52 protein-coding genes (1 of these 52 running past the window's edge) are annotated in these 56,840 nt (G+C 70.8%); 16 read left to right on the top strand and 36 right to left on the bottom strand.

All coding sequences use genetic code 11. The features are described 5' to 3' along the window. From E0H26_RS22955 to E0H26_RS22935, 5 genes are all read right to left on the bottom strand, one after another. A protein-coding gene (locus E0H26_RS22955) for a cellulose binding domain-containing protein (protein ID WP_131307096.1) crosses the window boundary here: on the bottom strand, window positions 1-263 show its beginning. It extends 478 nt beyond the left edge of the window; 263 of the gene's 741 nt are visible here — the first part of the coding sequence; it begins with the start codon at window positions 261-263; the stop codon falls past the left edge of the window. Window positions 264-587: 324 nt separating this feature from the next. Beyond that, window positions 588-1,088, bottom strand: a complete 501-nt coding sequence (locus tag E0H26_RS22950; RefSeq protein ID WP_131307095.1) for a S26 family signal peptidase — start codon at window positions 1,086-1,088, stop codon at window positions 588-590. Between the two features lies 1 nt (window position 1,089). Next, a complete protein-coding gene (locus E0H26_RS22945; protein ID WP_131307093.1) occupies window positions 1,090-2,928 on the bottom strand; it encodes an ABC transporter ATP-binding protein in 1,839 nt (612 codons plus the stop codon). After that, on the bottom strand, window positions 2,925-3,464 hold the full coding sequence (locus E0H26_RS22940; protein WP_131307091.1) for a TlpA disulfide reductase family protein: 540 nt from the start codon (window positions 3,462-3,464) through the stop codon (window positions 2,925-2,927). The genes E0H26_RS22945 and E0H26_RS22940 overlap by 4 nt, the downstream gene beginning before the upstream one ends. Before the next feature lie 156 nt (window positions 3,465-3,620). Beyond that, entirely contained in the window at window positions 3,621-3,815 is a 195-nt protein-coding gene (locus E0H26_RS22935) for a hypothetical protein (RefSeq protein WP_131307089.1), read from the bottom strand. A gap of 132 nt (window positions 3,816-3,947) precedes the next feature. Here E0H26_RS22935 and E0H26_RS22930 point away from each other — a divergent pair, with 132 nt between their 5' ends. Further along, the gene (locus E0H26_RS22930; protein ID WP_131307087.1) at window positions 3,948-6,824 is read left to right on the top strand and encodes an AfsR/SARP family transcriptional regulator; all 2,877 of its coding nucleotides are present in this window, start codon (window positions 3,948-3,950) and stop codon (window positions 6,822-6,824) included. A gap of 43 nt (window positions 6,825-6,867) precedes the next feature. Here the strand turns inward: E0H26_RS22930 and E0H26_RS22925 are convergent, their stop codons facing one another. The 4 genes from E0H26_RS22925 to E0H26_RS22910 all read right to left on the bottom strand — a co-directional run bounded on the left by E0H26_RS22925 (window position 6,868) and on the right by E0H26_RS22910 (window position 10,321). Further along, the gene (locus E0H26_RS22925) at window positions 6,868-7,395 is read right to left on the bottom strand and encodes a MauE/DoxX family redox-associated membrane protein (protein WP_165521962.1); all 528 of its coding nucleotides are present in this window, start codon (window positions 7,393-7,395) and stop codon (window positions 6,868-6,870) included. Between the two features lie 126 nt (window positions 7,396-7,521). Next, entirely contained in the window at window positions 7,522-8,124 is a 603-nt protein-coding gene (locus E0H26_RS22920; RefSeq protein WP_131307083.1) for a LutC/YkgG family protein, read from the bottom strand. After that, window positions 8,121-9,530, bottom strand: a complete 1,410-nt coding sequence (locus tag E0H26_RS22915) for a lactate utilization protein B (protein ID WP_131307197.1) — start codon at window positions 9,528-9,530, stop codon at window positions 8,121-8,123. The genes E0H26_RS22920 and E0H26_RS22915 overlap by 4 nt, the downstream gene beginning before the upstream one ends. Before the next feature lie 17 nt (window positions 9,531-9,547). After that, the gene (locus E0H26_RS22910) at window positions 9,548-10,321 is read right to left on the bottom strand and encodes a (Fe-S)-binding protein (RefSeq protein WP_131307081.1); all 774 of its coding nucleotides are present in this window, start codon (window positions 10,319-10,321) and stop codon (window positions 9,548-9,550) included. 241 nt (window positions 10,322-10,562) lie between these two features. On the opposite strand from E0H26_RS22910, the gene E0H26_RS22905 reads away from it, so the two are divergent. After that, window positions 10,563-11,900 carry a glycoside hydrolase family 18 protein gene (locus E0H26_RS22905; protein ID WP_131307079.1) on the top strand — a complete coding sequence of 446 codons (1,338 nt, stop codon included), beginning with the start codon at window positions 10,563-10,565 and terminating at the stop codon, window positions 11,898-11,900. Here E0H26_RS22905 and E0H26_RS22900 read toward each other — a convergent pair whose 3' ends face one another. Beyond that, entirely contained in the window at window positions 11,901-12,416 is a 516-nt protein-coding gene (locus tag E0H26_RS22900; protein ID WP_131307077.1) for a hypothetical protein, read from the bottom strand. 92 nt (window positions 12,417-12,508) lie between these two features. Here E0H26_RS22900 and E0H26_RS22895 point away from each other — a divergent pair, with 92 nt between their 5' ends. Both E0H26_RS22895 and fxsT read left to right on the top strand, forming a co-directional pair. Next, window positions 12,509-13,075, top strand: a complete 567-nt coding sequence (locus tag E0H26_RS22895) for a nucleosidase (protein WP_131307075.1) — start codon at window positions 12,509-12,511, stop codon at window positions 13,073-13,075. Window positions 13,076-13,159: 84 nt separating this feature from the next. Then, window positions 13,160-16,135, top strand: a complete 2,976-nt coding sequence (fxsT, locus tag E0H26_RS22890) for an FxSxx-COOH system tetratricopeptide repeat protein (protein WP_131307073.1) — start codon at window positions 13,160-13,162, stop codon at window positions 16,133-16,135. Window positions 16,136-16,224: 89 nt separating this feature from the next. On the opposite strand, the gene E0H26_RS22885 is transcribed toward fxsT, so the two are convergent. The 7 genes from E0H26_RS22885 to E0H26_RS30085 all read right to left on the bottom strand — a co-directional run bounded on the left by E0H26_RS22885 (window position 16,225) and on the right by E0H26_RS30085 (window position 22,472). After that, entirely contained in the window at window positions 16,225-17,808 is a 1,584-nt protein-coding gene (locus E0H26_RS22885; protein WP_131307071.1) for a GGDEF domain-containing protein, read from the bottom strand. A gap of 133 nt (window positions 17,809-17,941) precedes the next feature. After that, window positions 17,942-18,487: a hypothetical protein gene (locus E0H26_RS22880; protein ID WP_131307069.1), complete on the bottom strand. Its 546-nt coding sequence runs from the start codon at window positions 18,485-18,487 to the stop codon at window positions 17,942-17,944. A 106-nt stretch (window positions 18,488-18,593) separates the two neighbouring features. Further along, window positions 18,594-19,004 carry a VOC family protein gene (locus E0H26_RS22875; protein ID WP_131307067.1) on the bottom strand — a complete coding sequence of 137 codons (411 nt, stop codon included), beginning with the start codon at window positions 19,002-19,004 and terminating at the stop codon, window positions 18,594-18,596. 59 nt (window positions 19,005-19,063) lie between these two features. Continuing rightward, the gene (locus E0H26_RS22870; protein ID WP_131307065.1) at window positions 19,064-21,448 is read right to left on the bottom strand and encodes an ATP-binding cassette domain-containing protein; all 2,385 of its coding nucleotides are present in this window, start codon (window positions 21,446-21,448) and stop codon (window positions 19,064-19,066) included. A 35-nt stretch (window positions 21,449-21,483) separates the two neighbouring features. Next, on the bottom strand, window positions 21,484-21,927 hold the full coding sequence (locus E0H26_RS22865; RefSeq protein ID WP_131307063.1) for a helix-turn-helix transcriptional regulator: 444 nt from the start codon (window positions 21,925-21,927) through the stop codon (window positions 21,484-21,486). A gap of 135 nt (window positions 21,928-22,062) precedes the next feature. Continuing rightward, window positions 22,063-22,230: a hypothetical protein gene (locus E0H26_RS30090; RefSeq protein WP_240742320.1), complete on the bottom strand. Its 168-nt coding sequence runs from the start codon at window positions 22,228-22,230 to the stop codon at window positions 22,063-22,065. Between the two features lie 56 nt (window positions 22,231-22,286). Then, window positions 22,287-22,472 (bottom strand): hypothetical protein, encoded by a 186-nt coding sequence (locus E0H26_RS30085; protein WP_240742319.1) that lies wholly within the window; start codon window positions 22,470-22,472, stop codon window positions 22,287-22,289. 284 nt (window positions 22,473-22,756) lie between these two features. On the opposite strand from E0H26_RS30085, the gene E0H26_RS22855 reads away from it, so the two are divergent. Continuing rightward, window positions 22,757-28,219 carry an ATP-binding protein gene (locus E0H26_RS22855; protein ID WP_131307059.1) on the top strand — a complete coding sequence of 1,821 codons (5,463 nt, stop codon included), beginning with the start codon at window positions 22,757-22,759 and terminating at the stop codon, window positions 28,217-28,219. A 64-nt stretch (window positions 28,220-28,283) separates the two neighbouring features. Here E0H26_RS22855 and E0H26_RS22850 read toward each other — a convergent pair whose 3' ends face one another. Then, a complete protein-coding gene (locus E0H26_RS22850) occupies window positions 28,284-28,832 on the bottom strand; it encodes a DUF4240 domain-containing protein (RefSeq protein WP_240742318.1) in 549 nt (182 codons plus the stop codon). Window positions 28,833-28,888: 56 nt separating this feature from the next. On the opposite strand from E0H26_RS22850, the gene E0H26_RS22845 reads away from it, so the two are divergent. Next, window positions 28,889-29,479, top strand: a complete 591-nt coding sequence (locus tag E0H26_RS22845) for a GNAT family N-acetyltransferase (protein WP_131307055.1) — start codon at window positions 28,889-28,891, stop codon at window positions 29,477-29,479. A gap of 97 nt (window positions 29,480-29,576) precedes the next feature. On the opposite strand, the gene E0H26_RS22840 is transcribed toward E0H26_RS22845, so the two are convergent. Beyond that, window positions 29,577-30,119, bottom strand: a complete 543-nt coding sequence (locus E0H26_RS22840; RefSeq protein WP_131307053.1) for a hypothetical protein — start codon at window positions 30,117-30,119, stop codon at window positions 29,577-29,579. A 323-nt stretch (window positions 30,120-30,442) separates the two neighbouring features. Here E0H26_RS22840 and E0H26_RS22835 point away from each other — a divergent pair, with 323 nt between their 5' ends. Then, window positions 30,443-30,859, top strand: a complete 417-nt coding sequence (locus E0H26_RS22835; RefSeq protein ID WP_131307051.1) for a cold shock domain-containing protein — start codon at window positions 30,443-30,445, stop codon at window positions 30,857-30,859. 36 nt (window positions 30,860-30,895) lie between these two features. Here the strand turns inward: E0H26_RS22835 and E0H26_RS22830 are convergent, their stop codons facing one another. Beyond that, window positions 30,896-31,831 (bottom strand): PhzF family phenazine biosynthesis protein, encoded by a 936-nt coding sequence (locus E0H26_RS22830; RefSeq protein ID WP_131307049.1) that lies wholly within the window; start codon window positions 31,829-31,831, stop codon window positions 30,896-30,898. After that, window positions 31,824-32,108 carry a winged helix-turn-helix transcriptional regulator gene (locus tag E0H26_RS22825; protein ID WP_131307047.1) on the bottom strand — a complete coding sequence of 95 codons (285 nt, stop codon included), beginning with the start codon at window positions 32,106-32,108 and terminating at the stop codon, window positions 31,824-31,826. The genes E0H26_RS22830 and E0H26_RS22825 overlap by 8 nt, the downstream gene beginning before the upstream one ends. Window positions 32,109-32,258: 150 nt before the next feature. On the opposite strand from E0H26_RS22825, the gene E0H26_RS22820 reads away from it, so the two are divergent. After that, window positions 32,259-33,257, top strand: coding sequence for an NAD(P)H-dependent flavin oxidoreductase (locus E0H26_RS22820; RefSeq protein ID WP_165521960.1), 999 nt, complete (start codon window positions 32,259-32,261; stop codon window positions 33,255-33,257). Between the two features lie 179 nt (window positions 33,258-33,436). Here the strand turns inward: E0H26_RS22820 and E0H26_RS22810 are convergent, their stop codons facing one another. From E0H26_RS22810 to E0H26_RS22790, 5 genes are all read right to left on the bottom strand, one after another. Then, window positions 33,437-33,631 (bottom strand): helix-hairpin-helix domain-containing protein, encoded by a 195-nt coding sequence (locus tag E0H26_RS22810; protein ID WP_131307045.1) that lies wholly within the window; start codon window positions 33,629-33,631, stop codon window positions 33,437-33,439. Window positions 33,632-33,918: 287 nt separating this feature from the next. Next, on the bottom strand, window positions 33,919-34,383 hold the full coding sequence (locus E0H26_RS22805) for a hypothetical protein (RefSeq protein ID WP_131307043.1): 465 nt from the start codon (window positions 34,381-34,383) through the stop codon (window positions 33,919-33,921). Between the two features lie 50 nt (window positions 34,384-34,433). After that, the gene (locus E0H26_RS22800; protein ID WP_131307041.1) at window positions 34,434-34,832 is read right to left on the bottom strand and encodes an Imm7 family immunity protein; all 399 of its coding nucleotides are present in this window, start codon (window positions 34,830-34,832) and stop codon (window positions 34,434-34,436) included. 80 nt (window positions 34,833-34,912) lie between these two features. Next, window positions 34,913-36,331, bottom strand: coding sequence for an amidohydrolase family protein (locus E0H26_RS22795; protein WP_131307039.1), 1,419 nt, complete (start codon window positions 36,329-36,331; stop codon window positions 34,913-34,915). Further along, window positions 36,328-37,083 (bottom strand): Atu4866 domain-containing protein, encoded by a 756-nt coding sequence (locus tag E0H26_RS22790; RefSeq protein ID WP_131307037.1) that lies wholly within the window; start codon window positions 37,081-37,083, stop codon window positions 36,328-36,330. The genes E0H26_RS22795 and E0H26_RS22790 overlap by 4 nt, the downstream gene beginning before the upstream one ends. A gap of 102 nt (window positions 37,084-37,185) precedes the next feature. Between E0H26_RS22790 and E0H26_RS22785 the strand changes: the two genes are divergently transcribed. Genes E0H26_RS22785 through E0H26_RS22775 form a run of 3 tightly spaced genes read left to right on the top strand, consistent with a single transcriptional unit; the run spans window position 37,186 to window position 39,016 of the window. Further along, window positions 37,186-38,040, top strand: coding sequence for a helix-turn-helix transcriptional regulator (locus tag E0H26_RS22785; protein ID WP_131307035.1), 855 nt, complete (start codon window positions 37,186-37,188; stop codon window positions 38,038-38,040). Then, the gene (locus E0H26_RS22780) at window positions 38,037-38,486 is read left to right on the top strand and encodes an Atu4866 domain-containing protein (RefSeq protein ID WP_131307034.1); all 450 of its coding nucleotides are present in this window, start codon (window positions 38,037-38,039) and stop codon (window positions 38,484-38,486) included. The genes E0H26_RS22785 and E0H26_RS22780 overlap by 4 nt, the downstream gene beginning before the upstream one ends. Continuing rightward, the gene (locus E0H26_RS22775; protein WP_206025312.1) at window positions 38,483-39,016 is read left to right on the top strand and encodes a nuclear transport factor 2 family protein; all 534 of its coding nucleotides are present in this window, start codon (window positions 38,483-38,485) and stop codon (window positions 39,014-39,016) included. The genes E0H26_RS22780 and E0H26_RS22775 overlap by 4 nt, the downstream gene beginning before the upstream one ends. Window positions 39,017-39,100: 84 nt before the next feature. On the opposite strand, the gene E0H26_RS22770 is transcribed toward E0H26_RS22775, so the two are convergent. The 4 genes from E0H26_RS22770 to E0H26_RS29640 all read right to left on the bottom strand — a co-directional run bounded on the left by E0H26_RS22770 (window position 39,101) and on the right by E0H26_RS29640 (window position 42,519). Then, window positions 39,101-40,312 (bottom strand): glycoside hydrolase family protein, encoded by a 1,212-nt coding sequence (locus E0H26_RS22770; protein ID WP_240742317.1) that lies wholly within the window; start codon window positions 40,310-40,312, stop codon window positions 39,101-39,103. 219 nt (window positions 40,313-40,531) lie between these two features. Next, window positions 40,532-41,134: a pyridoxamine 5'-phosphate oxidase family protein gene (locus tag E0H26_RS22765; protein WP_131307030.1), complete on the bottom strand. Its 603-nt coding sequence runs from the start codon at window positions 41,132-41,134 to the stop codon at window positions 40,532-40,534. 45 nt (window positions 41,135-41,179) lie between these two features. Then, complete coding sequence (locus E0H26_RS30630; RefSeq protein WP_420812865.1) at window positions 41,180-41,536, bottom strand: DUF6966 domain-containing protein; 357 nt, start codon at window positions 41,534-41,536, stop codon at window positions 41,180-41,182. A 50-nt stretch (window positions 41,537-41,586) separates the two neighbouring features. After that, window positions 41,587-42,519, bottom strand: coding sequence for a helix-turn-helix domain-containing protein (locus tag E0H26_RS29640; protein ID WP_206025310.1), 933 nt, complete (start codon window positions 42,517-42,519; stop codon window positions 41,587-41,589). Between the two features lie 118 nt (window positions 42,520-42,637). On the opposite strand from E0H26_RS29640, the gene E0H26_RS22755 reads away from it, so the two are divergent. Both E0H26_RS22755 and E0H26_RS22750 read left to right on the top strand, forming a co-directional pair. Beyond that, window positions 42,638-43,393 (top strand): class I SAM-dependent methyltransferase, encoded by a 756-nt coding sequence (locus tag E0H26_RS22755; RefSeq protein WP_131307028.1) that lies wholly within the window; start codon window positions 42,638-42,640, stop codon window positions 43,391-43,393. 174 nt (window positions 43,394-43,567) lie between these two features. Next, window positions 43,568-44,077 carry a GNAT family N-acetyltransferase gene (locus E0H26_RS22750; protein ID WP_131307026.1) on the top strand — a complete coding sequence of 170 codons (510 nt, stop codon included), beginning with the start codon at window positions 43,568-43,570 and terminating at the stop codon, window positions 44,075-44,077. 396 nt (window positions 44,078-44,473) lie between these two features. Here the strand turns inward: E0H26_RS22750 and E0H26_RS22745 are convergent, their stop codons facing one another. After that, entirely contained in the window at window positions 44,474-47,257 is a 2,784-nt protein-coding gene (locus E0H26_RS22745) for an nSTAND1 domain-containing NTPase (RefSeq protein WP_131307024.1), read from the bottom strand. A gap of 284 nt (window positions 47,258-47,541) precedes the next feature. On the opposite strand from E0H26_RS22745, the gene E0H26_RS22740 reads away from it, so the two are divergent. Next, window positions 47,542-48,012 carry a hypothetical protein gene (locus E0H26_RS22740; RefSeq protein ID WP_131307022.1) on the top strand — a complete coding sequence of 157 codons (471 nt, stop codon included), beginning with the start codon at window positions 47,542-47,544 and terminating at the stop codon, window positions 48,010-48,012. A 285-nt stretch (window positions 48,013-48,297) separates the two neighbouring features. On the opposite strand, the gene E0H26_RS22735 is transcribed toward E0H26_RS22740, so the two are convergent. After that, on the bottom strand, window positions 48,298-48,705 hold the full coding sequence (locus E0H26_RS22735) for a DUF1062 domain-containing protein (RefSeq protein WP_131307020.1): 408 nt from the start codon (window positions 48,703-48,705) through the stop codon (window positions 48,298-48,300). Window positions 48,706-48,941: 236 nt separating this feature from the next. Beyond that, complete coding sequence (locus E0H26_RS22730; protein WP_131307018.1) at window positions 48,942-49,523, bottom strand: GNAT family N-acetyltransferase; 582 nt, start codon at window positions 49,521-49,523, stop codon at window positions 48,942-48,944. Between the two features lie 212 nt (window positions 49,524-49,735). Between E0H26_RS22730 and E0H26_RS22725 the strand changes: the two genes are divergently transcribed. Then, window positions 49,736-50,899, top strand: a complete 1,164-nt coding sequence (locus E0H26_RS22725) for a hypothetical protein (protein ID WP_131307017.1) — start codon at window positions 49,736-49,738, stop codon at window positions 50,897-50,899. Between the two features lie 119 nt (window positions 50,900-51,018). Here the strand turns inward: E0H26_RS22725 and E0H26_RS22720 are convergent, their stop codons facing one another. The 3 genes from E0H26_RS22720 to E0H26_RS22710 form a co-directional block, all read right to left on the bottom strand. Next, entirely contained in the window at window positions 51,019-52,134 is a 1,116-nt protein-coding gene (locus tag E0H26_RS22720; protein ID WP_131307015.1) for a MerR family transcriptional regulator, read from the bottom strand. Between the two features lie 148 nt (window positions 52,135-52,282). Next, on the bottom strand, window positions 52,283-53,146 hold the full coding sequence (locus tag E0H26_RS22715; protein ID WP_165521958.1) for an alpha/beta fold hydrolase: 864 nt from the start codon (window positions 53,144-53,146) through the stop codon (window positions 52,283-52,285). A gap of 53 nt (window positions 53,147-53,199) precedes the next feature. Further along, window positions 53,200-53,847, bottom strand: coding sequence for a TetR/AcrR family transcriptional regulator (locus E0H26_RS22710; RefSeq protein WP_131307013.1), 648 nt, complete (start codon window positions 53,845-53,847; stop codon window positions 53,200-53,202). A 198-nt stretch (window positions 53,848-54,045) separates the two neighbouring features. Here E0H26_RS22710 and E0H26_RS22705 point away from each other — a divergent pair, with 198 nt between their 5' ends. Beyond that, on the top strand, window positions 54,046-56,286 hold the full coding sequence (locus tag E0H26_RS22705) for an MMPL family transporter (protein WP_131307011.1): 2,241 nt from the start codon (window positions 54,046-54,048) through the stop codon (window positions 56,284-56,286). Window positions 56,287-56,840: the final 554 nt, after the last annotated feature.

Genomic DNA, 56,840 nt, shown 5'->3' with positions numbered 1-56,840 from the left:
TCGTCGCGGCTGCCGAACAGGATGACCGTGATCGGCGGGTCATAGCCGCAGGGCGGCGTGATGAACGCGTTGTAGGTGATGGTCACGCTGGTGGCTGTCGTGCCGGTCACCAAGGCGTTGATCGGCAACACCGGCGGGCAGACCGGGGTCGGTGACGGTGACGGGGTTGCCGTGGGTGAGGTCTGGGCGGCGGCGGGCGCGGCGAGCCCGGCGGCGAGGGTCAGGGTCGCGGTGGCCAGCACCACGCCAAACGTACGATTCATCCGTGCCTCCTGGAAGCGGGCACCGCGCGGCGGCGACCCGGGTGGCTTTGCCGGAGGAGGACGGCCCGGCGCGGGGTTTTTCCCGCGCGTCCCCTTGCGCTGAAACGAATCGCGCTGGCTCCCGAGCACGACTCGGGCCGAGTTTTTCATTCGAAGCTTGTCGATACAACGGGCTGTCCTGGCGGAGATCCGCGACCGAACGGCCCGTTCCCACGGCGATGCGGCGGTGCGGGTGGTCGACGTCGAACTCGACGACCAGCGCCTGCTCAGGGTCGAGGCGCCCGGCGCGAGGGTGAGCCGTGTGCGACGCGCCGGTCCGCCGGGTCACGGGGATCGGGTGGCCCGGCCATCGCCCCGGCTCGGGCTCAGGAACCGGTGTACCGATCCGAGGATCCGGTCACCGGGGACGAAGCCGTAGGTCCGCGAGTCGCAACTGCCGGGGCGGTTGTCGCCGAGCAGCACGAAGTGCCCGGGCGGAACCCGGGTCGTATCGCCGCCGACCGCAGGGGTGACCTCGACCGGCACCGGATCCCCCGGCCCGGCCACGGCGCGCTTCACGATCCACCGGCGGCCGGCGGTGGGGGTGGCCCCCCAGGGCACCGGCGGGGTGAGCCAGGCGCCACCGACGGGTTCCTCGACGACGACCACCTGGCCGATCCGTACGCGAGCGGGTGGGACACGGCGCACCAGCACCCGGTCACCCGGTTCGAGCGCCGGAACCATCGACCGGCCGTCCACCGTGACCAGCACCCACCCGCGTCGATACCGGATCACCAGGGCAGCCAGCAGGCATCCGGTCGCCAGCGCGAGGAGGACAGCGACCATGTCAGCTCGGCACCGGCTGGTAGCCGGCGGCCTGAAGGCGGAAAAGCCGGGCGTACGCGCCCTGCGCCGCCAGCAACTCGTCGTGGCTGCCCTGCTCGGCGATCACGCCGTCACGCAGTACGACGATGTGGTCGGCGTCCCGGATCGTGCCCAGCCGGTGCGAGATCAGCAAGGTGGTCCGGCCCTCCCGCAGCCCACGCAGTCGCTGGTGCAGGTCCGCCTCTGCCTCCGCGTCCAGGCCGGCGCTCGGCTCGTCGAGGATCAGCAGGTCGCGGCCGGCGCGCAGGAAGGACCGGGCGAGCGCGAGGCGTTGCCACTGCCCACCCGAGAGCAGCACGCCGGTGCTCACGTCGTCGCGGTCGGCGGGGTCGGCGAAGGTACGGGTCAGCTGGGTCGCGTAGCCGTGTGGAAGCGCGGTCAGGGCATCGTGCACCCCGGACTGCCGGGCTGCGGTGACGATCCGTTCGGTGTCGTCGAGGAGGTCCGTGTCGCCGAGTCCGATGTTCTCGGCGGCAGAGAGGTCGTAGGACATGAAGTCCTGGAAGGTGGCACCGATTCGGTCCCGCAGCTGGGCCACGTCCAGCTGGCGGTAGTCGATGCCGTCCCAGTGCAGGCTGCCCCGGGTGGGGTCGTAGAACCGGGTCAGCAACTTCACCACCGTGCTCTTGCCGGCGCCGTTGAGCCCGACGAGGGCCACCGTCCGGCCCTGCGGAATGGTCAGGTCGACGCCGCGCAGCACCCACGGATGCTCGTCGCTGTACCGGAACCAGACGTCGCGCAGCTCGACGCCGCCGCTGAGTGGCGGGACCGGTGCCGGGTCGGTGGGCAGGTCCAGGTCCGGCGGGGTGGTCAGTACCTCGCGGTAGTGGGTGAACCGCAGCAACGCCTCGTGGGCGTCGGCGACCCGGCTGATCCCGGTCGAGACCGCGCCCTGCACCCCGGCCACCGCGGCGATGAAGATCGTCACGTCGCCGACGCTCAGCCGACCACCGCGGACGGCCAGGATGGCCCAGACCAGGCCGGCGCCGGCGACCACGGCACCGGCGACGGCAAGTCCGGCCTGCACCAGGACGTCCTTGCGGTCCATCCGCCGGTTCGCCTTGTTGAGCGCCCGCAGTTCATTGATCATCCGTTGGCCGAAGAGGTCACCGAGATTGAACAGCCGGATCTCCTTGGCCGCGGCCAGGCCGGTGAGCAGGTCCGCGTAGAAGAAGTGGCGCCGCTGGGTCGGGCTGAGCTGCCACATCAGCTCGGCCCGCTGCCGGGACAGCCGCAGCTCGGCCTTGGCGGTGGGGATGGCGGCCAGCACGAGCAGACCGACCATCCACGGGTTGAGCAGGGCCAGGGTGCCCGCGAAGCCGGCTACGGTGACCACGCCCCGTAATAGGTCCAGCCCTCCGCTGGCGACCGCGATCGGGCTGTACCGGGCGGCCTCGTCGGCGATGTTGAGGTGGTCCCGGAACGCCGGGTTCTCCAACCTGCCCAGGCCGGGCAGCCGATCGATTGCGGCGTACAGGTCGGCCTGCGCCCGCACGACGACCCGCCGCCGCCACTCGGCCTCCAGGTACCGCAACACGTGCGGCAGCGTGGCCACCGCCACCCCGGCCACGGCGAGCCCGATGGCCAGCCCGATCAGCGTCGCCACCGGGCCACCGCCCGGACCGACGAGCCGGTCCACGACGAGTTTGGTGAGCACACCCACCGCGACGGGGGTCGCACCGGCGACGATCGCCAGCAGCGCCTGCGCCACGGCCGTTGCCGGTGCGGCCCGGTAGGCCAGGCCGGCGGCGGCGACGATCAGCCGGGGGGTCACCCGGCGCCGGGACTTTCCCGAGGTCACGCGGCCACCGGCGTGGGCAGTTCGCTCCAGCCGCTACCGCTTTGCCGCACCGTGCCGGTGGCGTCGAGCAGGCACCAGCAGGGGAAGGCGCGGGCCTGGAACGCGGCCGTCAGTCCACCATCGACGCCGTCCGCCACGACCCGGGCCACCCCGGCCAGCCGGGTCGACAGCTCGGGCACCTCCGGTCCGTCACCGGTCACCACGGCGAGCACCTGACTCCGGCCGCCGGGGAACGTCGCCACCTGCGACACGAACCGGGGCAGCGCCTCGGTGCACGCCCGGCAGTCGGGTGAGAAGAAGGCGACCAGCACGTCACCGCTGAGGTCACTGCGGCGCACCGGGTTGCCGTCGGTGTCGGTGGCCGCGAAGTCGCCGGGCGTCTGTCCCGGCTCGATGATGCCGGCACCGGCCCCGGCCGCATGGCGAGCCAACTGTTCCGCGTGTTCGCGTAGCCGGCGGATGACGGCCATGGTCAGCAGCAGGTTCAGCAGGCCCAACCCGCACGCCAGAACCACAGCGACGGTGAGGTACGGCATGAGCACTCCTCGGTTGATCAAACCCGGGCCGATCCGTGCGGGCCGGCGAAACACTGGTGGGTGGTGAACGCGGCCCGGCGGCGGGCCGAAGAGTGGCCGCCGCCGGTCACTTGCGCGTCGCCACGCTCGGTGAGCGTGGTGGTTAGCCGACTGTGGTCAGCAGCGGGTGGTCGTCGGCTCGCAGCTCAGGCAGGCGCAGTTGCTGTTGCTGAAGCAGCGACAAACCTGGTAGAAGCCATTCCTGCAGACCGTCCTCAGCACGACAGAGCCGCAGTCGGCGGCCGAGGCGGTCACCCGCGGCACGAAGAGCGCCAGCATCCGGTCGCCCAACTCGTTGACGATTCGAAGCATTTCTTTCACCTCCTTCTCACACTGTCGATCGCCATTGTGGATCTTCCGATTGGATTTCCACTGGATGCAGAATGGACGACCAGGGCGGGTAGTCGTCCTGCTGATCGGTGCCACAGCGACGGGGGAGGCACCATGGAACCGAACCATGCGTCAGAAGGTTTACGGCTCAACGTGTTGGGCCGGGTCCGCCTGTGGCGGGGCACCACCGAGTTGCCGACCGGGCCGCCGCAGCGGCGGGCGGTGCTGGGTCTGCTCGCGCTGGCCGAGGGGCAGCCCGTCGGTCGGGACGAGTTGGTGGACGCGTTGTGGCCGACCGACGCGCCGAGCAGCGGCACGAACGTCATCCAGACCCACGTGAAGCATCTGCGCCAGGTGCTGGAGCCGGGGCGGCCAACGCGGGCGGCGAGCCACCTGCTGCCGTCGGTGGGCACCGGCTACCGGTTGGCGCCGGATCCGATCACCATCGACGTGCTCCGGTTCCGGCGGCTGGTGGCCGAGGCGCGTACGGCGCGTGGTGACGACGACCAGACGCGGGTCTGGCAGGTGACCGGGGAGGTGTTACGGCTGTGGCAGCCGCCGCTGGCCGACGTACCGGTACTCGCCGGGCATCCCCGGACGGCGTCGTTGACCGCGGAGGCGCAGCTGGTGCTCTCCTGGCGGGTCGATGCCGCGATCCGCGCCGGCCGGGCCGAGGAGGTGCTGGCCCTGGTGCACGAGCGGGCCGAGAGCCGGCCGCTGGACGAGCAGGCACAGGCCCAGCTGATGCGCTGCTTCGTGGCCCTGGGCCGGCGTGCGGACGCCTTCGCCGTCTTCGACCTCACCCGCAAGCGTCTCGCCGCCGAGTTGGGCGTCGATCCGGGGTCGGTGCTCACCGACGCGCACCAGGACCTGCTCGCACCGCACCGGCCGGCGATCGTGGCGTACCAACCGGCCGAGGCCGCGCCGGTCGCGGACCCCGCGCCGGTGGTCCCGGCCCAGCTTCCGCCCGACCAGGTCGCGGTCGCCGGCCGGGCCGAGCAGTTGCGGCGGCTGGCCGAGCTGATGACCACCGAGGTGGGCAACCGGCCGACGGTGGTCACGATGACCGGTACGGCCGGCGTGGGCAAGACCACGCTGGCCGTGCACTGGGCGCACCAGATCGCCGACCGGTTTCCCGACGGGCAGCTCTACGCCGACCTCGGGGGCTTCGACGCCAGTGCGGGACCGGTCCGTCCCGACGAGGTGGTGCGCGGTTTCCTCGACGCGTTCGGGGTCGGACCGACGCGCGCCCCGGTCAGCCTGATGGCCCAGGTCGGCCTCTACCGCAGTCTGCTCGCCGGCCGGCGGGTGCTGATCCTGCTCGACAACGCGCGCGGGGCCGACCAGGTCCGTCCGCTGTTGCCCGGCTCGGCCGGCTGCCTGGTCATCGTCACCAGTCGCAACGAACTGGCCGGACTGGTCGCCGGGGGCGCCTTCCCGCTCAATCTTGGGCTGATGACCGGCACCGAGGCGCGACAGATGCTCGCCGGCCGGATCGGCCCGCAGCGGGTCGCGGCGGCACCCGACGCGGTCGACCAGATCGTCGGCGCCTGCGCCCGGCTGCCGTTGGCGCTGGCCATCGTGGCCGCCCGGGCCAGCGCCCAGCCACGGTTCCTCCTCGAATCGCTGGCCAGGGAGCTTCGGGAAAGCTCCGGCGACCTGGCGGTCTTCTCCGACGACGACGAGGCGTTCGACGTACGGAGTGTCTTCTCCTGGTCGTACCGGTTGCTCTCCGGCGAGGCGGCGGCGCTGTTCCGGCTGATCGGTCTGCATCCCGGCCCGGACCTCTCGGCCGCCGCCGCGGCCGCCCTGGCCGGTGTGCCGTTGGGTCAGGTCCGTCCGCTGCTGGCGCAGCTGGCCCGGGCCCATCTGCTGGTCGAGCACCGGCCCGGCCGCTACGGCTGTCACGACCTGCTGCGCGCGTACGCCGCCGAACTCGCCCGGATCGCCGACCCGGAGCCGGCACGCCGGGCGGCGTTGCACCGGGTCATCGACCACTATGTCGACATGGCCGCGAGCGCGGACCGGATGATCTCGCCGTACCGGCATCCGGGGTTGGTGCCGGCCAGGCCGCCCTCCGCGCCCGACGGCGGTTCGCCAACGCAGCGGGCAGCGGCGGACCGCCCGGCGGACGCGGAGGCGGCGCTGGGCTGGTTCACCACCGAGTACGCGGTGCTCCTCGCGCTGATCGACCGCGCGGTCGCGGCCGGCTTCGACCGGGAGGTGTGCGAGCTGGCCTGGCACCTGGTCGCGTTTATGGACCGGCGGGCCTCCTGGCACGACCAGGCGGCGGTGCAGCGGACCGCGCTGGCGGCGGCCGGCCGGCTCGGGGACCGGCCGTTGGAGGCCCGCGCCCATCGGGGACTCGCCCAGGCGTACTCGCGGCTCGGACGGCACGACGACGCCGGACGCGAGCTGCGGCGGGCACTCCGCCGCTACGAGGAACTCGCCGACGACGTGGGCCAGGCCAACACGGAGATGAGCCTCGCCGACTCGTGCGAGCGGCGGGGCCGGTACCGGGACGCGCTCGGCCACGCGGAGCGAGCCCTCGCCCTGTACGGCAGGGCCGGCTACCGCCCGGGCCAGGCCAACGCGCTGAACGCGGTGGGCTGGTGCCACACCCTCCTCGGCGACCACGAGCGCGCGTTCACGTACTGCTCGCGGGCCCTGCGGCAGCATCAGCTGCTGGGCGACCGGCGTGGCGCGGCGGACAGCTGGGACAGCATCGCCCACGCCAACCACGGCCTGGGCCGGCACCGGCCGGCCGTTTACTGCTTCGAGCAGGCCGTCGGCATGTTCCGGGAGATGGGCGACCGCTTCGCCGAGGCGGTGTCGCTGACCCGGCTCGGTGACACCCGTGCGGCGGCCGGCGACGGGCCGGCCGCCCAGGCCGACTGGTCGGCGGCGCTGGCCATCCTGACCGAGCTGGATCATCCGCGGGCGGCCGAGGTACGGGCCCGGCTGGCCGACGCACCCCGGTCCCCGGCGTGACCGGGTCAAGCGGCGACCGGCTCGCCCGACCTGGTCCCTGTCCTTATCGGAGCGGTTTGATCAAGGCGACGATGTCCTCGGCCGCCGTTGTCAGGACACCGAGGATCATTCCGGTGAGGCCGGCGAGCACCGCGTAGGGTGCGTCGATACTGCCGTCGACCGACAGTCCGGTCAGGCCGAGGCCCGCCACACAGATCAGCATCAGGTTGCGCACCACGTGCGGCACGCCGAGTGGGGTGCTGGAGACGCCGAAGCAGCGGCAGGGAGCGCGGCTGCCCCGCGCCAGGGCGCGGCCGATCACCACGGTGAAGGCGCCGAGCAGGCCGACCGCCAGCGCGAAACCGACCGCGCCAACGGCACGCACCGGTACGACAAGCAGCGCGACGACGAGGATTTCCACCGTCACCACCGCGACGGCCGCCGACCGTACGGCGGCCTCGGGCACCTGACGCAACTCCCGCAACGACTGGACGAAGCCCAGCCAGGCGGCCCTACCGGAGACCTTGTTGGCCACGGCAACGATGAACACCGACGCGAGAAGCGCACGGCAGACCACGTCCAGATACCGCACGACCGGCAACCTATCCGCTCCGTCGCCGGGCGACAACCGGTGCCCGGCCCGGGCCGGGCCACTCGACCCCGCTGCGACCCCCGCGCGACGTGCCTGCGGGTGATCGCCTCGGCGGCGCGGTGCCGGTCAGGCCAGCACGATGACGTGCAGGGTACGTGGGCCGTGCACGCCCTCCACCCGGTTGAGTTCGATGTCGCTGGTGGCCGACGGGCCACTGATCCAGGTCAGTGGCCGGTGCGGGACGAGCCGGGCGAGCGCCTCGGGAACGGTGGCCACCACCTGGTCGGCCCGGACCACGCAGACGTGCAGGTCGGGCAGCAGGCTGAGGACCCGCCGGCCCTGGTCGGGCGACCCGTCGAGGACGACCGTGCCGGTTTCGGCGACCGCGACCGTCGCGGCGGTGACGACGGCGTCCGCCGCCGCGATCTGTCCGTTGTCGAGCCCGTCGTCGGGCCGTACGGTCACCGTCGTCGGCAGCCAATCGGGCGGCAGCCCCGGCGGTACGACGACGGTGGCCCCGGCCGGCAGGATCGCCGCGATCGTGTCGGCGACCGCGTGCCCCGCCACCCGGTGCACCTGGGCCCGGTAGTCGGTCAGCCGTTGCACCAACTGGTCGAGATCGAGGGTGCCGGTGTGCCGGTAGTCGCGCGGCACCTCGCCGGCTGCCGCCGGGCCGCCGCCGGCAAGGGCGGCGCGCAGCCGACCGAGGACCAGGTCACGGGAGTTCATCGCCCGGCCCACCACTGCCGGAAGGTCTGCGCCGGCGGGTCGGGCAGATCGCGACTGCCGGTCCAGCCGTCCAGCGGTGGCGGTAGCCCCCGTCCGCGCCGCCCGGCGAGCCGGCTCAGCCGGACGGCCCGCTGCGCCGCCTCGTACAGCCGGGGTCGATCCATCGTGTACGCGGCCGCCGCCATCGCGGCCGCCTCGGTGCGCGGATGCGGGGCCTGGTCCCGCAGCTGCACCAGCAGCTCGGGAATGTTGATCTTCACCGGGCAGGCGTCGTAGCAGGCGCCACAGAGCGACGAGGCGTACGGCAGCGACGCGTTGTCGGCCACCCCGGTCAGCTGCGGTGACAGCACCGCCCCGATCGGCCCCGGGTACACCGACCCGTAGGCGTGTCCCCCGGTGCGCTCGTACACCGGGCAGACGTTCAGGCAGGCCGAGCAGCGGATGCAGTACAACGCCTGCCGGCCCACCTCGTCGGCCAGCACCGCGCTGCGCCCGTTGTCCAGCAGCACCAGATGGAACGCCTGCGGCCCGTCACCCGGGGTGACGCCCGTCCACATCGAGGTGTACGGGTTCATCCGCTCCCCGGTCGAGGCCCGGGGCAGCAGTTGCAGGAACACCTCCAGGTCGCGCCAGGTCGGCACGACCTTCTCGACGCCCATCACGGTGATCAGTGTGTCCGGCAGGGTGAGGCACATCCGCCCGTTGCCCTCGGACTCGACCACCGCGAGGGTGCCGGTCTCCGCCACGGCGAAGTTGGCGCCGGAGACGGCCACCCTCGTGGTCAGGAACGTCTGCCGCAGGTAACCGCGGGCGACGGCGGCGAGCGCGGCCGGCTCGTCGGTCAGCGCGGGATCCACGCCGGGCATGGCCCGCAGGAAGATCTCCCGGATCTCGGCCCGGTTGCGGTGGATGGCCGGGACCAGGATGTGGCTGGGGCGGTCGTCGCCGAGCTGGACGATCAGCTCGGCCAGGTCGGTCTCCACCGGCTCGATCCCGGCCTCGGCCAGGGCCTCGTTGAGCCCGATCTCCTGGGTGACCATCGACTTGACCTTGATCACCCGGTCGCTGCCGGTGGCGCGTACCAGGTCGGTGACGATGCGATTGGCCTCGTTGGCGTCGGCCGCCCAGTGCACCACACCCCCGGCCGCGCTCACCCGCGCTTCGAGCTGCTCCAGCAGTTCCGGCAGGCGGGCCAGCACGTCGGCCTTGATCGCCCGGCCGGCCTCGCGCAGCCGCTCCCAGTCCGGCACCTCGGCGATCACCCCGGCCGACTTGGCCCGGATGGTCGTCGTGGCGTGCCCCAGGTTGCGGCGCAGTTGCGGGTCGGCGAGGCTGCGCCGCGCGGCGCTCGGGAACGGCTCCGTACCGCGGAGCTGTCCCACGCCGGGTGGTGCGGTCGCCGGCATGCCGAGGAAGGTCCGGGTCACGGTCGCACCGCCATTCGCGTCGGCGTACCGGCGGTCTCGCCCTGCTCGGTCGCGGCCAGGATCTCCGCGAGGTGAACCGTGCGCACCCCGGTACGCAGCCGGGACAGTCCGCCGCCGAGGTGCATCAGGCACGAGGAGTCGCTCGCGGTGCAGACGTCCGCGCCGGTGGACAGCACGTGACGCATCTTGTCGGCCAGCATCGCCGTCGAGGTGTCCGCGTTCTTCACCGCGAAGGTGCCCCCGAACCCGCAGCACTGCTCGGCGGCGGGCAGTTCGACCAGGTCCAGACCGCGTACCGCGCGCAGCAGTCGCAGCGGCCGGTCCCCCACCCGCAGCATCCGCAACGAGTGGCAGGTCGGATGGTAGGTGACCCGATGCGGGTAGTAGGCGCCCACGTCGGTCACTCCGAGCACGTCGACCAGCAGTTCCGACAGCTCGTACGTCCGCCCCGCCACGTCCTCGGCCCGGCCGGCCAACCGTTCGTCGCCCGCCCGCCGGGCCACCAGCGGGTGCTGATGCCGCACCGACCCGACGCACGAACCCGACGGCGCCACGATCACGTCGTACGGGTCGAAGGTCCGTACGTGCCGGCGGATCAGCGGCAGTGCGTCGCGCTGGTAGCCGGTGTTGACGTGCATCTGCCCGCAGCAGGTCTGCTCGGGCGGGAAGACCACCTCGTGTCCGAGCCGCTCCAGCAGTCGCACCGTGGCCTTTGCCGCCTCGGGAAACACGGTATCGGCCAGGCAGGTCACGAACAGCGCGATCCGCACCTCTCACCTCCACCCACCGGGCCACCGCCCGGGGCGCGGCGGCCGTCGGGCATCACGGATCTCCTGAGTCTGCCGCACCGACCGGCCCACCGGCGACCGGCAACCGCGTCGGGCATCGCGGGTGACCGTGGAGGCGGCGCCGCGCCTGACTCGACCCTTGACCGCAGGCGGTGATCCGCTTAGCTTCATCGATCAGGAAGGTGTCTTTACTGATTTCGCCCTGTCCCTCGTGGGAGTGCCGATGCGACCGTTGCGCCACCGCCGCCTCACCGCCCTCGTCGCCCTGACAACCCTGCTGGTCACGGCCGCACCGCCCAGCGCCGCCAGCGCGGACGACAACCGCCGCGCCGGCTACCACCGGGTCGGCTACTTCACCCAGTGGGGCATCTACGGCCGGGCCTTCCCGGTCAAGAAGCTCGACACCTCCGGCGCGGCCAGCCGCCTCACCCACATCAACTACGCCTTCGGCAACGTCAGCGAGGACGGTCGCTGCTATGTGGACGGTGGGCCGGGTGAGGGTGACGCCTGGGCCGACTACCAGCGGCCCGTCCCGGCCGACGAGAGCGTCGACGGCGTCGCCGACGCCTGGGGTGAGCCGCTCAACGGCAACTTCGGCCAGCTCGCCAAGCTCAAGGCCAAGCACCCCGACCTCAAGGTGATGATCTCGCTTGGCGGCTGGAGCTGGTCGACGTACTTCTCGAACGCCGCCCACACCGACGCCTCCCGCAAGGCGTTCGTGGCCTCCTGCATCGACCTCTACCTCAAGGGCAACCTGCCGAACCTGGACGGCGGCAGCGGCGGGCCGGGAGCCGCCGCCGGGGTCTTCGACGGCATCGACCTCGACTGGGAGTGGCCGAACTGGCCGGGCGAACCGGGCAACGTGATCCGCCCCGAGGACCGGGAGAACTTCACCAAGCTGCTGGCCGAGTTCCGCCGGCAACTGGACGCCTTCGGCCGGACCACCCGCAAGCACTACCCGCTGACCGCGTTCCTGCCGGCCAACCCGGCGGCGATGGACGCCGGGTACGAGGGTCGCAAGATCTTCAAGTACCTGGACTTCGCCACGGTGCAGGGCTACGACTTCCACGGCACCTGGGAGACGAGGACCAATCAGCAGTCGGCGCTGCGGGTGCCGAACCGCTCCCCCGACGACCCGGACTTCTCCGTCGAGGTGGCCATCGACGGCTGGATCGCCCGGGGCGCACCACGAGCGAAGCTGGTGCTCGGCATCCCGTACTACGGGCAGGGCTGGACCGGCGTCACCGGCGGCGGAAACGGCCTCTTCCAGCCCGCCAGCGGACCCGCTCCGGCCACCCACGCCGCCGGATTCGAGGACTACAAGCAGCTCAAAACCCTGGCCGGCAAGGGCTTCACCGTGCACCGCGATCTGCGCGCCGGGCACGCCTGGCTGTTCGACGGTACGACCTTCTGGACGTACGACGATCCGGCGGTGGTGCTCCAGAAGACCCTCTACATCCGACGGACCGGCCTGGGCGGGGCGATGATCTGGTCGCTCGACGGCGACGACGACAACGCCACCCTGACCAGGACGATCAGTCTCGGGCTGACCACGCGTTAGTCAGCGGCCAGGGCGTTGGCGCCGGATGATGTCGCGCGTCGAGCCCATTCCGTACCGGTCCACCGCGCTGGACAACGCCGCCACCTCGTCCAGGATGGGATCGACGTCGATCCCATCCTGGACGGCCCGATCGCAGAGGTCCTGCAAGCCGAGGATCTCGTCGCGCGCGTCGTCGCCCTGGTCACGGGCGGACAGGTGGATGAGCCGGGCCCGGAACTCCGCAGCGCCCGCCCAGTGCCGGGGCAGGTGCGCCGCCCACCGGAACGACGGATACCGCCCGAACATGCCCCGCAGCGCCACTCGGTCGCTCTCGTCACCGGTGGCATACCGCTGGACGACGGCACGCAGCACCGCCTCGGCCCGGTCGTCGACACCCAACGCGGCCAGGGCCGCCGCCACGGTGGCGCCGAGGTTCGTCAGCGCATCCGGATCGGTGACGTCGACCGGCTCGGTGGCCACCCGCCGGTACGCCAGGTCCAGGCTCGCCATCTCGGCGTCGATACCAGCCAGATCCATGGCTCCTTGGTAGCGCATCGGCGCGACCGGCCCGAGCCGGCGGTGCGGCTGGCGCGACCGGCCGGAGCCGGGTGCCCGGCTACCATCGCCCGATGGATCTTCGAGGAACGATCAGCCCGGATCGGCCGCTACTCGTGCTGGCCCTCGCGGAGGAGGCCGCCCACCTCGATTTCCGCCTGCCGGTGCTGCTGACCGGGATGGGGAAGATCAACGCCACGGCCGCCGTGGCGGCGACGCTGGCCCGGTCGCCGCTGCCGTCGGCGGTGGTCAACCTCGGCACCGCCGGTGCGCTGCACCCCGGCTGGGCCGGCACCCACGAGGTGGGTAGCGTCCTGCAACACGACCTGGACACCGAGTTCCTGCACCGGCTGACGGGTCAGACCGTCGGGGCGCCGCTGGCCCTCGGCGACGGTCCGGTGCTCGCCACCGGCGACCAGTTCATCGCCGACGACGCGGCCCGCGCAGCGTTGGCCGCCCGCGCCCAACTGGTCGACATGGAGGGTTACGCGGTGGCCGCCACGGCCCGCCGGTTCGGCCTGCCGGTCCGCCTGGTCAAGCAGGTCAGCGACGAGGCCGGTGCCGGGGCGGAACGCACCTGGCAGGAGTCGGTGGACCACTGCGCCCGGCTGCTCGCCGGCTGGGTCCGCGACCACCTCTGAGTCTGCGGCCGTCGGCCCTACGGCTGACGGCCTCGACCGGCCCGGCAATGGGATCGCTGATCGTGATGTGGTACGCCTGTTGGCGTGACAACGGACGCCAGCGCCCGGAGCGGGGAGAAGCTGTTCATTTCGTACGCCGGCCCGGACCGGCCGTGGGCGGAATGGGTCGCCTGGCACCTGGAGCAGGCCGGGTACACAGTGGAACTGGACCTGTGGGACTGGGCCGCCGGTGACAACGCCGTGGTGCGGATGAGCCAGGCGCTGGACCGGGCCGACCGGGTGGTCGCACTCTTCTCCGAGGACTACTTCGAGCACCAGCGCTTCACCACGGACGAGTGGACCGCGATCATGTCCGGCCGCGACCGCCACGGCCGGCTCATCCCGCTACGCCTGGCGGACGTCACGGCGCCGCCGGTGCTCCGCCCGCTGGTCACGCCCAGCCTGGCCGGGCTGAGCGCCGACGACGCCCACCGGGTCCTGCTGAACGCGGTACGCGGAACACCACCGCGTCCCGCCACCGCTCCGGACTTCCCCGGTGGCCAGGTGCCCCGGCAACGCCCGGCCGAGGAGGCCCCCCGGCTACCCGGAGCGCACCAGCCGACGCTGTGGCGCGTACCGCACCGCAACGCGGCCTTCGTCGGCCGGGACCGGGACATCGACGCCGTGCGTCGCCGGCTACGGCCCGGACAGCCGGTGGTGGTGCAGTCGACGTTCCGGCTCGGCGGGGTCGGCAAGACCCAGGTGGCGGCGGAGTACGCCCACCGCTTCGCCGCCCAGTACGACCTGGTGGCGTGGCTCGACGCCGAGCAGCCGCACCTGGTGCCGGCCCAGCTCACCGCGCTCGCCACCGATCTCGGGCTGGTCACCGAACACGGCGAGGCCGCCGCGCTACCCGCGCTGCGCCGGCACCTCCAGCAGCCGATGCGCTGGCTGCTGGTCTTCGACAACGCCGAGACGACCGAGGCGGTCCAGCCCTGGCTGCCCGCCGGGTTCGGCCACGTCCTCGTCACCTCGCGGTCGGACAACTGGCCGGAGTACGCGGATGTGACGCTGGAGCTGCTGACCCGACGGGAGTCGGTGACCCTGCTGCGCAGCCGGGTCACCGACCTCGCGCCCGACCAGGCCGACGCGGTGGCCGACAAGCTGGGTGATCTGCCGTTGGCGCTGACCCAGGCGGCCACCACGCTGAGATCGATGCCGGCGCAGTTCTACCTGGAACTGTTGGATACCGACGCCGACGAGTTGCTCGACGCGGACCTGCCGCCGTCGTACCCACGATCGCTGGCAGCGGCCCTGCGCCTGTCGATCAACGGGCTCGCCGACCACGGCGAGGCACTGCACCTGCTCCGGCTCTGCTGCGTCATGGCCCCCGAGCCGATCCCGATGTCGCTGCTCACCGCCGCGCCCACGGCCGTCGCCGAGCCGCTGGGCCCGGTGCTGGCCAGCCCGATGCGGCTCTACCGGACCGCACAGCGACTCGGTGAACTCGTCCGGTTGTGGCAACGCGGCATCCAGGTGCACCGTCTGGTGCAGACGCTCGTGCTCAGCCAACTCGATTCGGCCCAGCGCGACGAGCTACGCCGGCAGGCGAGCGTCCTGGTGGCGGCCAGCCACCCCGGCGACCCGGCGTCGGCCACCCACTGGCCGGCCTGGTCGCAGCTCATGCCGCACCTGCTGGCCATGAAGATCGGCGACAGCGACCACACCGCCCTCCGCGACACGGCCTGCGACGCCCTGCTCTACCTGCTCTACAGCGGCGACACCAACGCCGGTATCCGCCTGGCCAAGCGCCTCTACGAACAGTGGCGGCAGACACTCGGCCCGGATGACCGGCACACCCTCGCCGCCGCCGCCGAACTAGCCCACGCCTACCACAAGCAAGGACTCGACCGGGAGGCGCTTGCGCTGACCGAGGACACCCTCGACCGACGGCAGCGCACGCTCGGTCCGGACGCACCCGCCACGCTGCGTTCGGCGAACGACCACGTCGTCGTCCTGGCCTCACTCGGACGGCTGAGCGAGAGCCGCGACAAGCTGGTTGACGTCCTCGCCCGCCGGACCGCCGTGCTCGGCGGCGACCACCCGGACACCCTCACCACCCGCAACAACCTCGCCAACTGGATCGGCGAAGCGGGCAATCACCGCACCGCCATCACCAGCTACGAACAACTCCTCACCGACCGACTCCGCGTCCTCGGCCCCGACCACCCCTACACTCTCGCCACCCGCAACAACCTCGCTAGCTGGATCGGCGAAGCCGGCGATCACCGCACCGCCATCACCAGCTACGAACGACTCCTCACCGACCAAATCCGTGTCCTGGGTCCCGACCACCCCGACACTCTCACCACCCGCAGCAACCTCGCCAACGTGAAGGGCGAAGCCGGCGACGACCACGCCGCCATCACGAGCTTCGAAGAACTCCTCACCGACCAAATCCGCATCCTCGGCCCCGACCACCCCCACACCCTCGCCACCCGCGGCAACCTCGCCAGCCTTAAAGGCAGGGCCGGCGATCATCGCACCGCCATCACCAGCCTCGAACAACTCCTCACCGACCGACTTCATATCCTCGGCCCCGACCACCCCCACACCCTCACCACCCGCAACAACCTCGCCAACTGGATCGGCGAAGCCGGCGACCATAACTCCGCCATCACCAGCCTCGAACAACTCCTCACCGACCAAATCCGCATCCTCGGCCCTGACCACCCCGACACCCTCGCCACCCGCAGCAACCTCGCCAGCCTTAAAAGCAGGGCCGGCGATCACCGCACCGCCATCACCAGCCTCGAACAACTCCTCACCGACCAAATCCGCATCCTCGGCCCCGACCACCCCCACATCCTCACCACCCGCAGCAACCTGGCAGAGCTGTTGTTGGCGCGGGGGGCGGTGATGGCGGCACGAACTCAGGCGGCGACGAAACTCGAGGCCGAACGGCGACTGTTCGGACCGCACGACCGCCGGACCCAGCAGACACAACACCTACTGGACAGGATCAAGGCCCGGATGGGCGGACGACCCGGCCGAGGTGGCAACCGGCGTAGAAAGCGCTGAAGCCGCGAACCGCCTGACGCCGCGGCCTACCTGGCGCGTGCCTTCCGACCTGCCCGCCGCGCCGGCCCAGGTGCGCCCGGGACGACAGGTCAGGCTGACGTGCAGCTCGCCTGGTTGCCGCCGGCGCGCTTGGCCGCGTACATCGCGCTGTCGGCGTGGCTGAGGGCCTGGTCCAGGGAGTACGCCGGGCCGCAGGCTACGCCGACGCTGACGTTCGCCTGCCAGGCGGTCAGGCCGGCGACCGCCTCCACGGTCCGCTGCGCCACCAGCTGGGCGAGCGTGGCGTCGGCGCCCGGCAGGATGGCGACGAACTCGTCACCGCCCAGTCGGGCCACGAAATCGCCCTGCCGGACGCTGGTGGTGAGCAGTTGCGCCACCGCCCGCAGCACGTCGTCGCCGGTGGAGTGGCCCAGCGAATCGTTTATGTGCTTGAACCGGTCGATGTCCACGGCCAGCACCGCCACCGGGTGGTCGGCGGCACCGGGGTCGGCCAGGTTCCGCAGGAACCGGTCGAGGCCACGCCGGTTCGCCACGCCGGTGAGCGGGTCGGTCTGCGCCGCCCGCTCGGCCTGCTCGTGTTGCCAGCGCAGGGCGTCGTACGACTGCATGGTCATCGCCGTGTGCAGCCACCGGTGCCGTTGGCGCCACAGCAGTTCGGCGAGGGCGTCGCCGTAGGTGAGCCCGGCCCGGGCGTCGGGCGATCCGTTCACCGCCAGCAGCACCGCGTGGGTGCGGTGCACCGCTGCCGAGATCAGCCAGTCGGCGTCGGGTGACAGCAGGGCGACGGCGTCCTCGATGACGCGCAGGGCCTCCTCGGGTCGCCCGGAGCGGCGCAGCGCGACGGCATGGAAGGGCCGGCAGAGCAGCATCTCCTGCTGGTGTTCGGGGAGCCCGTGGGTCCGCAGCAGGTCGGTGTACCGGGGGATGTCGGCAGCCGCACCGGCGGGGTCCTGGCGGTCGGCGCGGGCGCACGCGGCGAACAGCAGGGCGGAGAGCCGCCACACCTCCGCCTTGCGGCCGGACGCCTCCGCCGCCGCCCGCATCGCGTACCCCTCCGCGGCGGTGGTGTGCTGTTCCGCCTCGGCGACCTGGCCGACCTGGTACAGCTCCAGCGCCCAGAGCAGGTTGAGTTCGGCGAGGTTGCACAGCCACATCGCGCGGTTGCCGTTGTCCGGGTACGCCGCCCGGCAGGCCGCCTCGTAGGCCGCCTCGAACTGCGGGGCGGCCAACTCGTAGAGGCGTAGCTGCGCGTATCCGATCGCGATCCCGGTGTGCGCGTTGCCCGTGATCACCGGGTTCGGTTCGTCGGCGAGCAGGGCGGTCTCCGCGCTGACCAGATCGCGTAGCACCGCCTCGATGTCGTACTCGGCCATGTCCTGGCCGCCGAGGCGAAGTCGCCGGGTCGCGCGCAGGGACAGCGCGCAGGAGCGCCATCCGGCGCTGCCTTCGCGGTCGGCGGCGGCCAACATCAGGTCGGCGGCGCTGATCGCGGCACGCAGCTCGCCCAGGCGGGTCAGGGCCACGACGCGCGCGAAGTGCATCGCCGCCGGGCCGTCGCTGATCTCCCCGGTGGGTTCGCGGAGCGCCGATTCGGCGACGCCCAACACCCGCGCCGCGGCACCGGCCTGCGCCTCCTCTAGGAGACAGAGCGCCCGGAGGGTCACCTCGTCCATGCGGCCTCCGCACCGCCCAGGTAGGAATCAGCCCGATGTTACGGCAACCGCTCCAATTCGGGGAGTCACCGGACGTCCGCAACGCACCGAGCGTTCCGGTCCGGCGACCGGCGGTGCGTACGCCTGCCGTCGGCTACTCGGCTGACGCGGCCGGTGGCAGCGGCAGTTCGACGGCGTCCGCCGCGCCGACCGGCGCGGCCGAGTGTGCCGGTGGCTGCTTCTCGGCCCGTGGGAGCCGGCTGTGCAGCCGACCCTGGCCGACCGGATCCGGTCGCCCGGTCACCTCGCAGGTCACCATCTGGATCGGCGGTGGTGGTGGGGTGAACCGGCCGGTGCCCCAGCGCAGCCAGAGCGGTATCCGCCCGGCGTCCGCCTCGGCGAGCAGCTTCTCCCAGGTGCGGCGCCGCGTGCCGTGGTCGATCTCGACGACGACCGGCGGCCCGGCGGGGCGGGCACAGGCCACGTCGAGCACCGACTGCTGGGCGGACATCGGCGGCGGCAGCGACAGTACGCTCGGCGCCCGCCGGTAGACCCGCCAGCCGTGCCCGCGTGCCCAGCCGACCACGGCGTCGATCAGCCGGGCCGTGACCTGGTCGGTGGTCAGGTCGGTGAAGGTGACCCGGTCGATGTGCTCCGCCAGCGACACCGCCAGCTGCCGCCCTTCCTCGCCGACCGCCATCGCCGCAGGGTAACCACGCGACCGACCGCCCCCGTCGGCGGGGCGCCGGCCTGCCCCCGCCGCAGCATCGAGGAGGGGGATCGCCGGCGCCGGTCCGCCGGTCGGGTCAGCGCAGTTCCTGAATACGGACCATGTTGCCCGAGGGGTCGCGTACGGCGCAGTCGCGCAGCCCGTACGGCTGCTCGGTCGGCTCCTGGACCACCTCCACGCCGCTGGCCTGCAGTCGGTCGAAGGTGCCGTCGAGGTCCCGGGTGGCCAGCAGGATGCCGGCGTAGGTGCCCTTGGCCATCATCTCGGCGATGGTGCGGCGTTCGTCGGCGGTGATGCCGGGGTCGACCGCCGGTGGCGTCAGGACGATGGAGGTGTCGGGCTGGCCGGTGGGGCCGACGGTGAGCCAGCGCATTGTGCCCTGTCCCACGTCGAGGCGAACCTCGAAGCCGAGGATGTCCCGGTAGAAGGCCAGCGCGGCCTCCGGGTCGGTGTGCGGCAGGAAACTCGCGTTGATGGTGATGTTCATGCTGGTCACGCTAGCTGCGCCTGGACCGGCCACGCTTCTCGAATCCTGATCGGCACGACTCATCTGCCGACGTATTCCGCCAGGTGCTCGCCGGTGACGGTGCGGCGGCTGGCGACCAGGTCGGCGGGCGTGCCCTGGAAGACGATCCGGCCGCCGTCGTGGCCGGCGCCGGGGCCGAGGTCGATGATCCAGTCGGCGTGTGCCATGACCGCCTGATGGTGCTCGATGACGATGACCGACTTGCCGGCGTCGACGAGTCGGTCGAGCAGGCCGAGCAGGTGCTCGACGTCGGCCAGGTGCAGGCCGCTGGTCGGCTCGTCGAGGACGTAGACGCCGCCCTTCTCGGCCATGTGGGTGGCCAGCTTGAGCCGCTGCCGTTCGCCGCCGGAGAGCGTGGTGAGGGGCTGGCCGAGGCTGAGGTAGCCGAGCCCGACGTCGACCAGCCGGGCCAGGATGGCGTGTGCGGCCGGCGTACGCGCCTCGCCGGTGCCGAAGAACTCCTCCGCCTCGGTGACCGACATGGCCAGCACCTCGCTGATGTCGCGCCCGCCGAGGTGGTATTCCAGCACCGATGCCTGGAACCGCTTGCCCTCGCAGTCCTCGCAGGTGGTGGCGACCCCGGCCATCATGGCCAGGTCGGTGTAGATGACGCCGGCACCGTTACAGGTGGGGCAGGCGCCCTCGGAGTTGGCGCTGAACAGCGCTGGTTTCACCCCGTTGGCCTTCGCGAACGCCTTTCGGATCGGGTCGAGCAGCCCGGTGTACGTCGCCGGGTTGCTGCGCCGCGAGCCCCGGATCGCCGTCTGGTCGACCGAGACCACGCCGTCGCGCCCGGCCACCGAGCCGTGGATCAGGGAGCTCTTGCCCGAGCCGGCCACCCCGGTCACCACGACCAGCACCCCGAGCGGGATGTCCACGTCGACGTCGTGCAGGTTGTGCGTTGCCGCGCCGCGTACCTCCAGCGCGCCGGTGGCGCTGCGGAGAGTCTGCTTGAGGGTGGCCCGGTCGTCGAGGTGGCGGCCGGTGAGCGTGCCGCTGGCCCGCAGTCCCTCGACGGTGCCTTCGAAGCAGACCGCGCCGCCCGCCGTGCCGGCACCGGGACCGAGGTCCACCACGTGGTCGGCGATGGCGATGGTTTCCGGCTTGTGCTCCACCACGAGCACCGTGTTGCCCTTGTCCCGCAGCCGCAGCAGCAGGTCGTTCATCCGCTGGATGTCGTGCGGGTGCAGACCGACCGTCGGCTCGTCGAAGACGTAGGTGACGTCGGTCAGCGACGACCCGAGGTGGCGGATCATCTTGGTGCGTTGCGCCTCGCCGCCGGACAGGGTGCCGGACGGCCGGTCGAGGGAGAGGTAGCCGAGCCCGATCTCCACGAACGAGTCGAGGGTGTGCCCGAGTGAGGCCAGCAGTGGCGCGACCGACGGTTCGTCCAGTGCGCGGACCCATTGGGCGAGGTCGCTGATCTGCATCGCGCAGACGTCGGCGATGTTGCGCCCGTCGATCTTCGATGACCGGGCCATCTCGCTGAGCCGGGTGCCGCCACAGTCGGGGCAGGTGGCGAAGGTGACCGCCCGGTCCACGAAGGCGCGGATGTGCGGCTGCATCGCCTCCCGATCCTTGGACAGGTAGGACTTCTGGATGCGCGGGATCAGACCCTCGTACGTCAGGTTGACGTTGTCGACCTTGATCTTGGTTGGTTCCTTGTAGAGGAGGTCGTGCAGCTCCCGTTTGGTGAACTTGCGGATTGGCTTGTCCGGGTCGAAGAAGCCACAGCCGCTGAAGATGCGGCCGTACCAGCCGTCGACGCTGTAGCCGGGGATGGTGAGGGCACCCTCGTTGAGCGACTTGCTGTCGTCGTATAGCGCGGACAGGTCGAAGTCACTGACCCGGCCCATCCCCTCGCAGCGCGGGCACATGCCGCCGGTGATGCTGAAACTGCGGCGCTCCTTGGTCGTGCTGCCGCCGCGCTCGATGGTGACCGCGCCCGCGCCACTGATCGAGGCCACGTTGAAGGAGAACGCCTGGGGCGAGCCGATGTGCGGTTGACCGAGCCGGCTGAACAGGATCCGCAGCATGGCGTTGGCGTCGGTGACGGTGCCGACCGTGGAGCGGGCGTTGGCGCCCATCCGTTCCTGGTCGACGATGATGGCGGTGGTCAGCCCGTCGAGCACGTCGACCTCGGGCCGCGCGAGGGTCGGCATGAAGCCCTGGATGAAGGCGCTGTAGGTCTCGTTGATCAGCCGCTGCGACTCGGCGGCGATCGTGCCGAACACCAGCGAACTCTTGCCCGAGCCGGAGACCCCGGTGAACACCGTCAGTCGGCGCTTGGGGATCTCGATGCTGACGTCCTTGAGGTTGTTCTCGCGTGCGCCGTGCACCCGGATCAGGTCGTGGCTGTCGGCGACGTGCGCCGACGCCGCCCCCGTGCTGGTGGCCCTGCTCATCGTGTCTCCATCTGTACGGCGTACGTCTGCGCCGGTCAGGCTAGCTGCGGTTGACCGACCGACGCTTCTCGAATCCTGATCGGCCGGGTCACCTGTTTCGACACGCACGAGGGGATCTCGGCGGCCCTCGGCTGCGCCTGGCTGCGGTAGGTGCTGGGCGACACACCGACCAACTCGGTGAACCGGGTGCTGAACGTGCCCAACGACCCACAACCGACCGCGAAACAGACCTCGGTGACGCTGAGGTCGCCCCGACGCAGCAACGCCATCGCCCGCTCGATGCGCCGGGTCATCAGATAGGCGTACGGCGACTCGCCGTAGGCGAGCCGGAACTGGCGGCTGAGGTGCCCGGCCGACATGTTCACCCCACGGGCGAGCGCCTCGACGTCGAGCGGCTGCGCGTACTCGCGGTCGATCCGGTCCCGGACCCGGCGCAGCCGGGCCAGGTCACGTAGCTGCGCGGCAGCTCTGCTGGTCACCTCCGAAATCGTGCCACGGCCCACCGACAGTTGCCCACTTCCGGCGCCGCCCGCGCCGGCCCGCCGCCGCCCGGTACCGCACCGCACGGAGCAGGGGCCCGTACGCCCACCGGGCCCCTGCTCCGCCGTCGGGTGTCAGCGCTGCCGCAGCACCGCCACCTTGTCGTACGCCACCACCACGATGTCCGGTTTGCCGTCCCCGGTGACGTCACCGATGGCCAGCGCGTCCTCGTGCGGGCCGACCCCGTCGACCGGGTTCGTGGCGTACCCGCCGAGCGTGCCGCCCGGCTGCTGGAGGTGCACGCTGACCGCCAGCCAATTCGCGTGGGCGACCGCCAGGTCGGCGCCGCCGTCACCGGTCAGGTGTCGGCTCGCCCGTCGCCGGTCACGTCGGCCACCGCGACCGCGTTGGTCGCGGTCGATCCGGTGGCGAGGTACTGGGCCGGCGCGAAGTTCACAAGCTGCGCCGCCGCGGCGCGGGCCGGCGGCGCCGCCCCCACCACCACGAGCGTCGTCGCCAGGCCGATGCTGGCCAGTCGAGTCATGGACTCCCCCGTTCGTTCGGTTGATCGATGGCCGTACGCGCGCCCCTGTGCCCGAATGATCGACATGACAAACCTGGCCCAACGGGCCCGGATGAGGTTCGATGGCGGTATCGCCAGCAGAGGCGAAGACACCAAAAGGTTTTGTACAGTTCCCACAACCGGGCCGCGCAGGGTTCGGCGGTTACGGCATGGCGCTGCCAGTTCGCAGGCAGAAAGGTGTTCACTGCCGAGGGCTGCTTGTCCTGCGGCACGTTCGTCGTAGGTCTACCGGAAGGGTCGGTCGGGTGTTCAGCCGTATCGCCATCGTCAACCGTGGTGAAGCCGCCATGCGACTCATCCACGCGGCCCGAGAACTGGCTGCGCAGACCGGGACGCGGATCGAAACCGTCGCGCTGTATACCGACGTCGACCGCACCGCCACCTTCGTGCGGGAGGCGGACGTCGCCTACGACCTCGGTCCCGCCTCGGCCCGGCCGTATCTCAACCTGGCGACCCTGGAGCGCGCCCTGGTGGCGACCGGCGCCGACGCGGCATGGGTCGGCTGGGGCTTCGTCGCCGAGGACCCGGCGTTCGCGGAGTTGTGCGAGAAGATCGGCGTCACCTTCGTCGGGCCGAGCCCGGAGGCGATGCGGCAGCTCGGCGACAAGATCGGCGCGAAGCTGATCGCCGAGCAGGTCGGCGTCCCGGTCGCGCCGTGGAGCCGGGGCGCGGTCGAGAACCTGGACGCCGCGCGGGCGGCGGCGGCCGAGATCGGCTACCCGCTGATGCTGAAGGCGACCGCGGGCGGCGGCGGGCGCGGCATCCGGGTGATCACCAGCGAGGCCGAGCTCGCCGACGCGTACGAGCGCACCAGCCAGGAGGCGGCGCGGGCGTTCGGCAGCGGCGTGGTGTTCCTGGAACGGCTGGTGACCGGCGCCCGGCACGTCGAGGTCCAGGTGATCGCCGACGGTCAGGGCACCGCCTGGGCACTCGGGGTACGGGACTGCTCGGTGCAGCGCCGCAACCAGAAGATCATCGAGGAGTCCGCGTCGCCGGTGCTCAGCCCGGCGCAGGCCGCCGAACTCAAGTCGTCGGCCGAGCGGCTGGCCCTCGCCGTCGGCTACCGGGGGGCGGCGACCGTCGAGTTCCTCTACCACCCCGGCGACCGGCTGTTCGCGTTCCTCGAGGTCAACACCCGCCTCCAGGTCGAGCACCCGATCACCGAGTCCACCACCGGGTTCGACCTGGTCAAGGCGCAACTGTCGGTGGCCGCGGGGCAGCGGCTGGAGGGCGCACCGCCGGTCGAGCGTGGGCACGCCATCGAGGCCCGGCTGAACGCCGAGGATCCCGACCGTGACTTCGCCCCCTCCCCCGGTCGGGTCGCGCGGCTGGACCTGCCCGCCGGTCCGGGCATCCGGGTGGACACCGGCATCAGCGAGGGTGACACCATCCCGGCCGACTTCGACTCGATGATCGCGAAGATCATCGCCTATGGCCGCCACCGCGACGAGGCGCTCGGCCGGCTACGCCGGGCGATGGCCGAGACCACGGTGATCATCGAGGGCGGCGCGACGAACAAGAGCTTCGTGCTCGACCTGCTCGACCAGCCCGAGGTCATCGACGCCAGCGCCGACACCGGCTGGATCGACCGGATCCGTGCTGCCGGCGGGCTCGTCGCGCACCGGCACTCCGCCGTCGCGCTGGCCGCCGCCGCCATCGAGGCGTACGAGGAAGAGGAACGCGGCGAGCGGCACCGGCTGCTGGCCACGGCGGCCGGCGGACGCCCGCAGGTGCAGCACGTCGGCGGCCGACCGTTGGACCTCAAGCTGCGGGGGGTCGGCTACCGGATGCGGGTCGCGCGTACCGGCGCGCACCGGTTCCGGGTCGGTATCGAGGCCGGCGGCGAGGTCCACACCGCCGACGTCGAACTCGACCGCTTCGACCGGCACACCGGGCAGATCGTCGTCAACGGCGCACAGCACCGCCTGCTCACCGGGACGCACGGACCGGTCCACCTGGTCGAGGTCGACGGGGTGACGCACCGGATCAGCCGCGACGAGGGTGGCGTGCTGCGGGCCCCCATGCCCGCGCTGGTCGTCGCCACGCCGCTGGAGGTCGGCGCGGAGGTCGAGGCGGGCGCTCCGGTGCTGGTGCTGGAGGCCATGAAGATGGAGACGGTGCTGCGGGCGCCGTTCCGGGCGCGGCTGAAGGAATGCGCGGTCTCGGTGGGTAGCCAGGTGGAAGCGGGCACCCCGCTGCTGCGGCTGGACCCGATCGCCGACGACGAGGCCGAGACCGCAGACGATCCCGCCGCCTCGGCCGTCGAACTGGACCTGCCCACCGCGCCCCCGCAGCTCCCGACCACCGAACGCACCCGGCGCGGCCAGGAGGACCTGCGCGGCCTGCTGCTCGGCTTCGACGTCGACCCGCACGACGACCGGCGGGTGCTCGACGACTACCTCGCCGCCCGGCAGGTGGCCACCGAGGAGGGCCGTCGGCCGCTGGCCGAGGAGATGGACCTGCTCAACGTCTTCGCCGACCTCGCCGAGCTGAGCCGCAACCGGCCGACGGGCGAGGACGGCGGCAGCGCCCACGTGCACAGCGACCGCGAGTATTTCCACACCTACCTGCAGAGCCTCGACGTCGAGCGGGCCGGCCTGCCGGCCACGTTCCAGGCCAAGCTGGGCCGGGCCCTCGGCCACTACGGCGTCGCCGAGCTGGAGCGCTGCCCCGAACTCGAAGCCGCCGTCTTCCGGATCTTCCTCGCCCAGCAGCGGGCCTCCGCCGACGCCACCGTCGTCACGGCGCTGCTGCGCGCGTGGCTGCGGGAGCCGCCGCCGGACGAGGCGCTGCGCGAGCCGATCGGTCTCGCCCTGGAGCGGCTGCTCGCCGCCACCCAGATCCGCTTCCCGGTGGTCGCCGACCTCGCCCGTGGGGTGGTCTTCGCCTGGTTCGCCCAGCCACTGCTGCGCCGCAACCGGGCCCGGGTCTACGCCGAGGTCCGTACCCACCTGCGTCACCTGGACGCACAGCCGGACGCCCCGGACCGGGCGGAGCGGATCGCGGCGATGGTACGCAGCACCGAGCCGCTGGTCCGGCTGCTCGGCCAGCGACTGCTGCGCGACTACCTCGACAACACGGTGATGCTGGAGGTGCTGACCCGCCGGTACTACGGCAACAAGCAGCTCACCGGCGTGAGCACCCGTGAGGTGGCCGGCTGCACCTTCGTGGTCGCCGAACGCGCCGACTCGTCCCTGGTCTCCGCCGCGGTCAGCTTCGACGCGTTGGGCGGCGCGCTGCGCGGGCTCGCCGAACTGGCCGCCGACGAGGAGGCCGTCAACGCCGACATCTACCTCGCCTGGGAGAACCAGCCGGAGGACTTCGACGCGATGGCAGCGGCGCTGCTCGCGGTCGTCAACGCGCAACCGTTGCCGCCGCAGGTACGCCGGCTCACCACCACCGTCGCCGGCAGCGGCGGCGCGGTCATGCACCACCACTTCACGTTCCGTCCGGCGGGCACCGGGATGGCCGAGGAACGGTTGATCCGTGGCCTGCACCCGTACATCGCGCAGCGGATGCAGTTGGAGCGGCTGCGCAAGTTCGACCTGACCCGGCTGCCGTCGGCGGACGAGGAGGTCTACCTCTTCCAGTGCGTGGCGCAGGAGAACCCGTCCGACGATCGGCTCGTCGCGTTCGCCCAGGTCCGCGACCTGACCGAGCTGCGCGACCACGACGGCCGGCTGGTCGCGTTGCCGACCACCGAGGACGCGGTGGCGGCCTGCCTCGACTCGATCCGTCGGGCCCGGTCGCGGCAGTCGTCGAAGACCCGCTTCAACACCAACCGGATCGTGCTCTACGTATGGCCGCCGAGCGACCTGACCCGCGCGGAGATGGAGATGATCGCCGGGCGGGTCCGCCCGACGACGGCGGGCGCCGGGCTGGAGGAGATCCTGTTCATCGCGCGGCAGCGGGACCGCGCCACCGGCCAGCTCACCAAGATCGGCGTACGGATCTCCTTCGACGCCACCGGCGGCGCCGAGTTGACCATCGGTGAGCCGCCGGTCGAGCCGATCGAGCCGCTCGACGACTACCGGCTGAAGGTGCTGCGGGCCAGCAGCCGCAACACGGTCTACCCGTACGAGTTGACCCGGCTGCTCGGCGACTTCGTCGAGTACGACCTCGACGACAGCCACGCGCTCGTGCCGGTCGACCGGCCGAAGGGCCGCAACCGCGCGGCGATCGTCGCCGGCGTGGTCAGCACGCCGACCTCCCGGCACCCGGAGGGTGTCACCCGGGTCATCCTGCTCGGCGACCCGACGAAGGCGCTGGGCGCGCTGTCGGAGCCGGAGTGCCGCCGGGTGATCGCCGCGCTGGATCTGGCCGAGCGGATGCGGGTGCCGCTGGAGTGGTACGCCCTGTCCGCCGGCGCCCGGATCTCGATGACCTCGGGCACCGAGAACATGGACTGGGTGGCGGCGGCGCTCAAGCGGATCGTGGAGTTCACCCAGGACGGCGGAGAGATCAACATCGTGGTCGCCGGCATCAACGTCGGCGCCCAGCCGTACTGGAACGCCGAGGCCACCATGCTGATGCACACCAAGGGCGTCCTGGTGATGACGCCGGACTCGGCGATGGTGCTCACCGGCAAGCAGTCACTCGACTTCTCCGGCGGGGTGTCCGCCGAGGACAACTTCGGTATCGGCGGCTACGACCGGGTGATGGGCCCGAACGGGCAGGCGCAGTACTGGGCACCGAACCTGCCCGCCGCGCGCGACGTGCTGATGGCGCACTACGACCACGCGTACGTCGCGCCGGGCGAGTCGGCGCCCCGGCGCACCAGCACCACCGACCCGGTCGACCGGGACGTCTCCGACTTCCCGCACTCCGTGGCCGGCAGCGACTTCACCACCGTCGGCGAGATCTTCTCCGCCGAGGCCAACCCGGATCGCAAGAAGCCGTTCGACATCCGGACGGTGATGCGGGCGCTGTCCGACCAGGACCACCCGGTGTTGGAGCGGTGGGCCGGCATGGCCGACGCGGAGACCGCGGTGGTGCAGGACGTACACCTCGGTGGGATGCCGGTGTGCCTGCTCGGCATCGAGTCGCGGGCGGTGCCACGCCACGGCTTCCCGCCCACCGACGGCCCGGACACCTACACCGCGGGCACGTTGTTCCCCCGGTCGTCGAAGAAGGCCGCGCGGGCGATCAACGCGGCCAGCGGCAACCGGCCGCTGGTGGTGCTGGCGAACCTCTCCGGCTTCGACGGCTCGCCGGAGTCGATGCGCAAGCTGCAACTGGAGTACGGCGCCGAGATCGGCCGCGCGATCGTGAACTTCCGTGGACCCATCGTGTTCTGCGTGATCTCGCGATACCACGGTGGCGCGTTCGTGGTCTTCTCCAAGGCGCTGAACCCCAACATGACGGTGTTGGCGTTGGAGGGCTCGTACGCCTCGGTGCTGGGCGGCGCACCGGCCGCCGCCGTGGTGTTCGCCCGCGACGTCGACGCCCGCACCGCCGCCGACCCACGGGTACGGGACCTGGAGGCCCGGGTGGCGGCTGCCGCCGGAGCCGACCGCGCCACGTTGACCGCGGAACTCGACGAACTGCGCTCGTCGGTGCGGGCGGAGAAACTCGGCGAGGTGGCCGCCGAGTTCGACCGGGTGCACAACATCCACCGGGCGGTCGAGGTCGGTTCCGTCGACGCGGTCATCCGCGCCGCCGAGCTGCGTCCGCGCGTCATCGAGGCGATCGAGGCGCAGCTGCGGTAGTTCGCTCATCCGGGCCAGGGGCCGGTCCACCGCCGGTCCCTGGCCCACATCCATCCCGCGACGGCTATTCCGCCGGCCAACCGGCCGCGTTGCTGACCGACTCGCGGGAGATGCCCGAGCCGGTGTTCGGCCAGTCACCGAACCGCTTGTCGTGCAGGTGGGCGAAGAAGTAGCAGAACTCCTCGCAGCTGGCATCGAGCAGCGCCATCGCCGGATCTGCCCGGACCGCCTCGTAGAACTCCCGGCCGACGGCGACGATGAACCCCCGGGCGTAGAGGAAACCGTCGTCGGAGCCGTCGGTGAACTCGTGGATGTCGGCGCGGTCGATGTCGTACAGCTTCCGCTCGGCGACCCGGTCGAGGGCGACCAGCTCCGGGGCCGGCAGCTCGGCGGCCAGGCCACCCAGCACGTCGAGGAAGGGCGCGAGCCAGGTGTGGATCGCGTACAGCTCGTCGTCCGGGTCGCTGTCCGGGTTCCGGTCGAGCAGGGCACGGCGGGCCGCCGCCGGCTCCGGGCCGAGCTGTGCCCACGCCTGCTCCAGCAACGCCCAGAAACGCGCCTCCTCCTCGGCGGTCGGCGACGAGGCGGAAACGGCAAGATCGATGTCAGTCACGGACGGGACGATAACCGCCCCCACCGACATCGGCGGGACGGCTACAGTACGACGCTGTGCAGACGACCGAAGTCACCATCGCCACCCCGGCGGATCGTCCACAGGTGATCGGCGGCCTGGTCGCCGCCTTCGCCCAGGACCCGGTGTTGCGCTATCTCTTCCCGGCCCCGGAGGACTACCCCCGGTTCGCCGCCGCGTTCTTCGGCAAGCTGTTCGACAAGCGGGTCGGGCTGGGCACGATCTGGACGATCGGGCCAGGTGCCTCGACCGCGATGTGGGAGCCGCCCTCCGGCGGGGATTCGTCGTCGGCCGAGGACCTCGACGCCCAGTCTCCGGCCGAGGATCTCGACGCCCAGCTTCCGGCTGACGTGCTCGCCCGGACCCGCGCCTACGACCGGGCGGTGCACGCCGCCCTGCCGGCCGCACCGTTCTGGTACCTCGGTGTGCTGGGCACCCACCCGGACAGCGCGGGACGTCAACTGGGTCGGGCGGTGATGACCGCCGGGCTGCGCCGCGCCGCCGCCGAGGGGCTGCCCGCGATCCTGGAGACCAGCAACCCGGCCAATGTCGAGTTCTACCGCCGCGCCGGATGGCAGGTCGTCCGCACCGTCGACGAGCCACTGCCGATCTGGATCATGCGGCAGTGACCGACCCGGCGGGATCGACGACGACCCACAACGGCCGAACCCGTACGCCGGACAGGCCCGGGCCGCCGCCCTCATCCGTGGTGCCGTGCCCGCGCCCTCACGCCACCGGGTCGGACGCCCTGTCCGCACGGCGTCGGCGCTGACGACCCAGCAGCCTGGCCACGGTCACCGGCAACACGTCCAGCACGACGACGAGCACGACCACCAAGGTGAGGATCTGGCCGATCGCCAGCCCTTGCAGCGCCAGCACCAGCCACGCGCCGGCGGCGGTGCAGAGCAGGTTCCGCCCGATGCGCAGGACGGCCACCCGGTTGGAGGTGGCCGCCTTCGGCATGCCGCCCCGCCGCCACAGCGTGGCGACCGCCGCACCGATCGCGAACAGAAGGCCCAACTGTGCCGCCCAGAAGGCAACCCGACCGATGCCGGCGCCGCTGGTCACCGACGGCGCGACGATGGTCGTCACCGCGAGCACGGCGAAGGCGGGTAGCGAGATGAAGAGGAACGCCACCGTCGCCACCTGCGCGGTTTGTCTCGGCAGGCTCACCGGCGGCTGGATCTGGTCCCCGACTTGGGCGAGAACGTCCTCGGAAGCCCAGACGAGTTTGCGGGCGGACGGCGTTTCGGGCCGCGGATGTGACATGGAGTTCAGCCTAGTTTGGACTGTCACGGGCGACATGACGGGCACGGTCAACGCCGGCCACCACCGCGCCGGACCGGCCACCGCGCAGTGGCACGCGACCGGATTCCCCCGAGCCGAGGGGCGGCACCCGCGCCGTCGTATTGTCGCCAGGCAGACCCCCCGACTACGCTGAGGAATTCCGTGGGCACCGAGGGCCGTGGCGTGGAGAAGCACCGGGCCACGGCCGCAGGGGTCCGCGTGCGAGGCTGGGCGCGGCGACGGTCAGGTTGCCGGCTGTCACCGGCATCGCGACAGGCGTGGGTTGAGTATGGGTGAGGTTGGTTGTGGTTTCAGTGGGCAAGATCATCCGGTTCGACGACGTGCGGGGCTACGGATTCATCGCACCATCGGCCGGCGGTGAGGACGTCTTCGTCCACGCCAACGATTTCGGCGAGCACCGTCAGCTGGTGCGGGTCGGCCTGCCGGTCGAGTACGAAGCCGTGGACAGCGACCGCGGCCTGAAGGCCGTGACGGTGCGTATCGTCGAGTCGGAGGCGACGGCGATCGGTAACGAACGCCGGTCCCGGGCCCGCGTCGAGGGCGACGACGAGATGTGCGACGTCCTGGCGCCGGCCGAGTTCACCGGGGCGGTGACGGAGATGCTGCTGCGCTGCTCGCCGTCGTTGACCGGCGCCCAGATCATCGCGATTCGGGAACGCTTCGCCGAGTTCGGCCGCTCCCACGGCTGGGTCGACGGCTGACCGGTCAGGCGTCGCTCACTCCGCGCGGCCATCCGGTCAGCACCCGCAACGGTGTTCCGCTGGCACGTTGACGAACCCACCGATCTTCGCCGTCAGGCCGTTCGCGCTGCGGCTCGCCGCCGCGAAGACCGTCGAGGGGCGGCCCACCGCGTCGCCCTGGTGGACTTCGAGCCGGCCGGGGCGACCTGTCTCCAGCAGGTGCGCGGCCAGGCAGCCGGCGCTGTTGGCGTTCACGATGTCTTCGTCGACTCCGATGGCCGGGGCGAACATGCGACCGGTCGCGGTTCGTCCCGTCGGCGACAGGGCGTAGACGAAGCAGCCGAGGTACCCGTTCCGGCGGCACTCGGTCGCCAGTTGGTCGAGGGCGGGCCGGATCGACAGCAGGAGTCCGCGTTCGCGGACCGGGACGAGTAACCGAGGTGTGCCCGGCGAGGCGATCCGCGCCCCGTCGGCGATGTCGTCGACGTCCAGCCCGAGGGCCGCCAGGATGCCGTCGTCGCGGGCGGCGGCGCTGTCACGCAGGTCGATGACGCCCTGGTCGAACCAGACCTCGACACCGTGACGGTGCCGGACGGCGGTCGTCGCGAACGTACGGTCACCCGTACGCTGCTGACCCTGGTGGCGGCTGTCGCCGCTGCGCTGCAACAGGACGGCCTGCGCGGCGATGGTGCCATGGCCACAGTTCCTGAGCTCGCGGTCAGCGGTGAAGAACCGGACGGTCGGTACGGCGCCGGGGCTGCCGCGGCTGACGACCGCGGCGTGTGAGGTGCCGGCGGTACGCACGACAGCGCACCCCCTCTCCTCGGTGAGGGTGCCGTCGTCGAACACGACCGCCGTAGGGCTGCCGCCCTGCCCGTCGCGGGTGCAGGACTCGACTACCGTGACCTGTTCGCCGGCGTACTGGGGGCGGTGGCACTGAGCTTCGAGGCCAGCGGCACCAGCGCGGTGTGGCCGACCGGCGCTCCTACTCATCGTCCGGAGCGAGGTCGGACGCCCACTCGTCGGACCATCTGACGAGCGGGCGTAGGGCCCGGTAGGCGCCGTGGCCGAGTTCGGTCAGCGCATAGGCGGTGTCCGGCTGCTGCTGCACGAGACGGGCGTCGAGCAGCTCGGTCAACCGCTGCCGCAGGACGCTCGACGACATGTTGTCGCAGCGCTGTTGCAGGGCGCGGAAACCGACCGGCCCGTGCCGCAACTCCCAGACGATGCGCAGGTTCCAGCGACGCCCGAACAGGTCGAGCGCGGCCATGAGCGGCCGCCCGGTACTCGATCCTCGTACCGGACGTCCTGGTCTGGGGACCGACATGGCCAGCCCTACCCCTCTTGCTGCTTCGGTTTCCGATACAGTACCGTCCCCGACATCGATTCGATTTCCGAAGCGAAGGTGGCGGGCATCGAGATGATGTTGCGTACTCCGTTATGTGACCGGCTGGGCATCGAGATCCCGATCGTTCAGGCACCGGTGGGATCCGCCGCGACCCCGGAACTGGTGGCTGCCGTTTCCGAGGCCGGTGGCCTCGGCATGCTGGCGTTGACCTGGCAGCACCCGGAGCAGGCACGCCGCAACATCCAGCGGGTCCGCGAACTGACCTCGCGGCCGTTCGGAGCCAATCTGGTCCTCGACTTCCGGGTGCACGACCTGTTGGCCGTGTGCCTGCACGAGGCGGTACCGATCATCTCGACCTTCTGGGGAGATCCGGCGCCGGTCGGTGCGGTCATCCGAGGGGCCGGAGCCGTACACCTGCACACGGTCGGCTCGGTGCCGGAGGCCGCCGACGCCGCTGCGGCCGGCGTCGACGTGATCGTGGCGCAAGGGTGGGAGGCCGGCGGTCACGTCCGTGGCCGGACCACCACCATGGCGCTGGTACCGGCCGTCGTGGACACGGTGCACCCGGTGCCGGTGATGGCCGCGGGCGGCATCGGCGACGGCCGTGGCCTCGCGGCGGCCCTGGCGCTCGGCGCACAGGGCGCCTGGCTCGGCACCCGGTTCCTGGCCGCCGTGGAGGCGTTCACCCACGAGGTGTACCGGCAGCACCTGATCGCCGCCGGCCCCGACGACACCGTCCACACCGGCTGCTTCGACGGAGGATGGCCGGACGCACCGCACCGGGCGCTACGAAACGGCACGCTGCGGCGCTGGGAACAGGCCGGCTCTCCCCCGCGCCCGAACCGCCCCGGCGAGGGCGATGTCATCGCCGTCGACGCGAACGGCATCGCCCACCACCGGTACGAGGACCTCATGCCGCTGCCGGGGATGACCGGCGCCCTGGCCGAGATGGCCATGTACGCCGGCCAGTCCGTGCAGTTCGTCAAGGAGGTCCGCCCGGCACGGCACATCGTCGGTGACATCGCCACACAGGCCGCCGCCTGTCTCGACAGACTTCGGCACGCCCCGTGACGCGCCCGGTGTTGTTCGATGTCGACGGCGTACCAGTCGACTCCTACCCCGCATATCGCCGAATCTGGCGCCGATGGGCGGCACACCGCCGCCTCGACCCGGCGGCTTCCCTGGGCGACACGATCCCCCTCATCGAGCGATGGACAGGCGCTACGCACCACCAGACCTAGGTCATTTAGCTATCCCAGACTCAGGTTGTGCTTCTCCAGCGCGTCCTGGATGATCCCGAGCGCTTTCGGTCCCATGCCGTGCAGCTTCGCCAACTCGGCCCGTGGCACCCCGGCAAGGTCGCGCAGTGTCGAATAGCCGGAGTTGTCGAGTGCGCGGGTGGCGGGCGCACCAATCTTGGGCAGGGTGTCGAGATCAGGATTCACGGCTTGACTTTAAAGCGACCGGCAATAGGCCGACACGTCCTGATAGCCAGCCCGCCACCCAGGGCGGGGAAGATCTTGGTACGAATCTGCCCCTTGAGGGGCGCACTCGTACCAAGATCTCGGATGCCTTGGCGTGGCAGCGAGCCTGCCAATTGGTTGCCTAGGGTCAGTGACGGGCCCATGGGCATGTGCCCGGCCGCTCGACCTCCCGCTGCGTCACCACCACCAATTGCCGGCCGCTCTTAAGCGGAGCCGGCCCCAGGCAGCGCAGTGGAACTGACAAGCCCCTATTCGGGCGCCGCCAACTGCTGCGCCAGCCGCTCCACCCCACCCTTGATCAGCCGCCCGTACTCGTCATCACCCAGCGCGCCGATCTTCGCCTGCGCACGATGGAGGTGCTCGCGGGCACGGTCGAGATCGCCGAGCCTGCGGTGGCACTCCGCCAGATTGAGATGCAACGACGGGTACAAGCCGACCACCGGCAGCGCCACCCCAGCCCCGGCAACGTCGGCATCGGTGAGCAGGTCGGCCGCTGCCAACGCGCGCTGATCCCAGATCAACTCCTGGTGTACGTCGTCCTGCACATCGGCCATCGAGTGCGCGAGCACGCAAACGTGCAACGGATCGCCCTGCTCTCCGCCCAACTCGTCCCAGATCTGCGCGAACAATTCGCGAGCAGCCTCCCGTTGGCCGCGATGATGATGCAGTTCCACTGCCTCACCGATACGGACGAGCATGGCGTCGGTGATCATGGTTTCTCCTACGCTCGCGGAATCAGCCGGCTCGGTCAGGCGTATCCGGATCAGTCCTCGATCACGGGACGGATGGGTGACAGGAACGGATCGAGGCGTTCGTTGATCTCGCCCCGCGCCATGACGTGCACCCGGAACGCGTTCGGGCCGGGCGGGTCGGGCATGTCCTCGTCCTTTTCGTACAGGAGGCCGTAGGAACCCGGCAGCCGTCGTACGACGAACTGGAGCACCTGGCTCATGCCCGCCGCCTCGTCCCGACGTCGGTTGGCCACCCCGTGCAGGAGCAGGTAGTACTCCCCGTTGAGTACCGTCACCTGCGCCAACACGTTCGTCGGGAACTCCAGACCGGCCACCAGTTCGGTCAACTCGTCGACGATGGCGTCGAGTTGGCCGGTGTCCGACTCCTCGGTGGTCTGCGAGAGGCGGCACCAACCGTGCAACTCGTACATGCCACCCCCGGGACTGTCTGGTGTCGATGCCGTACCGGACAGCGTATTCGTGCAATCCCCTGGTCACTACGCGCCCGACGTCAGGTCCTCGCCGCGTCCACCGGGTTGCCGTGCTGTCGGGTGAGCCGTTCGGCGATGGCGTCGACCGAGTCGTGGACCTGGGCGTGCAGGGCACCCAGGTCGACGCCGACGAGGCGCCTGTCCCACTTGCGGACCCGGCCCGCGACCCAGACCGAGGTGATGTTGCTGCGGTCGGCACCGAGCACGACGGTCCCGATCGGGTCGTGCAGCGGCATGGTGTTGAGGTCCTCGGCGTCGATCACGATGAGATCCGCCTGCTTTCCGGGTGTGACGGATCCGGTGACGTGGTCGAGCCGGAGCGTACGGGCGCCGGAGAGGGTCGCGAAGTCGAGGACGTCCCGCGTGGTGATGCGTACCGGCTCGGCGTCGGTACCGTAGGCGGCGTGGACGGCGCGCATGCGCTGGACGGCCAACAGGGTACGCATCTGGGTGAACATGTCCGACGCGAGCGCCACCTCGACATCCACCGACAGGCCGGGCCGGATGCCGTGTGCGAGTGCCTCGTCCACCGGGGGTACGGCGTCCTCAAGGCCGATCTGCATGTCGGAGGTCGGTGCGAGCGACACGGTGACGCCCGCGTCGCGCATCGCGGCCCAGGCGTCGGCGGACAGGGCGGTCGAGTGGATCGATTCGAGGTGTGGCCCGAGCAGCTTCTCCCGCTCCCACCGGACGATCGCCTCGGATGCCGCGGCCCCGAACATCACGTCGAGGCTCACCCCGATGTCGAGGTCCGCGGCGACCCGGGCCAGGTCATGGCCGTAGGCGAGGCGTGCCCCGGCGATCTCGGGTGTGGCGAGGGCGGCGAGTCGCAGCGTGACGAGTTGGTCGTCGGTGGAGAAGTACGTCGACCGCAGCCTGGCCAGGTCACCCGGCCACTGCTGGTCCCAGTCACCGAAGTGCGGGCTCATGGACGCGTGTACGCCCCGGATGCCGGTGTCGAGCAGTGCGGTGATCGCGGCGTCGGAGTGTTCCCGGGTTCGGGAGTTGTGGGAGAAGTCGAGCATGGTGGTGATCCCGCCGTCGAGCGCGGTCAACGCCGCCAGCCGGGTTCCGACGTACATGTCGTGCGGCCCGTACCGCGGCGCCACCCGCACCAGCGTGGACTGGAGATACTCCACGAGGTCGTCGACGTCGGGGATCGTACGTCTCATTTGGGCCTGCCACGCGTGCCGATGCGTGTCCACGAACCCGGGCGCGACGATGGAACCCGACACGTCGACGACGATCGCGTCGGCAACGGTCAGGGCAGGGCCGACTTCCGCGATCCGGTCGCCGCGCAGGAGCACGTCGGCGCGTTCGAGCGTGCCGAGCGCCGGGTCCATGGTCACCACCGTGCCGCCGGTGAGCAGGACGAGCCGGTCCGGATCAGGTTCGGCGGCGGTGAGCGTCTCCAGCGTGGACGAGAGTTGACCGGTCATCGGGTCTGCCTCCGGTGCATCGTGTAGCCGGCGTGGTGCAGGGTGTCCCCGTCGAACCGGCCGAAGGCCCAGAACCCGAGGTCGTCGAGGTAGTCGATGCGGTCGCCGTCGATCCAGTAGCGGCCCTGGAAGGCGTGTCGGCGCCCGCCCCGGGTCTCGTCGTAGCGGCCGTCGGCGGTCAGCTCCTGGTGCAGGAAGTCCTCGGTGTCGACCCAGACGCCGACCCGCTCCGGATCGACGTGGCCCGCGCCGCCGCCCTCCGCGTCCGTGGTCGCGTCGGGCTGCGACGCGGGAGTGAGCACGGTCCCGTCCCACACCACGGGCATGCCGTCACGCAGCACGGCGCGCAGCCGCTCCGGACCGGTCAGTGCGGCCCGCAGCGCCGCGTCCAGGTCCGGCGCGTCGGTGTCGGCCAGGACGGCGAGGTGCGCCGGGGCGCCCGGTGCGAGGGTGCCGGGGCCTTCCCCGCGCCGGGCGCCCATGGACACCGCGCTCAGGTCGACCACGCCGGGGACGATCGTGGTGCCGGCGGCGCGGACGACCACGGCGCCGTCGTCGTCGGCGGCGTTGACGATGCCCGGTCCGACGCCGACGACGAGCCCTCCGCCGATCAACACGTCGGCGTGCTTCATGGTCCCGATGACCGGGTCGAGGGTGTGCACGGTGGCGTCGGTCAGCAGCAGCGGGCGGCCGGTGCCCGTACGAACGGCTTGCAGATCGGCCGCGGTGAAAGTGTCAGGTACGTCGGTCATGTGCTCCACCCTGCGGGCGGCGCGGGTACGGCGGAAGGTCGCGGCTGTCCTGGTAGCGCTGGGACCAGGCTCCCGACGGACGGGATGCCTAGCCTGGTCGGCATGGCGATTCCGAGACTGGGTGACTACCTGAGGAGCCGGCGCGCCCAGGTGACGCCGCGCGAGGTCGGCCTGCCCGAGGATGGGCAGCGACGCGTTCCGGGCCTGCGCCGCGAAGAGGTGGCGATGCTGGCCCGGATCAGCGTCGACTACTACCTGAGGCTGGAGCAGGGCCGCGAGCGGCGACCGTCGCCGCAGGTCCTGGAGGCCCTGAGCGACGCGCTGTTGCTGGACGACGACGGCCGACTGCACCTGTACCGGGTCGCGGGAATGACGCCACTGCCGCGTCGCGAGAGCCGGGCCGAGCGGACCGACCCCCAACTGCTGGCGATGGCCGAACTGTGGGACCGTACGCCGGCGGTGATCCTGGGACGGGCCTACGACGTGCTGGCCGCGAACGCGTTGGGGCGAGCGGTCTTCGCCCACCTCCAGCCCGGCACGAACCTGCTGCTGGCGATCTTCCTCGATCCGTCGGTCCGCTCCTTCTACGCCGACTGGGAGACGGCCGCGGCCAACGTGGTCGCCGGATTCCACTTCCTCGAAGGCGCCCGGCCGCACGACCCGCGGATCCAGGAGGTGCTCCGGACGGCCACCGCGCAGAGCCCGGAGTTCGCCGACCTGTGGCGCCGACGCGACGTACGGGGCAAATCCGCCGCGGCGAAGGTCCTGCACCATCCCGAGGTCGGCGAACTCACCCTCCGCATGCAGACCTTCGACGTGCGCTCCGCCCCGGGGCAGCAACTGATCGTCTACCACGCGCAGGAGGGCACGCCGACCGCCGACGCGCTGCGCCTGCTCGGCTCGCTGGCGGTGTCCCGCCCCGCGCACGAGAACCCCGCACCCCGGAGGACTTCATGAGGCACCCTTTCAGGCTCGTGTTCGGCGCCGCGTGCGTCGCCGTACTTCTCACCGCCTGCTCCGTCGGGCCGGACCGCGCAGGCCCCACCGCCGCCGAGGACACGGCGCAGCGGCAGGAACCCACACCGTTCGGGACCGCGTCGGCGGCGCCACCGGCCAGCGGCCAAGACGTGGCGCCGCATCCGTACGTCGGGATGTGGGTGACCGCCGACGGGCACATCCGCCAGATGCTGCTGGCGAACGGCCGCTACGACGAGGCCCGCGGTGAGCGGGAGAGCGCCTACACGGGCTCGTACCAGATCTCCGGAACCCGGATCGAGTACGTCGACGACACCGGTTTCAGCGCGGACGGAACCTTCGACGGGGACGTCCTGCACCACGCCGGCTACGTCTTCTACCGCCAGGACAGCGACGCACACCGGCAAGCGAAGGAGCAACGACGATGACGAACCACACGCCACGGCACCACCGGCGCCTGCTGCTGACGGCGGGAGTCGCCGGCGGGCTGGCGATGTTCACCGGGAACGCCACGGCCTCTGCACAACCCCGTCCGGGCATCGACGGGCCACCGCACGGCCGGCCGGCCGGCGAGCGCCGCAACCTGGCGGCGGTGACCCGGGCCTTCGAACGGCAGAACGCCGGCGGCGACATCTACGAGATCCTCCACGACGACGTCGAGTGGACCATCGTCAACGGCCGTACCTACCCCTCCAAGGCCGAGTTCCTCGCCGAGGGCGCGGCACCGATCATGGATCGACTGGCCACGACGCTCATGATGCGGATTCGGGACATGTGGGCCGACGGCGACACCGTGATCGTCCGCTTCGACGGCGACGCCACGGCGATCGACGGCGTCGAGTACCACAACGAGTACTGCTGGATCTGGCAGCTGCGACGCGAACGCGTCGTCCGCTGCTACGCCTTCCTGGACCTGATCGCCGTACGCGAACTCATCGACCGCATCGAGCTGGACTGACCAGGCGTCAGACCGGCCCGGTTGCTGCCCGGTCCCACTGGTCGACGGCCGCCCCTGCGGGGGGCGGCCGTCGACTCGTGAGGACTACCTACGGCCCGCCGCCCGGTAGGCGGCGCCCGCCTCGGTGGCGGTGCCGTTCTCGCGGTACAGGCCGTGCGGCGCGTGCTCACCGGCGGCCGGCAGGGCGAACCAGGAATACCGCTCGACGTACGGCGTGGCCTCCAATGCGGCGGTCGCCTTGTCGATGAACGTGACGAGTTGCTGCGGCGACGGGTAGCGCGGCGGCTTCTCGCTGAAGTCGATCAGGCCGAACTCGGTGACCCAGATCGGCAGGCCATAGCGGTCGTGGACCTTCTGCACGTAATCCATCAGGTGGAGCGCGGCCTCGTCGCCGAAGTACGAGCCGTACCAGTGCAGGGCGATGAAGTCGACCCGCAGCCCTCGGTCACGGGCGCCGGAGAGGAACCGGTCCAGCCAGCCGCCCGGAATGTGGGCGCCGAAGGCGACGGCCGGGCTACCCAGCCGCATCCCGGTGCCCTGAAGCCGGGGCCACAGGTCCAGCGCGTGCTCGACCGACATGTTCGCCTGCATCGGCAGGTCCGGCTCGTTGAAGCCGAGCAGCGTACGGCCGGACCGCTGGGCGGTGGCCAGATCGGCGTCGTTGACGAACGCGGCACCCCAGATCATCGGTACGAACTCCGCCTGCGCCGGCACGTCGCTGTTCGACGGGGACCAGTCGTGGTACCAGGCCGCACCCACGTCGCGGATGCCATCGGCGCCGGGCGGAAACGCCCAGGTGGCGACGCCCTTCTTCGCCACCGGCCCCGGAGCTGGGCCACCGCCACCGGCCGGTGCCCACGCCTGCGTGGGCGCGCCGGAGCAGCTGCGGATCTGCAACTCCGTCCCAGTCGCCGCCCCGCCGAACGCGTCCAGGCACTTGCCGGAACCCGTGTTGATCAGGCGCCCGTCGTCCAACACCCAACTCTGCGCCCCGGTGCCGTTACATTCCCACAGCTGCACCCGCGCGCCGTCGCTGTGGGAGCCACCGGAGACGTCCAGGCACTTGCCCAACGCGCGAAGCGCACCCCGCTGCCCCACCCCGACCCAGTCTTGCGCGTTGGTGCCGTTGCAGTCCCACAGCCAGACGGTGGTGCCGCTCGCGGTTCCGGCCCACTGGACATCGACGCACTTCCCGGCCACACCGACGATCTGGGTGCTGGACTCGGCCATCGCCGCCGGCGCGGCGGCCACCCCGGCCACCGCCGCCAAGCAGGTCAGGGCCGCGATGACACGCACGAGCCGCCTGCGGCTCACATTAGGTGAGGTCATGAAGGACGCTCCTCGATCTCCATGGCTGGTTGCGGGTACCACGGCGCGCGAGCAGCCACGGTTCACCGACCCGTGGCTCCTTTTCGGATCACCCGCCCCGGCGACGACCACGGCCGTTCCCGCATTGCATGGCCGCACGGTCCTCCGGCGCGGCGCTGGCTCACGGCGGTCACCTTGTCGCCCGACTCAGGCCCGGAGATCGACACCATGATCGGCGGAACCGCTTGGCGGTGCGGTGCGCGGACCGGGCGGGGTGACCGGAAGGCGGGCGTCGGTGACGTTGTCGAACCGGCTGTCACCGCCACGGACGAGCACGAAGTGCCGGGTGATCGCGGCCTGGTAGACCCGCAGCGGCCCCGCCGGTTCGAGGTCCTCCGGCCCGAGTTGCTGACCGTCCGGCAGACGGGCGTTGAGCACGGCGAGGGCGGCAGCGCGAGCGTCGCTGGCGACCGGCGCCGCGGTCGCCTCCAGGTAGAGCGCCTCCGCCCCGCCGATAGGCGCGTGCGAGTCGAAGACCGTGATCGCCACGTCCGGGCGCACGCCGATGTTGCGGGAATGCCGGCTGTCGGGTGCGGACACCCACAGGATCCGGTACTCGCCGTCGGCCGCGAAGAACACCGGAGTGGCCCACGGGCGACCCTGTTCGTCGGCGGTACCGAGGACGGCGTACCGATGCTCCGCGAGCAGGTGCGGCACGCGCGCCCACATCGACGTACGCACCTGCTGCTGATCGGCCACGTGCACCGCCGTCGGGGTCCGCTCGGCACCAGCGGGTCCCAGGTCTGCCATCAGTCCTCCCGGTCGTCGTTGTGCTGTCGGAAGCCAACCAGCCGGTCAGGTCGGGTGTCGCCCCGGGTTCCTACTGCTCGTTCTCCCGAAGGTCGGCCTTGAGCTGAGCCGCCAACCCATAACACAGGCTTCGGAGCTCGTCGATCCGCTCGTAGGCGGTGGGTTCTTGGCTGGGTGAGGGCTGATTGCTCCCGTCGAGCGAGAGGTCGCTGATGCTCCCATGCCGCCGTACGCACTCAACCAGTAGTCGAGCCCACCCGCGTCTGCGGCATCGATTCGGATCAGCGTCCGATCTGCCCACTGCGCCCAATGCTCGTTGTCATGCTGACGTAGCAACTCGCGCAACTCGACCAGTGCGCTGCGAAACCGCCGGAAGTTCTCGTCGATGCGCGAGTGCGGCACCTTGACCAAAGCTCACCCCTCCTCCTGGTTCGACTCGCGGATGAGTCATGTCACGACCATGCTCGCTGGGTTCGCCGCCACCGCTGCGGGGTGATGTCGTAGCGTTCGCGGAAGCGGCGGACGAGATAGGTGGCGTCGCGCAGGCCGGTGCGGGCGGCCACGGCGTCGAGCGACAGGTCGGTCTCACGGAGCAGTCGCCGGACCTCGGTCATGCGCCGTTCGGTGATCCAGTCAAGCAGTGGGCGGCCGGTGCGCCGACGGAGCACGGTCGTGAGGTGTCCCGGGGTGTAGCCAAGCGTGCGGGCGACATCGGCGGCGGAGACCGGCTCCCGGAAAGTCGCCTCGATCTCGGCGAAGACTCGCTCCACGAGCGGGTCCGGCGGGGCCGGAGCGCTGGGTGCCAGTCGCCCGGCCGCGACCAGGAGTCGGGTCAGCAGTGCGGCGACGGCCTCGCGGGCACCGAGGCGGCCTGGGTCGGCGAGTTCCTCGGCCAGGTCCGCCAGCCACGCAGACCAGTTCGCCCGGTCGGGCTCGGCGATCCGACCGGGCCCGGCGCTGGACGCGAACAGGGCAAGGAGAGGATGGTGCGTCCAGGCCAGTGGGGAGACCGAGGTCAGGGCGGGGACCGCGTCCGGGGTGAACGCGACCGACCATGCGCGGCCGCGGCCGAGTTCGGCGGCCGGGACGCCGATGACCTGCCCGGGCGATACCGCGTGGACCTCACCGGCGCACAGCCGCCGTTCGACGCCGTCGACGGTGAACGAGCCCATGTCCTCCTCGACATAGACCAGGACGAGGAAGTCGTGGGCGTGCCGGTGGTCCGGCGGGAGGCTGGGGTGGTCGGCTTCGGCGGCGAGGCGGATCACCGAGACGGGAGGCAGGCCGGGGCGCTGCCGGTAGCGGTAGACCGGCGTCCCGTCGGGCCGTACGGTACGCAGCCTCGACGGGCGTCCCGGCGAGTCGATGGCCAAAGAATGTCCCATGGTCCCCACGTTAAATCCTGCTCGGTAACCGCAGAATATCCAAGACTTGGAGGTGACGACACCGGGTCCGCCGGAGACCACCGAGGCAGACCCGCCACCGCTCGCACAGGAGGCATCCATGGCAGCGTCGACCCACGTACGCATTCTCGACCAGCGGACTCCGGAGGATCGGAACCGCCCGTTCCTGCCGGGCGCGGGAAAGACCTGGCTGCTCCCGTTCTACGACGCCTTCAGCCGGGTGGCCGGCGTGGCCGCGCTACAGGAACGTGCGGTCGAACTCGCCGGCATCGAGCCCGGCCAGACGGTGGCCGACATCGGCTGTGGCACGGGCAACCTGTCGTTCGCCGTGCTCGCCACCGAGCCGAGCGCGCGGGTGACCGGCCTCGACCCCGACGGGGACGCGCTGCGCAGGGCAGCGCGAAAGGCGCGTCGCCGCGGCGTCGCGCTGACCCTCGTGCAGGGATATGCCGACCGGATCCCCGCCGAGGACACCTCGCTCGACCATGTGGTCTCGTCGTTGGCCCTGCACCACATCGATGACGCCGGCCGGACCGCGTTCGCGCGCGACGCGCTGCGTGCTCTCCGGCCGGGAGGAAGGGTCACGGTCCTCGACTTCGGCGGCCCAGCAGCCAACGTCGAGGACGCCGGGCACCCGGCACACCGCCACGGCCACAGCCCGGTCCACGCCCTCCGGCACCTGACCCGTCCCATGCGTTCCCGGGTGGCGCACAGCCCCGTCGTGGCCCGCAACCACAGCGATGGCATCGTCACGCTCCTGGCCGACGCCGGGTTCGGCGACGCCCGGGAGGTCGCACACGCCGACCACAGGTTCGGCCGGGTCACCTTCGTACAGGCAACCCGGCCCTTGAGCTGAACCCGATGGGAGGTCGGCAGACCCACCCACGCCACGCGATGGCAGCAGGCTCAATGCCGCAGGCCGGTACCCACCAACATCCGCTCACCGCACGTCCGGAGGTAGCACCCGGACGTGCGGCAGGCTTCGGAAACCGACTGGCCGGTCCGTGTTGCGCCTGGACACAATGAGGTCATGGCTGATCTTCAGGCACTCGCGATTCGGTTCAGCGCTGAAAGCGATGCCAGTCGGCTCGAGGAGTTGCAACGCGGTAGCTGGATACCCACAGTGACGCCGGCCGGTCCATACGAGCCACGCAGTTTCTTCCACCACCACCGTCCCGACGAGGTCCTGGTCGCGGTGAACGGCGCCCTGCCGATCGGATACATCGTGGTGCGTCGCGCTTCGCAGATGGCAAGCCACGCCCACGTGGCGTCCATCGACGGACTCGGCGTTGCCGCCGCCTCCCGGCGGCAAGGCGTCGCTGGCGCACTCCTACGCGCCGCCGAGCGTGTCACGGCCGAGCGCGGCTTCACGCGCCTGACGCTGCGCGTGCTCAGCTGCAACGTCGCCGCCCTTGCTCTCTACGCCCGACACGGCTTCGAAACCGAGGGCGTGCTCCGTGGCGAGTTCCAGCTTCCCGTCGGTCCGGGCGGCGGCATCGCGAGCGTAGACGACATCCTGCTCGCAAAACGGGTGGTCTGACCTCGGCGAAACCGCCTTTCGAAACGACACAAGCAGACAGGCTCTCTTTTGCTCCAGGGCTTAGAGCGACCGGCAATAGGCCGACACGTCCTGATAGCCAGCCCGCCACCCTGGGCGGGGAAGATCTTGGTACGAATCTGCCCCTTGAGGGGCGCCCTCGTGCCAAGATCTCGGATGCCTTGGCGTGGCAGCGAGCCTGCCAGATGGTTGCCTGGGGTCAGTGACGGGCCCCTGGGCATGTGCCGCGTCCGCTTCCGGCCGCTCGACCTCCCGCTGCGTCACCACCACCAATTGCCGGCCGCTCTTACACGCCTCGTGGCCAAGTTCGTGCCGCCCGACCATGCGGGACGCCCCGTTACCGACCAGCCGGTTAGCGACCATCCCCCGACCAGCCGGTCAACGACCACAGGGCGGGGCGTACGGGAGGTTGCTGTCGGAACTGGCGGCGGCGATCCGACGGCCATCGGGGCTGAACGCGACCGAGTTCACCCACGTGCCTGGGCCGGTCAGTCTACCTACTGACACGGGGCGGTCCGGCCGAACGAGATCCCACAGGTGAACGTTGCCGTCGGCACTACCGGCCGCGAGCGCCTTCCCGTCCGGACGGAAGGCCACCGAGTAGACCGTCTTGGCGGCACCGCTCAGGGGTGTTCCCACGGCGATCGGCGTGAGCGGCCGGCGGACGTCCCAGAGCCGAACCGTGGTGTCGGCGCTGCCGGCAGCGAGGAACCGGCCGTCCGGGCTGAAGGCGACCGACTGGACGAAACCGGTGAAGCCCTTCAGCGCTGATCCAAGCGGACGTGCCGCGCCCGGGTGGGTGACGTCGAACAACCGGACGGTGTTGTCGGCGCTGCCTGCGGCGAGGGTCCGGCCGTCCGGGCTGAACGCCACCGAGTAGACAGTGTTGGCGGGACCGCTCAGGATGCCGGCAGCCGACGGCGTTCCCTGGTCGGATATATCCCACAATCTGATCGTCCGGTCGCCACCGGCGCTGGCCAACATCCGCCCGTCAGGGCTGAAGGCGAGCGAGTAGACGGTGTCGGTGTGCCCCGACAGTGGTTCACCGACCGGTACCGGCCGGCCCGCATGCGGGAGGGTCCAGAGGCGTACGTCGCCGTCGCTGCCGGCCGCCGCCATCAGCCCGCCGTTCGACAGGAACGCCACCGTCTGCATGACGCCAGGCGGCCCCATGACGCGGGTGACCGTCGGCGACCCGTATGAGTTGAGCAGGCTGGACCTGGACTCGGGTATCGCCGCGATCCGGTAGGCGACCAGTGACAGCTGCATCGCAAGCGCGGCGTCCTTGGCGCGTACCTGGTTGGCGACGGTGGCGACCTGCCGTGCGACCGCCAGGTTCCGCTGTTCGTCGGCGGCAGCGCGCTGTTGCAACGCGAACGCGGTCGAGCCGGCCGAGGCGACGAGGAGTGCGGTCAACGCGGCGAGGAGTTGTTGCATCCTGCGGCTGCGCCGCCGAGCTGTCTGTTGCTCGGCGAGCGCGTGGGCGATGCTGGCATCGAGGAATTCCCGCTCGATTGGGTCCAGCTCAGCATGGTGATCCGGTTCCGCCGCCCACTCGGTGGCGATGGTGAGTCGTCCTCCGCGGTATAGAGCGCTCTGGTCGCGACCCAGACCGCGCCAGGTTTCCGCGGCGGCGGTCAACTGGCGATGAATGCGCAGGCCGGCCCGGTCTGTGTCGATCCACGACCGCAGCCGGGGCCATGCCGTCAACAGGGCCTCGTGGGTGATCGTGACCCGGTCGGCCTGAGCGGTGATGAGCCGGTGACCCACGAACACGTCCAGAACGTCCTGCACGCCGTCCCCGGCCTGGCGAATCTGAGTGTGCGGCACGTACCGACGAGTGTCGGCGACGTCGTCCGCCACGTGGACCAGCCGCAGGAACAACCGACGCGCGAGCTGCTGCTGCAGGGGCGTCAACGAGGCGTATGCCTCCTCGGCGGTCCGTGCGACAGCACCGCGAATGCCGCCCGTGTCACGGTAGTCGGCGGTGGTGAGGCTCGCGCCGCCGCCGCGCTCCCATGTCGACAGGAGGGCATGGGACAGCAGCGGAAGGGCACCGGCGTCGTGCGCTACGTCCGGCGGCACGTCGCCGGGCGGCCGCAGATCCCGCAGGAGCAGCTCAACCAGGCCGTCGTCGACGGTTAGCTTCGCCTGGCGAGCTGGCTCCACGATGGCCCGGCGTAGCTCTGCCTCCCCCATCGGCGCCACGACTACCTGCGCGTTCTGCAGTGCCTCGGCGAGTTGCGGGTAGCGCAAGGCAGCGGCGTAGAAGTCGGCCCGCATCCCGATGACCACGAGAGCGGCGGGGCCCGGCCGGATGGCCGCGCCGTCTCTGGCCGCCGGCAAGCCGGCCGCCGCAGCCAACACCGTCACGAAGGTCTGGCGCTCAACCTCGTCCGCCCCCGCAGTGAACACCTCCTCGAACTGGTCAACGACGATGGCGATTCGCTCGCCGGCCAGCGCCGAGCGAGTCTGGTCCGCATCGGATGGTGGCGTCAGTTCCGGAGCAAGGTGCGGCTCTGCGGACAGCCTGGCCGCGATTTTCCGCGCGTCGTCGCCGGTCAGCGCCGCCAACTGCTCGGCCAGGGACAGCATCGGCCGGAGCCCCGGCGCCAGGATCAGAGGACGCCAACCGAGGTCGGACAGCGAGGCCACAAGGCCCGCCCGCAGGAGCGACGACTTGCCTGAGCCGGAGGGCCCCACGACGGTAAGTAGGCCGCCCCCTGTATTGGCGACGGCGCGCTCAACCAGGTCCGCCACGAGCTTTTCGCGGCCGTGGAACCATTGTGCGTGCTCCGGCTCGAAGCGGGCCAGACCGCGGTACGGCGTGCCCTCTCCCGCTCGTCGTGGCCCCGGCGCTCGGCGGGCTCGGGTGAGCGCCCGCCTCCATCGGTCGAGCATCTCTGGGTCGTCGATGCCGCACGCCCCAAGGATCCGGACGAGTATGTCCGGCGGCTTGACTGGCGGAAGATGAGTCCCTGAGAAGTAGCCACCGGCAGTACTGACGGGGATGTTCACCATCCGCGCCACGTCTCGGACGGTCAGGCCAGCTCGTTCACGGATTCGGGTGAGTTCGCGCCCGAACTCCAGGCGGGTCCGGATGTTTCCGACGTGTTCCGAGTCGATGCCCCAGGTTGTGTCGTCGGGCGTAGCCCTTCCCATCCACACACCCCTACCGCAGACGATGGTTCCTGCCGTCGACCGTCCTCGAGTATCCAATGGATGACGTAGCCGTACGTGTCGCCTTACTGACTGCACGTCATTGCATGGGAAGCGGGAAGAACCGGCGATCGCGCCACCGGAGTGAGCCGTACGAATCTGTCCAGCGCGCGTCCGGGGTTGTCCGGGGAATCCGCCAGACCCTTCCACCGGCCGTTCACACCGGCGACGGTCAACACGACGCCACCGAGGCGTCCGAACACAGCCCGTACTCGGACGGAGGAAAAATGCCCACGATCGCCCACACGACCAGCACCACGGTGAGAGGCACCGGACCAGACGGCCGTGCCACCGGCGCACCGTCGGCGGCGCGCGGGTGGCGCACCCGACTCACCGCAATGGCTGTCGGCCTCGCCGCAGCGCTCACTCTGGTCGGCCCGGCCCAGGCCGCGACTTCCGTACCGGAAACCCAGCAGTCGCTGGCCACGACGGCCTCAGCGGTGCGTCCGGACACGGCCGTCAAGCCTCTCGCCTACCCCAGGGGCTACGTCACCGAAGGCAACCTCCGCCGGAACCCCAACCTGGGCGCAGAAAAGATCGTCACCATCTACAACCAGTGGGTCGAGATCAGCTGCTGGATTGACGGCGGGCCGAACGGATTCGGCTCGAACCGGTGGTTCAAGGCCCACTACTACAGCCACGTCGGCTACCTCAGCAGTGGCGTGGTGAGCAGTCAGCCATCTGTGGGTGCCTGCTAGCAGACCACACCAAGCCGAGTTTGCTCGGCGCTGGCAGCACATCGCCAGCGCCGAGCATCCGGTCGCACGCGTACAGCGCGCGGCCTGCCATGGACGCACCGTCACACCATCAGCGTGATCGGCGTTCGCCACCCTGGGAACGGGCGGTCGACGACGCCTTCCCGCAATCGCCACGTTGGTCGGGACGAGATGGCGCCGGATCCCCAAGCTATCCGGCTCCAACCCAGTCCACGACCAACCGGCCGGGCCGGACCTACCCGGACCGGACACCCCCGACCCGGGCGTTCACCCTCGTCGCCGGTATCGGGCCGGCCCGTACCTTCGTTCACGCCCGGTCATGAGCGACCGCGCGCGGATCGACGCACGATGCAGGTGTCCGGGGCAAGGCCACCTTGCCTCCCGCCCCGGCTCGGGCCCACGACGGGAGGAGTTGCCGGAGTGGTCCTCCCAACGGATCGGTTCCAGGTACCGGACCGGGACGCGAGCGTGAAGGTTGGTTTTGCTGCCCCGGTCGCCGGTGACGCAGGCGACCAGAGGCCAGATGTCGAGGAGTTTGCCGTTGGCATTGACGCGGAACACGCCGTCGCCGGTGTCGGCGAGGCCGGAGTGGCAGTGGACGCAGCGGGACGCGCGCAGGGGGAGGCGCGTACGCCGAAGGGTCCAGGACAGCTCGATATGAGGACGCGTAGACATGATCTCCCTGAAGACCTGACGGAAGGCATGGGAAACGAGCCGACGGCGACGTCGGCGACCGATGCGGGAAGGTGTCAGGTCTACAGAGCAGGCGGCGTCACGCGGGGTGAAGTCCTCTCGTCAGAGTGGGCCGGAGCAGAAGATCCAGTTGCAAGGTAAGGCGGCTCGGGCCGGCGAGGCCACCTGTTTTGTCCTCATGGCGAACCAGCCACGCCACGGGCAGGGCCGGCGGTGATTCAGCGGGCGGGAAGCGGCTCGGACGGTGGCCGCCAATCCCGCCTGATCAGCCCGTAGACCCACGAGTCAGAGACCTCGCCGTTCACGACGCAGTCTTCCCGCAACGTCCCTTCACGCACGAACCCGAGTTTCTCCAGCACCCGGGCAGATGCCGCGTTGCGGGTATCGGTCTCCGCCTGGACGCGATTCAGGTCCAGCGTGTCGAATGCCCACCTCAGCAAGGCACGCGCGGCCTCCGTCGCGTAGCCGTGACCCCATGCCGCATCGTCGAAGCAGTAGCCCAGCGATGCGCTGCGGTAGTCCGGATTCCACCGGTTGAGGCTGCACCAGCCGATGAACGCCCCGTCGGAGACTCGATCCACGGCCAGCCGCGCCCCGGTGCCCTCCTCTGCCATCTGCCGGCAGGCCGAGATGAACCGCTCGGCGCGTACGCGTTCGCTCCACGGCGGCGCGTCCCAGTAGCGCAGCACGTAGGCGCTGCTGTGCAGCGCGAAGAGGGCGTTGGCATCCTCACCGTCGAAGGGACGCAGCTGGAGGCGAGTGGTGTGCAGCGTGGGGGTGGGCAGCGGCGGGCGCGTCATGTTCTCTCCATGATTGGTGGCCGGTCAACCAGACCTCCGCTGCCGGCCCGGCGCAACGGGTTTTTCCACGGTGAGTGCGGCGGTGACGAGCCCGACCGGGGTCCGGTCAGGCTGAAATCCACGCGGCCGTCGGCGCAGCTTCGGATGAACGGCCAGACCAATTCGCGCTCACGGCCCATTGGGCGTGCAGGTGTGCCAGCTAACATCTTGAGGTGTGGCCTAAACGCAGGACGCGCCTGGAAAATCGGGTCGTCGCCAAGGCGATGCGGTCCTTCTTCTCGTCGTTGTCGCAGGACGAACTCGCCCAACCTGCGAGTGTTGCCAGGGCTTACGCCGCGCACCTGTTCGACGAGGAACGGCAGCGGTTGGTCGCCGAAAAGCGGCTCGCCCGGTCTCCGTTCCACGTAGGGATCGGCGTGAGTGATGCCGAGTTCGCGGGCATCACCAAGAGGGCCCTGCTGGTGTCGGACACCCTGATGCTTTCTCACGAGCAGCGGCACCCAGCGCATGACACCGGCTTGACCACGTACGGCAGCAGCATGCTGCTCGAACCGCCGCTGCTGCCTGGCATACCAGCGCCGGCTATCAACAAATACATGGCACGGGTACGCATGCACTGTCCCGACCTGGAGTCTCTGGGGCAGTGGCTGGTCTCGTGCCGGGAGCTGTTGTGTGCGGGGCTGGTCTGGTACCTGCCGCGCTACTCGATCCTCGACAATCCCCTCATGGCCGTCATACACAACGGCTGGCAGCAGCGACACCTGTCGCTACAGGAACGGATGGCATATTGGACTGATCGATCCGAGCCGGAAGTCAAAGTGCCGTCGTTGTTCGACTTCATGGCGGCCAGTGGCCGAATTGTCGCGTTGGAGAACACTCCACCCCTGCTGAGCCGAGTCGTCATTCCCGTCACCCAACTCGACCTGCCGTTCCTCGAAGGGATCTCGCTCGGGGACTACGGAAAGATCACCGCGGATCATCTTGATTCCGCTCAGACCTTCAAGCGCTGGCTGCAGGATCAGCTGCTGGACCTGGATACCGCACTCGATGCTGTGGAACGCGACCGGGCGCTGATCCGCATCGGACACGACATCGCTGACGGCGTCCGCAGCGTGAGCGCTGACCTGAGCACCATCCGACGTAAGCGGGCTGTCTCCGCCACCGGTGCCGTCCTAGGCACGGTCACCGCCACACTTGCCGTCGTGTACGGCCCCGCGTTTCAGGTTGCCGCCACGATCGCCGGCATCGCAGGAGCCGGTAGCGTGTGGACGGCAGTGCAGTCCTGGGCGGACAACAACGCTCTGACGTTGAAGACCAACCGCTGGTATTTCGTGTGGTCCCTGACTCGACACAGCGAACGCTACGACGAGACCTGAACACGCTCGGCACGCGGTGACCGACGGGAATCGCGGCCTCCGGGCGTCGGACGCACTCTCGGCCAGGAGCGTGCACCGGACTTCCGCGCCGCACCGGCGACCTGCGCACGCAGGATGGTTCAGGCGGTCAGCAGGCGGAGACCGAGTTCTGCCGCGTCGAGGGCGACGAGGTCGCGGTTGCGGGTGGCCCACCGGCCCGAGGAGAGATCCTCGCGGAGCGCGCTCACTGCCCGCTGCTCGGCCTGCGGCCCGACTCTGGTCCACACCGATACTGCGCGGCGCACGTGCTCTTCCAGATATGCCTCGGGCCGGCGCCAGTACGCCTCGAAGAAACCGTCCGTGCAGTCCCACGGTACGAGCACCGGCTCCGCGCGCCCACCGATCGCGCGGGTCAGGTCGGCCATGGACGGCCAGCCGACGAGCAGGTCAGCGAACTCCGGCAGGTAGTCGCGGGTGAGCCAGAACCGCTCACGCCAACCGGTGTTGTCGGCGTCGTACGTGAACACCACCACGCGGCGGGCCACCCGCCGCATCTCCTGTAGGCCGGCAATCGGATCCGGCCAGTGATGAACGGTGCTGACCGCCATCGCGACGTCGAAGGACTGGTCCTCGAACGGTAGGTTCTCCGCCCGGGCGGCCACGCACGGTGCGGCGCCGGCTGGACGCTGGGCCCGCATAACCGCCGACGGTTCCACCGCCGTGACGGCACGGTCCGGTGGTTCGTACGATCCGGTTCCAGCCCCGACGTTCAGGACGGTGCGTGCGTCCCCGAGCGCCGCCCAGATGCGCGCGGCGATCCGCGGCTCGGTGCGCCGCGTCGCCGGGTACGCGGATCCGATGGTGTCGTACAACTGAGCGCCGAACACTCTCAGTTGCTCCTCCGGTGTGGTCCTGATGCCCATCGCCCGCGCCTCCAGTTCTCTGTCGATAGCCGTCACCATGGCGGCAGCCCGGTCGCGCTGTGCTCGGAGCAGATTGCGCAGTCGGCGCAGGTGCGCGACCGCGTCGGTGGCTGGGTCGTGCACCAGATTCGCGATCTCGCCCAGCCCGAAACCCAGCCGCCGGTAGGCGAGCACCTCCCGCAGCCGCTCCACGTCGTCCGCCGAGTAGGCCCTATGCCCGGCGGCGGTCCGCATCGACGGCGGCAGGAGGCCGATAGCGTCGTAGTGATGCAGCGTGCGGACGGTTACGCCAGCCAGCTCGGCGACACGCCCCACAGTCAAGTGCCCCTCCACGCCACCGACTATCTGACATGACGCCGGGTCAGGGGCAAGCGTGTCGGCCGACATGAGCGGCTTTGCCGGAGCCGGCTCGGCCCCACCGGACCGTGCGCCCAGGTGACCGGCACACCCCGGTGAGATCCGTCATGGGCGTACGGAGCCCCTATGGGTCGACGGCGAGGAAGACGCGGATGGTGTCGGCGATGGCGGGCCAGTCGGGGCTGAGCTCGTAGAAGTGGTGGCTGGCCTGGCTCTGCGCCAACTCGGCCCGGGGAAGCCGGGCGACCAGTGCCTCGGCGTGGGCGAACGGCACCGCGCCGTCGAGGCGGCTGGCGATCACCAGGGCAGGCTGGCTGACCTGTGCGGTGAGATCCTCGCGGGGCCGCATGTCGTTGCGGAAACCGGCCCCGGCGCGCATCTGGGAGAACAGCCAGGCCAACCACGTACGCTGCGTGGGGCTCAACTGCTCGAGCGCGCGTCCGCCGGGCAGGGTCGACAGGCCGTGCAGCAGTTGCCGGATGCCGAAGTTCGGGGATCGGCGCAGCAGCGCCCGTATCCCGCCCCAGGTGAAGCGCTCCGTGTGGGGCGAGAACATGACACTCGTCAGCAGGCGGGTGGGGCGGTCGGGATAGGGCAGCGGCCCCACGGCGCACTGGAGGATCAGCCGTTCGACCAGGTCGGGGTGGCGTGCGGCGAGCGCCACCGCGCTCGGCCCGCCGGCGGAGATGCCGACGACCGCCGCGACCCGGGTAATTTCCAACTGCCGGCAGAGGTCGGCGGTCACGTCGGCGAACCCGGGCACGGTGGTCCCGGTGGCCAGCGGCGTGCGGCCGTACCCGGGACGCGACGGTGCCAGGACAGTGAGGTTCGCGTCGGCGTACACCTGCTCGTCCAGCGTCAGGCTGGCCCGCATGTGTCCGCCGTGGAACACCACGACGGTGGCGTCGCCACGTCGGTCCAGCCGGTATTCCACCGGGCCGGCCGGCAGCTTCGCGATGCTCGTCGGGCGTTCGGTCAGCTGTTCCACCCTCCGATGCTAGGACACCGGCACGTGCCTGGGCTGTCCCTGCATCGACAAGATCAAGTCTGCCTCACCTGCTGGTCCGGCGGTTCGAGGAGGCGTTGCAGTAGCAGCAGACCGCTCTTGAGATCGGCGCTCCGGTCGAGCAACCACTGGGTACTCAGGCCGTCGGCCGCCGCGAGGACGAGCGAGGCCGCTTCCGCCAGGGAGATGTCCGACCGTACGCTTCCCGCCGCCTGGCCCTCCGCGAGAAGTTCCATGATCTTCCCTCGCAGGTCGGCGTACCGCTCGGAGAAGTGCGCCCGGGAGCGGTCGTTGCCCGCCTCCAGGGCGTGCGCCACCATGCTGTTCAGCAGGGCCATCAGCCCCGGCACCCGGATGCTGTGCTCGGTCGATCGATGGATCAGGTCGACGAAGGTGCCGTCTCCGTCGTACGGGGCGTCGAGGAAGCGGCGGTCGTGTTCCCGCAGCACCTCGATGAAGAGTTGCTCGCGGGTGCCGAAGTGGTGCTTGAGCACCGGATGCGTCACGCCGATCGCCTCACCGATGGCGCGCAGCGAGGTGCCCTCGAATCCCAGCCGGTCGTAGACCGCCAGCACCTCGTCGATGATCTGCTGCCGCCGCGCGAGTCCCTTGGCGTACGGGCCCCGCTTCGGTGAACCCGCCTGCCGGGCGGGCGGGATGCCCTCTGGGTCTCGATCGGTCATCGCATACCTCCAAGGCGATCGGCGGGCCGGTGGTGCCCCGCCGGTTCGATCCTATGACGACAGCCACAAAAATATCCATCCGGATATTTTCAGGCTACTGTCTCCTCCAAGCGATCGACCGATCGCCGGGTGCTCCGCCGGTTCGCGCCGCGAGCACCCACGGCGAGACCTGGTCACAGACACGCTGGAGGAGACGGCATGGCATGGCAGTTGTTCAGGCTCGGACGCTGGTCGTTCCGACGCCGGTGGACCGTGACGGGAATCTGGGTCCTGCTACTCCTCACCGTCGCGCTCGGGGCCGCGACCCTGTCGGGCAAGACCAATGACAGCTTCGAGTTGTCCGGCATCGAGTCGACGCAGGCGTTCGAGCTGATCAGGGAACGCGATCCCGATGCCGTACCGGACGGCGCGACGGCGCGGGTGGTGTTCCAGGCCCCGGACGGCGAGTCACTGGCAGACCCGGCCAACACCCAAGCCGTGTCGGCCGCGCTCGCGGCACTGAGGACGAGTCACGTCCTGTCGATCGCCGACCCGTTCGCCACGGGGACGATCTCCGAGGACGGGCGTACCGGCTTCGCCTCGGTCAGCTACGACCGCGGCGCGGTCGATCTGTCCGAGACGGACCGGGAGGCCCTCGAAGCTGCCCGTACCGTCGCCGAGGAAGCCGGACTGACCGCAACCATCGGCGGAGACGTACTCGGAGTGGAAATCGGCGGAGCGGTCGCCGAACTGATCGGCATCGCCGTCGCCTTCGTGGTGCTGGCCCTCACCCTCGGGTCGCTCGTCGCGGCCGGGATGCCGCTGCTGACCGCGCTGGTCGGCGTCGGCATCGGGATGGCCGCCATCGCCACCCTGACCGGGTTCGTCGACCTCGGCACCACGACCCCCGCGCTCGGCACGATGCTCGGGCTGGCGGTCGGCATCGACTACGCGCTGTTCATCCTGTCCCGCTACCAGGCCGAGGTGCGCCAGGGCCGCCCGCTGGAGGAGGCGGCCGGCCGCGCCGTGGGCACCGCAGGCTCCGCGGTGGTGTTCGCCGGCCTCACCGTCGTCATCGCACTCGTCGGCCTCGCCGTGTGCGGCATCGGATTCCTCACCGAGATGGGCCTGGGCGGAGCGTTCACCGTCGCCCTCGCCGTACTGATCGCGCTCACCCTGCTGCCCGCGCTGCTCGGATTCGCCGGCACCCGCATCACGAAGCGACGTCCTCGCGCCGTCAACAAGCGCCCCGTCGCCGCCACGGGCACCGGCGCCGACCAGAACCCTGACGAGCCACGTACCCTCGGTCGCCGTTGGGTCGAGGGCCTCGCCCGGCTTCGCTGGCCCGCGCTCCTCCTCGGGATCACCGCCGCCGCCGTGGCCTCCATCCCCGTGGCCTCCCTGCAACTCGCCCTCCCGGACGACAGCACCAAACCCGCAGGCAGCGACGTACGCGTCGCCTACGACCTCATCGACGAGCACTTCGGCGCCGGAGCCAACGGGCCGCTGCTCGTCGTCATCGACACCCGGGAAGCCCCGGACCCGGCCGCCGCAGTCGAGACCGCCACCGAGCGGCTGCACACGCTGGCCGCCGAAAGCGGCTCCGACATCGCCGCGGTGATCCCGGCCATCACCAGCGACAGCCCGCAGGCACAGCAGGCCTACGCGCACCAGCTCGCCACGGCGCAGTACGCGACCCTCACGGTGATCCCCCGCTCCGGACCGTCGGACGAATCCACCAAGGACCTCGTCGCCGACATCCGGGACACGCTGTCGAACCTGCCGGCGCAGAGCGGAGCCCGAGCACTGGTCACCGGCGTCACCGCGGTCGGCGTCGACATCTCCAACGAGCTGACCGAGGTGTTCCCGCTCTACCTCGCCGTCGTCGTGGGACTGGCGCTCATCCTGCTCATCGCGGTGTTCCGCTCGATCTGGGTGCCCGTCAAGGCCGCGCTCGGCTTCCTGTTCTCCGTCGGCGTCTCGCTGGGGGCGACGGTGGCGGTCTTCCAATGGGGCTGGCTCAACGAACTCGTCGGGCTCGACACCAGCGGCCCGGTGCTGTTCCTGCTGCCGATCCTGCTCACCGGCATCCTGTTCGGCCTGGCGATGGACTACGAGGTCTTCCTCGTCACCCGCATGCGAGAGTGCTACGTCCACGGCACTCCAGCACGCCAAGCCGTCATCGACGGGTTCACCCACAGCGCCCGCGTCGTGGCCGCCGCAGCCCTCATCATGGTCGGCGTGTTCGCCGGCTTCACCCTCACCGACGACATCATCCTCAAGACCATCGGGTTCGCCCTGGCCATCGGCGTCCTGGTCGACGCCTTCCTGGTCCGCATGCTCATCGTCCCCGCCGCCATGCTGATCCTCGGCCGGCGAATCTGGTGGATGCCCCGCTGGATGAACAAGGTCGTGCCGACCCTGGACATCGAAGGCGAGGCACTCGCCCGACACGGGTAAGAGCGGCCGGCAATTGGTGGTGGTGACGCAGCGGGAGGTCGAGCGGCCGGAAGCGGACGCGGCACATGCCCATGGGCCCGTCACTGACCCCAGGCAACCATCTGGCAGGCTCGCTGCCACGCCAAGGCATCCGAGATCTTGGCACGAGGGCGCCCCTCAAAGGGCAGATTCGTACCAAGATCTTCCCCGCCCAGGGTGGCGGGCTGGCTATCAGGACGTGTCGGCCTATTGCCGGTCGCTCTAAGCGCCGGGTTGACCGGCCATCCGAGTGCGGCCTTCCCGGGAATCGGGGCACCAGGCCGCCGGCGGACGGCAGCACGCAGGCACGGGATCCATCGATCATCGGAGTTCTCCACGCTCCGTGACCGATGGAGTCCCGTGCCTGCGCTGCCAGCCTCGGGCAGATCCGGAACAACGGCATACCGACTTAGAGCGGCCGGCAATTGGTGGTGGTGACGCAGCGGGAGGTCGAGCGGCCGGGCACATGCCCATGGGCCCGTCACTGACCCCAGGCAACCATCTGGCAGGCTCGCTGCCCCGCCAAGGCATCCGAG

Source organism: Micromonospora zingiberis, from assembly GCF_004331455.1.
Taxonomy (GTDB): Bacteria; Actinomycetota; Actinomycetes; order Mycobacteriales; family Micromonosporaceae; genus Micromonospora; species Micromonospora zingiberis.
This window is presented reverse-complemented; position numbering and strand designations above follow the sequence as displayed.

Excerpts from the sequence above, each read along its gene's own strand:
- E0H26_RS22870 (WP_131307065.1), bottom strand. The coding sequence starts at position 21,448 with ATGAGCAGGGCCACCAGCACGGGGGCGGCGTCGGCGCACGTCGCCGAC.
- E0H26_RS22740 (WP_131307022.1), top strand. The coding sequence starts at position 47,542 with ATGCCCACGATCGCCCACACGACCAGCACCACGGTGAGAGGCACCGGA.
- E0H26_RS22830 (WP_131307049.1), bottom strand. The coding sequence starts at position 31,831 with ATGAGTAGGAGCGCCGGTCGGCCACACCGCGCTGGTGCCGCTGGCCTC.
- E0H26_RS22905 (WP_131307079.1), top strand. The coding sequence starts at position 10,563 with ATGCGACCGTTGCGCCACCGCCGCCTCACCGCCCTCGTCGCCCTGACA.
- E0H26_RS22705 (WP_131307011.1), top strand. The coding sequence starts at position 54,046 with ATGGCATGGCAGTTGTTCAGGCTCGGACGCTGGTCGTTCCGACGCCGG.
- E0H26_RS22930 (WP_131307087.1), top strand. The coding sequence starts at position 3,948 with ATGGAACCGAACCATGCGTCAGAAGGTTTACGGCTCAACGTGTTGGGC.
- E0H26_RS22750 (WP_131307026.1), top strand. The coding sequence starts at position 43,568 with ATGGCTGATCTTCAGGCACTCGCGATTCGGTTCAGCGCTGAAAGCGAT.
- E0H26_RS22755 (WP_131307028.1), top strand. The coding sequence starts at position 42,638 with ATGGCAGCGTCGACCCACGTACGCATTCTCGACCAGCGGACTCCGGAG.
- E0H26_RS22895 (WP_131307075.1), top strand. The coding sequence starts at position 12,509 with ATGGATCTTCGAGGAACGATCAGCCCGGATCGGCCGCTACTCGTGCTG.
- E0H26_RS22940 (WP_131307091.1), bottom strand. The coding sequence starts at position 3,464 with ATGCCGTACCTCACCGTCGCTGTGGTTCTGGCGTGCGGGTTGGGCCTG.
- E0H26_RS22790 (WP_131307037.1), bottom strand. The coding sequence starts at position 37,083 with ATGACCGACGTACCTGACACTTTCACCGCGGCCGATCTGCAAGCCGTT.
- E0H26_RS22780 (WP_131307034.1), top strand. The coding sequence starts at position 38,037 with ATGAGGCACCCTTTCAGGCTCGTGTTCGGCGCCGCGTGCGTCGCCGTA.
- E0H26_RS22875 (WP_131307067.1), bottom strand. The coding sequence starts at position 19,004 with ATGAACATCACCATCAACGCGAGTTTCCTGCCGCACACCGACCCGGAG.
- E0H26_RS30085 (WP_240742319.1), bottom strand. The coding sequence starts at position 22,472 with ATGACTCGACTGGCCAGCATCGGCCTGGCGACGACGCTCGTGGTGGTG.
- E0H26_RS29640 (WP_206025310.1), bottom strand. The coding sequence starts at position 42,519 with ATGGGACATTCTTTGGCCATCGACTCGCCGGGACGCCCGTCGAGGCTG.
- E0H26_RS22885 (WP_131307071.1), bottom strand. The coding sequence starts at position 17,808 with ATGGACGAGGTGACCCTCCGGGCGCTCTGTCTCCTAGAGGAGGCGCAG.
- E0H26_RS22880 (WP_131307069.1), bottom strand. The coding sequence starts at position 18,487 with ATGGCGGTCGGCGAGGAAGGGCGGCAGCTGGCGGTGTCGCTGGCGGAG.
- E0H26_RS22900 (WP_131307077.1), bottom strand. The coding sequence starts at position 12,416 with ATGGATCTGGCTGGTATCGACGCCGAGATGGCGAGCCTGGACCTGGCG.
- E0H26_RS22935 (WP_131307089.1), bottom strand. The coding sequence starts at position 3,815 with ATGCTTCGAATCGTCAACGAGTTGGGCGACCGGATGCTGGCGCTCTTC.
- E0H26_RS22840 (WP_131307053.1), bottom strand. The coding sequence starts at position 30,119 with ATGTCACATCCGCGGCCCGAAACGCCGTCCGCCCGCAAACTCGTCTGG.
- E0H26_RS22825 (WP_131307047.1), bottom strand. The coding sequence starts at position 32,108 with ATGGCCGCGCTCGACCTGTTCGGGCGTCGCTGGAACCTGCGCATCGTC.
- E0H26_RS22915 (WP_131307197.1), bottom strand. The coding sequence starts at position 9,530 with ATGCCGGCGACCGCACCACCCGGCGTGGGACAGCTCCGCGGTACGGAG.
- E0H26_RS22730 (WP_131307018.1), bottom strand. The coding sequence starts at position 49,523 with ATGACGCGCCCGCCGCTGCCCACCCCCACGCTGCACACCACTCGCCTC.
- E0H26_RS22775 (WP_206025312.1), top strand. The coding sequence starts at position 38,483 with ATGACGAACCACACGCCACGGCACCACCGGCGCCTGCTGCTGACGGCG.
- E0H26_RS22735 (WP_131307020.1), bottom strand. The coding sequence starts at position 48,705 with ATGTCTACGCGTCCTCATATCGAGCTGTCCTGGACCCTTCGGCGTACG.
- E0H26_RS22920 (WP_131307083.1), bottom strand. The coding sequence starts at position 8,124 with ATGAACTCCCGTGACCTGGTCCTCGGTCGGCTGCGCGCCGCCCTTGCC.
- E0H26_RS22765 (WP_131307030.1), bottom strand. The coding sequence starts at position 41,134 with ATGGCAGACCTGGGACCCGCTGGTGCCGAGCGGACCCCGACGGCGGTG.
- E0H26_RS22800 (WP_131307041.1), bottom strand. The coding sequence starts at position 34,832 with ATGTACGAGTTGCACGGTTGGTGCCGCCTCTCGCAGACCACCGAGGAG.
- E0H26_RS22950 (WP_131307095.1), bottom strand. The coding sequence starts at position 1,088 with ATGGTCGCTGTCCTCCTCGCGCTGGCGACCGGATGCCTGCTGGCTGCC.
- E0H26_RS22785 (WP_131307035.1), top strand. The coding sequence starts at position 37,186 with ATGGCGATTCCGAGACTGGGTGACTACCTGAGGAGCCGGCGCGCCCAG.
- E0H26_RS22795 (WP_131307039.1), bottom strand. The coding sequence starts at position 36,331 with ATGACCGGTCAACTCTCGTCCACGCTGGAGACGCTCACCGCCGCCGAA.
- E0H26_RS22710 (WP_131307013.1), bottom strand. The coding sequence starts at position 53,847 with ATGACCGATCGAGACCCAGAGGGCATCCCGCCCGCCCGGCAGGCGGGT.
- E0H26_RS22820 (WP_165521960.1), top strand. The coding sequence starts at position 32,259 with ATGATGTTGCGTACTCCGTTATGTGACCGGCTGGGCATCGAGATCCCG.
- E0H26_RS22805 (WP_131307043.1), bottom strand. The coding sequence starts at position 34,383 with ATGATCACCGACGCCATGCTCGTCCGTATCGGTGAGGCAGTGGAACTG.
- E0H26_RS22745 (WP_131307024.1), bottom strand. The coding sequence starts at position 47,257 with ATGGGAAGGGCTACGCCCGACGACACAACCTGGGGCATCGACTCGGAA.